This is a genomic window from Streptomyces sp. NPDC045470 (genome assembly GCF_040646595.1).
Classification (GTDB): Bacteria; Actinomycetota; Actinomycetes; order Streptomycetales; family Streptomycetaceae; genus Streptomyces.
In genome coordinates, this window is record NZ_JBEZAN010000014.1 from 1 (window position 1) to 57,671 (window position 57,671).

Genomic DNA, 57,671 nt, shown 5'->3' on the forward strand with positions numbered 1-57,671 from the left:
ACTGCAGGGGGGACCCTGTGGGAGAGTAGGACGCCGCCGAACAATTTTTCAGCTCCGGTCCCTGAACCTCTGGTTCAGGGACCGGAGCTTTTTTGTTCTCACGGTGCAGTGCGGCGCGTTACTTCATGTTCACTTCACGTGGTCAGGCTCCGTGACATGGCGACAGTGGAAACGCTCAGGTCGGCCGGTGTCCGCGAAGGCGACGAGGTGGTGGTGCCGGCGTACGGCAGCCCCGAGGTCGCCCGGGCGGTCGTGGAGCTGGGAGCGCTGCCGGTCTTCGCCGACGTGGACGCCGACAGCCTCTGCCTCGACCCCGCCGCGGTGGCCGACGCGGTCACCCCGCGTACGGCGGCCGTCGTCGCCGTACACCGCTTCGGACGGCCGGCGGACATGGGCTGGATACGCGAGACCGGGCGGCGGTACGGTCTGCTGGTCGTCGCCGCCGACGAGCCCGGTGCCGGGCGGCCGGGCCAGGACGACGTACGGCGCAGGCAGGACCGGGCCGCCTACCTGGACGGGCGGCTGACCGGCGTGCTGACGCCGTCCGCCGTCGCGGGCCACACCTACGAGCAGTACGTCGTGCGGGTTCCAGGCAACGGACGGCCGGACCGCGACGCCTTCGCGCGGGCCCTGCGCTCCCGGGGTGTCGCGTGCCGCGTGCCCGTACAGGCGCCTGTGTACCGCATGCCGGGGCTGCGGCGGGACGTGTTCCTGCCGCAGACCGAGCGGGCCGTGGACGAGACGCTCGCGCTGCCGGTGCGCTTCGAACTGTCTCGACGCGAACTGCAGAAGATGGCCGCCGCCTGCAACGCACTCGGCGGACTACTGCGACCGGCGCCGCAACCGGCGTTCTGAAAGTCCCTTTTGTGGGGGAGCGGTGTGCGTTTCGCAGGCACTCTTCCGGGTGAGCGCTTCTTGATTCGGTTTATCGGACGAGTTCGGGTAGAGTTTTCCTCGTTGCCGCGCCCCAATAGCTCAGTCGGCAGAGCGTCTCCATGGTAAGGAGAAGGTCTACGGTTCGATTCCGTATTGGGGCTCCAGAGGGAAAGGCCCCCGCCGAACGGCGGGGGCCTTTCCCGTATGCGGCGGAAAGGGAGGGGCCGACGGGCCCCCGGGTCACGCGTCGAGCGGGACCTCGGGGACGCGCATGGCGAGGATGGCCATGTCGTCGGACGCCGGTTCCGCGGCGAAGCGCTCCACCGCCCGCAGGATGCGCGCGGCCACGGCGCCGGCGGTCAGACCTGTACAGGTCGTCAGCACGTCCGTGAGACCGTCGTCACCCAGCATCCGGGTGCCTTCGCGGCGCTCGGTGACGCCGTCGGTGACGCACAGCAGGACGTCGCCCGGGTCGAGCGTGACGGTCTGCTCGTACAGCTCCAGGTCTTCCATGACGCCCAGCAGGGGCTGCGGCTCGGCGGCCGGCTCGACCGTGCCGTCCTGGCGCAGGCGCAGCGGCAGCGGATGGCCCGCGCAGACGACCTTCAGGACGGCGCTGCCGTCGCGCTGCGGCCACAGTTCGCCGTACAGCAGGGTCAGGAAGCGGCTGCGGGCGCCCTCGTCGAGGATCGCGGCGTTCAGGCGCTCCAGGACGGCGGGACCGCCGAAGCCCTCGCGCGCGAGCAGGCGCAGCGCGTGCCGGGCCAGGCCGGTGACCGCGGCGGCCTCCGGGCCCGTACCGCAGACATCACCGATGGCGAAGCCGTACGCGCCGTCGCGGATGGGGAAGAGGTCGTAGAAGTCACCGCCGACCTCGTTGCCCTCGCCGGCCGCGCGGTAGATGACCTCGACCTCGACGCCCGGGACCTCGGGCAGCTCCGGGGGCAGCAGGCTGCGCTGGAGGGACTGGCTGATGGCCGTGCGCTCCGAGTACAGGCGCGCGTTGTCCAGGGCGAGCGCGGCCCGGCGGGAGAGGTCCTCGGCGAGTTCCAGGATCTCCTGGCGGAAGTGTTCCTCGCTGGGCTTGCCGAGGGTGAGCATCCCGATGACGCGGTTGCGGGCGACCAGGGGCAGGACGACGGTCTCGCCGCCGACCGCCGAGGCGGTGGCGAGGGTGGCGCCGGGGCCCTTGGAGGGGCGGGCCGAGTTGCCGAGGCCCAGGCTGCGCAGGGAGGTGCGCAGGGCCGCGTCGTGGGCGGCGTCGGTCGGCGCGTTCCACAGGCGGGCGCCGGGCGTGGGCACCGGCTCGGGCGGCGCGACCTTCATCAGGAGCGACTTGAGGCCGTCGATGCGGTCCTCGTCCTCGTGCAGGACGTACGACAGCTCCGGCTCGGAGGCCTGGTCGGCGACGGTGTACACGGCGCACCAGGTCGCGAGGGTGGGGACGGTCATCTGGGCCATCAGGGCCAGCGTCTGGTCCCGGTCGAGGGTGCCGGCCAGCAGGTCGGACGCCTCGACGAGGAAGGAGAGGGAGCCGCGGCGCAGCCGCTCCAGCTCGGTCAGGCGGGCCCGTTCGACGGCCAGCGCGATGCGGTCGGCGGCGAACTGGAGGCGCAGCGCCTCCTCGTTCGTGTAGCGGCCGGGAGCTTCGGCGGCGACGCCCAGGGAGCCGGTCAGGCGGCCCTCGACCTTCAGGGGAACCGTGACGACCGAGCGCATGCCCGTACCGGAGAGCAGCGGCACGGCGCCCGGTACGGCGGTCAGGTCCTCGTGGACGGCCGGCATCCGGGCGGAGCCGTACCGTCCGGAGCCCGCCTCGACCGGGACGCGGGCGAAGCGCTGGCGGGCGGAGGGCAGGCCGGTGGAGGCCCGTACCTCCAGCTCGGTCTCGTCGTCGGTGGCCAGCAGGAGGTACGCGGCGTCGCCGTCGAGCATGTCGCGGGCGCGCTCGACCGTGCGCTGGAGCAGGCCGTCCAGGTCGTCGGGGGCCGGCGAGCCGATGAAGACCTCGAACGGGTCGGCGGGGCCGCGGCCCTCGGGCGGCTGGGCGGCCTGGTCGGGGGCCGGGGTGCGCAGCGGACTCTGCAGGACGGCGCGCTCGTGGTCGCGCACCAGGAGGCAGACCGTGTACGGCTCGCCGTCGGCGTCGCGGACGCGCAGGTGGGAGGCGTACACCGGGACGACCCGGCCGTCGGCGCCCCGTATGCCGTAGGACCCCTCCCAGCGGGAGAGCTGGAGGGCCTCGGCGATGCCGGTGCCGGTGCCGGGGGTGTGCGGCCAGGCCGCGAAGTCGGTGAGCGGCTTGCCGGCGACCTGCTCGGGGTCGTACGCGAAGAGGTCCCGGGCGTCCTCGTTCCAGAAGCTGATGCAGCCGCCGCGGTCGACCTGGACGACGGCGACGCGGACCCGGCTGTCGGCGACCGGCAGGGCGTCCACGGGCAGGGCGGGGCCCGCCGAGCGGGTGCCGGCCGGGCGCTCGGGCAGGTCGAGCTGGAACCAGACGTGCTTCTGGGAGGCGGTGTACTCCACGCCCCAGCGGGTGGCCAGCGCGCCGCACAGCAGCAGCCCTCGGCCGCCCTCGCGGTCCGGATGGGCGAACGCGCGGCCGGCGTTCTGCAGCGGGATCTCGCGCTCCGGATAGCGGTCCGCGACCTCGATGCGCACCCCGCCGTCCGAGCGCAGGCACAGTACGTCGGCGGCGGTGCCCGCGTGGACGACGGCGTTGGTGACCAGTTCGCTGGTCAGGACGACGGCGTCGTCGACGATGTCGCCGTAGCCCCAGCCCTGGAGGGTGTCGCGCACGAAGGCGCGGGCGGTGGCGACCGAGCGGCCGACCGGCTCGAACGTGGCAGCGGCCCGCGCGGTGATCACTGGTCTCCTCATGCGTGTGTCGGTGATCTGCTCTCCCACCATGGCGGCGCCCCTCCGAAAGCCTGGTGTGCTCGCCCACTGCCCGTGCTGGACGGCCAGGGCGGGTGGACAGCCGGATGCCAGGTTACTTACCTTCGCCGCGCGTGCGGATGCCGGTCACGTCTGTTTGCGCCCCGATCGTGCTCCGGGACGGTATGCGATGCTGCCGAACTGTTATGGCCTGGTTGGGCCATGGTGAAACACTGGGCAAGCTCAAAGAGAAGGCCCGGGTAGAACGGTCGACCCTGCGGGAGGGACACGGTGGAGTCTGGCGCAGCGGCGCGGGGCACGAGCACGCGCGCGAAAGGCGGACGTTCCCGGAGCAACGGGACGACTGAGGTGGATACGGCTGCGCTGAACCGGCTGCTGGCTGCACTCGTCTCGATGCGGGACGGGAATTTCCGTAAGCGGCTGACGGTCTCCGGCGACGGAGTGCTGTCGGAGATCGCCGCTGTCTACAACGAGGTGGCGGACCGCAATCTGCACCTGACGGGAGAGCTGGCGCGGGTGCGCCGGGTCGTCGGCCGTGAGGGAAAACTCACGGAACGGCTGGAGGCCGGGGCCTGTGAGGGCTCCTGGGCCGCGGCCGTGGACGCCTCGAACGCCCTGGTCGACGATCTCGTACGGCCGGTGTCCGAGGTGGGCCGGGTGCTCTCCGCGGTGTCCGAGGGCGACCTGGAACAGCGGATGGACCTGCGCTCGCGCGGCACGGACGGGACCTCGGCGCATCCGCTGCGCGGTGAGTTCCTGAAGGTGGGCCGTACGGTCAACGGCCTGGTGGACCAGCTCTCGGCCTTCACCGACGAGGTGACGCGGGTCGCCAGCGAGGTCGGTACGGAGGGCAAGCTCGGCGGGCAGGCGCGGGTGCGCGGCATGTCCGGGTCCTGGAAGGACCTGACCGAGTCCGTCAACACGATGGCGTCCCGGCTGACGGCGCAGGTGCGGGACATCGCGCTGGTCACCACCGCGGTCGCCAAGGGTGATCTGTCACGCAAGGTGACCGTGCATGTCGCCGGCGAGATGCTGGAGCTGAAGAACACCGTCAACACGATGGTGGACCAGCTCTCCTCCTTCGCCTCCGAGGTCACCCGGGTGGCCCGCGAGGTCGGTACGGAGGGTGAGCTGGGCGGCCAGGCGCAGGTGCCGGGCGTCGCGGGGGTCTGGAAGGACCTCACGGACTCCGTCAACCTGATGGCCGGCAACCTCACCGCCCAGGTGCGCGGGATCGCCCAGGTGACCACGGCGGTCGCCAACGGCGACCTGTCGCAGAAGGTCACGGTCAGCGCGCGCGGCGAGGTCGCGCAGCTCGCCGACACGATCAACACGATGACCGAGACGCTGCGCACGTTCGCGGACGAGGTCACGCGGGTCGCCAACGAGGTCGGTGCCGAGGGCCAGCTCGGCGGGCAGGCGCAGGTGCCGGGCGCCGCCGGTACGTGGAAGGACCTCACCGACTCGGTGAACAACGCCTTCCGCAACCTGACGGGTCAGGTCCGTGACATCGCGCAGGTGACGACGGCGGTGGCCAACGGTGATCTGTCGCAGAAGGTCACGGTCGACGTCGCGGGCGAGATGCTCGAACTGAAGAACACCGTGAACACCATGGTGGACCAGCTTTCCTCGTTCGGCGCCGAGGTGACGCGCGTCGCGCGCGAGATCGGCGTCGAGGGTGAGCTGGGCGGCCAGGCCGCCGTACCGGGCGCCGCGGGCACCTGGAAGGACCTCACGGACTCCGTGAACACCGCCTTCCGCAACCTGACGGGTCAGGTGCGCAACATCGCGCAGGTGACGACGGCGGTGGCCAACGGTGATCTGTCGCAGAAGGTCACCGTCGACGTGTCCGGCGAGATGCTCCAGCTGAAGAACACCGTGAACACCATGGTGGACCAGCTTTCCTCGTTCGCCGACCAGGTCACCCGGATGGCCCGGGACGTGGGTACGGAGGGCCGGCTGGGCGGTCAGGCCCGGGTGGACGGCGTCAGCGGTACGTGGAAGGAACTGACCGACTCCGTCAACTTCATGGCGGGCAACCTGACGTCCCAGGTGCGGCAGATCGCCCAGGTGACGACGGCGGTCGCGCGCGGCGACCTGTCGCAGAAGATCGACGTCGACGCGCGCGGCGAGATCCTGGAGCTGAAGAACACCATCAACACGATGGTCGACCAGCTCTCGGCCTTCGCGGAGCAGGTCACCCGGGTGGCCCGCGAGGTCGGTACGGACGGCAGGCTCGGCGGCCAGGCGCAGGTGCCGGGCGTCGCGGGGGTCTGGCGCGATCTGACCGACTCGGTGAACGGCATGGCCGGCAACCTCACCGCCCAGGTCCGCAACATCGCGCAGGTCGCGACGGCGGTGGCCCGCGGTGACCTGTCGCAGAAGATCGACGTGGACGCCCGGGGCGAGATCCTGGAGCTGAAGAACACCCTGAACACGATGGTCGACCAGCTCTCCTCGTTCGCCGACCAGGTGACGCGCGTCGCCCGCGAGGTGGGCACCGAGGGCATCCTGGGCGGCCAGGCCGAGGTGCAGGGCGTCAGCGGTACGTGGAAGGACCTCACCCAGTCCGTCAACTTCATGGCGAACAACCTGACGTCCCAGGTGCGCAGCATCGGCGAGGTGACCACCGCGGTCGCGCGCGGCGACCTGTCGAAGAAGATCACCGTCGACGCCAAGGGCGAGATCCTCGAACTGGTCACGACCGTGAACACGATGGTCGACCAGCTCTCCCTGTTCGCCGAGCAGGTGACGCGCGTCGCCCGTGAGGTGGGTACGGAGGGCCAGCTCGGTGGCCAGGCCCGGGTGCCGGGGGTCACCGGCATCTGGAAGGACCTGAGCGACAACGTCAACCTGATGGCCAACAACCTGACCATCCAGGTGCGCAACATCTCCCAGGTCTCGGCGGCGGTCGCCAACGGCGACCTGACCAAGAAGGTCACGGTCGAGGCGCGCGGCGAGGTCGCGCAGCTCGCCGACACGGTCAACACGATGGTCACGACGCTGTCGTCGTTCGCCGACGAGGTCACCAGGGTGGCCCGTGAGGTGGGCACCGACGGCATCCTGGGCGGCCAGGCCCGCGTACCCGGCGTCGCCGGTACGTGGAAGGACCTGACCGAGTCGGTGAACTCGATGGCCAACAACCTGACCGGCCAGGTGCGCAACATCGCGATGGTCACCACGGCCATCGCCAAGGGCGACCTGACCAAGAAGATCGACATCGACGCGCGGGGCGAGATCCTGGCCCTGAAGACGACCATCAACACGATGGTCGACCAGCTCTCCTCCTTCGCCGAGCAGGTCACCCGGGTGGCCCGCGAGGTGGGGACGGACGGCCAGCTGGGCGGTCAGGCGCAGGTGCGGGGCGTGGCCGGCACCTGGAAGGACCTGACGGAGTCGGTGAACGAGATGGCGGGCAACCTGACCCGCCAGGTGCGGGCGATCGCCGCCGTCGCCGCGGCGGTGACGCTGGGCGACCACAACGTCCGGATCGACGTGGACGCGGCGGGCGAGATCCTGGAGCTCCAGGACAACGTCAACACGATGATCGCCACGCTCCGCGAGACCACCCTGGCCAACGAGGAGCAGGACTGGCTCAAGGGAAACCTGGCCCGGATCTCCGGTCTGATGCAGGGCCGCCGCGACCTCAAGGACGTGGCGACGCTGATCATGAGCGAGCTGTCCCCGGCGGTCTCGGCGCAGCACGGCGCGTTCTTCCTCGCCGCGCAGCCCGGCGACAGCAACGAGATCGGTGCGGACGGCGGCGAGCCGGGCGCCTACGAGCTGCGGCTGATGGGCTCGTACGGCTACTCGATGGGCAGCATGCCGACGACGTTCCGGCCGGGGGAGACCCTGATCGGCACGGCGGCGGAGGAGAAGCGCACCATCCTGGTGGAGAACGTGCCCTCCGGCTATCTGAAGATCGCCTCCGGGCTCGGCGAGGCGCCGCCGGCCAATGTGATCGTGCTGCCGGTGCTCTTCGAGGACAAGGTGCTCGGTGTGATCGAGCTGGCCTCCTTCCAGCCGTTCACGCAGATCCAGAAGGACTTCCTCAGCCAGATCGCGGAGATGATCGCGACCAGCGTCAACACCATCTCCGTCAACACCAAGACCGAGGTGCTGCTCAAGCAGTCGCAGGAGCTGACCGAACAACTCAAGGAACGTTCCGGCGAGTTGGAGAGCCGCCAGAAGGCGCTGGAGCTGTCCAACTCCGAACTGGAGGAGAAGGCCGAGCAACTGCGCGCGCAGAACCGCGACATCGAGGTGAAGAACACCGAGATCGAGGAGGCGCGGCAGGTCCTGGAGGAGCGCGCCGAGCAGCTCGCCGTCTCGATGCGCTACAAGTCGGAATTCCTGGCGAACATGTCGCACGAGCTGCGGACGCCGCTGAACTCGCTGCTGATTCTCGCCAAACTGCTCGCCGACAACGCGGAGGGGAATCTCTCCCCGAAGCAGGTCGAATTCTCCGAGACCATCCACGGCGCCGGTTCCGACCTGCTCCAGCTCATCAACGACATCCTGGACCTGTCGAAGGTCGAGGCGGGCAAGATGGACGTCAGCCCGACCCGTATCGCGCTGGTCCAGCTCGTCGACTACGTCGAGGCCACGTTCCGGCCGCTGACCGCGGAGAAGGGACTCGACTTCTCCGTACGGGTCTCCCCGGAGCTGCCCGCCACGCTGCACACCGACGAACAGCGGCTGCTCCAGGTGCTCCGCAACCTGCTGGCCAACGCGGTGAAGTTCACCGACAGCGGCGCCGTCGAGCTGGTCATCCGGCCGGCCGGCGACGACGTGCCGACGGACATCCGCGAGCACCTGCTGGAGCACGGCGCGCTGCGCGAGCCGGACGCCGACATGATCGCGTTCTCGGTGACGGACACCGGCATCGGCATCGCGTCCAGCAAGATGCGGGTGATCTTCGAGGCGTTCAAGCAGGCGGACGGCACCACGAGCCGCAAGTACGGCGGTACGGGCCTGGGCCTGTCCATCAGCAGGGAGATCGCCCGGCTGCTCGGCGGCGAGATCCACGCCGCCAGTGAGCCGGGCCGCGGCTCGACCTTCACGCTCTACCTGCCGTACAACCCGGGCGGGCTGCCGCCGCAGGGTTACCCGCAGCTGGTCGCGGGCGGGCTCGCGATGGACGCCGAGGCGCGCGACGCGGAGCTGGGGCGGCAGGCCGCGGAGGACGCCGTGCAGACCGGCGTCGCGCCGTCCCGGGGCAGCGGTCCGGGGATCGCCCGGCGGCGCCGCCGGGCGGCCGCCGTCGAGACGCCGCGGCCGGAGCTGCCGGCGGCGCCCGCGCCGGCGGCGCCGCAGCCCGCGGAGGAGCCCGCGCGGACGCATGTCGAGGAGCCCTGGATCGGCAACGGCCAGGACCTGGTGTCGGCCGGGTTCGACGGCGGCTTCCACGGCGAGAAGGTGCTGATCGTCGACGACGACATCCGCAACGTGTTCGCGCTCACCAGCGTGCTGGAGCAGAACGGGCTGTCGGTGCTGTACGCGGAGAACGGCCGGGAGGGCATCGAGGTCCTGGAGCAGCACGACGACGTGGTGCTCGTCCTGATGGACATCATGATGCCGGAGATGGACGGCTACGCGACCACGGCCGCGATCCGGCGGATGCCGCAGTTCGCCGGGCTGCCGATCATCGCGCTGACCGCGAAGGCGATGAAGGGCGACCGGGAGAAGAGCATCGAGGCCGGGGCGTCCGACTACGTGACCAAGCCGGTGGACACCGACCACCTGCTGACGGTGATGGAGCAATGGATGCGCACGCGGTGACACGTTCGTCAAATGAGGCTCGTAAGGTTCCCCGCATGTTGACTCAGTGTGGCCGACCACGTGTGGGAGAGCGGTATTCGGGGAACCTTCTGGTCTCTCGCTGCGTTTGTGCTACGTGCACAGTGACATCGCGGTGACAGGGTGTGGCGACAGGCGGGGTGCGGCTACGATGACCGGCACAAGGACGGGCGGCATGACAGAGCCGTCCCCTGGGGCGGCGTCCGGTTCATTGCCGGGGCGAGGAGGACGGGCCATGGTGCAGAAGGCCAAGATCCTCCTGGTCGATGACCGGCCGGAGAATCTGCTGGCGCTGGAGGCGATCCTCTCCGCGCTCGATCAGACACTGGTGCGGGCATCGTCCGGGGAGGAAGCGCTCAAGGCACTGCTCACCGACGATTTCGCGGTGATCCTGCTCGATGTGCAGATGCCGGGGATGGACGGGTTCGAGACGGCCGCGCACATCAAGCGGCGCGAACGCACCCGCGACATCCCGATCATCTTCCTGACCGCCATCAACCATGGCCCGCACCACACCTTCCGTGGTTACGCGGCGGGAGCGGTCGACTACATCTCCAAGCCGTTCGACCCGTGGGTGCTGCGCGCCAAGGTCTCGGTCTTCGTCGAGCTGTACATGAAGAACTGTCAACTGCGGGAGCAGGCGACGCTGCTGCGGCTGCAACTGGAGAGCGGCCGTGCCGCGGCGGACGAGGCCAGGGAGCCCGCGGGGCTGCTCGCCGAGCTGTCCGCCCGGCTCGCGGCCGTGGAGGAGCAGGCCGAGGCGCTGTCCAAGCAGCTGGACGAGTCGGCGGACGCGGCGGCCATCGCGACCGCGGCCCATCTGGAGCGCAAGCTCACCGGACTGCGGCGGGCGCTGGACGCCCTGGAACCCGGCACGGGCAACGCCGCCTCCTGACGCGGCGCCCTGCGGCGCCGCCTGGCGCTCCAGTCGCCTGCCGGGCGGCCTGCGGGCCACGGCGGCGGGTTGCCGCCCCGGCGCGGCTCTGACGGCCCATCACCAGCCGTGTGCGGTGCCGGTGTCGTGGGCCGTCGGCGTGAAGTCTCCGGTGCGGAGCGCGACACGAATGGGTGAAGGGCCGAGCGCTCGTGTCACTGTGGCCGTCGCCTGTAATCTCGTCACCATGGCCTCACGTACGTCCGGCAAGGGTTCCCAGAGCACGGCGGGCCCCTCGAAGCAGCGCGCCGGACAGCCCGGGGGCGCCGCCAAGAAGGCCGCCGCGAAGAAAGCACCGGCGAAGAAGGCGCCGGCTCCGGCCAGGAGGGCGCCCGCCAAGAAGACCGCACCGGCCAAGCGCGCGCCGGCGAAGAAGGCGGCCGCCAAGAAGGCGCCGCCGAGACCCGCGCCGTCGCCCACCAGCGGCGTCTACCGCCTGGTGCGGGCCTGCTGGCTCGGGCTGGCACACGCTGTCGGCGCGATGTTCCGCGGCTTCGGGCGCGGTGCGAAGAACCTGGACCCGGCGCACCGCAAGGACGGGGTGTCGCTGCTGCTCCTCGGCCTCGCCCTGGTCATCGCGGCCGGCACCTGGTCCAACCTCAGCGGCCCGGTCGGCGACCTCGTCCAGTTGCTGGTCACCGGTGCCTTCGGCCGCTTGGACCTGGTCGTACCGATACTCCTCGGCGGCATCGCGCTGCGGCTGATCCGGCATCCGGAGCAGCCCGAGGCCAACGGGCGGATCGTGATCGGCCTGACCGCCCTGGTCTTCGGCGTCCTGGGCCAGGTCGCGATCGCCTGCGGGTCGCCCGGCCGGGGCGACGGCATAGCGGCCGTGCAGGACGCCGGAGGCTATGTCGGCTGGGCCGCGTCCAAGCCGCTGATCTTCACCGTCGGCCAGACCCTGGCGGTGGCGCTGCTGGTGCTGCTCACCGTCTTCGGCCTGCTCGTCGTCACCGCCACACCCGTCAACGCCATCCCGCAGCGGCTGCGGCTGCTCGGCGCCCGGCTGGGCCTGGTCGAGGTGTACGAGCCCGAGCCGGTCGCCGTGGAGCCGGAGGAGTACGCCGAGGACCGGCGCGACCGGTCCGGGCGGGGCGCGCGGCGCGCCGTCGGCCCGGCTCCCGTGGACGATCCGGACGCCATAGAGGAGGCGGCGCTGGCCAAGCGCCGCCGCGGGCGCCGTACGCCCCTGCAGCCCGCCGACCGTCCCATGGACGCGGTCGACGTGGCCGCCGCGGCCGCCGCCTCGCTGGACGGGGCCGTCCTGCACGGCGTCCAGCCGTCGCCCCTGGTCGCCGACCTCAGCAGCAGCATCTCCGGCGAGCGCCGTGACGGGGAGGACGGCGACGGTGAGCGTGGCGACGACGAGCGGCCCACGCCCGGCAGGAAGCAGGACAGCGGCGCGGTGCCGCCCGCCCGCGGCCCGGGCCGGGACGACACGGACAAGCCCTCGGGCCCGGTGCCGGACTTCACGAAGCCCGCGCCGGAACCGCCCGGCGAGCTGCCCTCGCGGGCCGAGCAGCTACTGCTGTCCAACGACATCACCTACGCGCTGCCGTCGCTGGACCTGCTCACCCGCGGCGGCCCCGGCAAGACCCGCAGCGCGGCCAACGACGCCGTCGTGGAGTCGCTGACCACCGTCTTCCAGGAGTTCAAGGTCGACGCGGCGGTCACCGGCTTCACCCGCGGCCCCACGGTCACCCGCTACGAGATCGAACTGGGCCCCGCGGTGAAGGTGGAGAAGATCACCGCGCTGGCCAAGAACATCGCGTACGCCGTCGCCAGCCCGGACGTACGGATCATCAGCCCGATCCCCGGCAAGTCCGCGGTCGGCATCGAGATCCCCAACAGCGACCGGGAGATGGTCAACCTCGGCGACGTGCTGCGCTCGGCGGAGTCGGTGGGCGAGGACCACCCGCTGCTGGTCGGCCTCGGCAAGGACGTCGAGGGCGGGTACGTCTCGGCCAACCTGGCGCGGATGCCGCACATCCTGGTGGCCGGCGCGACCGGCTCCGGCAAGTCGTCCTGCATCAACTGCCTGATCACCTCGGTGATGGCGCGCGCCACCCCCGACGAGGTGCGCATGGTGCTGGTCGACCCCAAGCGCGTCGAGCTGACCGCGTACGAGGGCATCCCGCACCTGATCACCCCGATCATCACCAACCCCAAGAAGGCCGCCGAGGCCCTGCAGTGGGTCGTGCGCGAGATGGACCTGCGGTACGACGACCTGGCGGCCTACGGCTACCGGCACATCGACGACTTCAACGCGGCCGTGCGCAGCGGCAAGGCGAAGCCGCCGGAGGGCAGCGAGCGCGACCTGTCGCCGTACCCGTATCTGCTGGTGATCGTGGACGAGCTGGCGGACCTGATGATGGTCGCGCCGCGCGACGTGGAGGACTCCATCGTCCGCATCACCCAGCTCGCGCGCGCCGCCGGCATCCACCTGGTGCTGGCCACCCAGCGTCCCTCGGTGGACGTGGTGACCGGTCTGATCAAGGCGAACGTGCCGTCCCGGCTGGCGTTCGCGACCTCCTCGCTCGCCGACAGCCGGGTCATCCTCGACCAGCCCGGCGCGGAGAAGCTGATCGGCAAGGGCGACAGCCTGTTCCTGCCGATGGGCGCGAACAAACCGGTGCGGATGCAGGGCGCATTCGTCCAGGAGGACGAGGTCCAGCAGGTCGTCCAGCACTGCAAGGACCAGATGGCGCCGGTCTTCCGGGACGACGTCACCGTCGGCACGGCCAGGAAGAAGGAGATCGACGAGGACATCGGCGACGACCTGGACCTGCTGTGCCAGGCCGCTGAGCTGGTGGTTTCCACCCAGTTCGGGTCCACGTCCATGCTCCAGCGGAAGCTGCGGGTGGGCTTCGCCAAGGCCGGGCGGCTGATGGACCTGATGGAGTCGCGCAACATCGTCGGGCCGAGCGAGGGGTCCAAGGCGCGCGACGTCATGGTCAAGCCGGACGAGTTGGAGGGCGTACTGGCGGTCATCCGGGGGGAGACGCCTTCATAGCGGCTGCTGTTCTCCGCAGCCGTCGTCCGGGGATGTCCATCGGACGCGCGGCGACGGCGGAGGAAGTCCAGGAGTCACGCTCCAAGTTCACTCGTACGGGCGGTCCGAAGCGGCTGTGGGAGATCGAAAGCAACCGTTTCCTCCGTCGCTACGTCAAGTTGAGGGAGGTGGTGGAAGGATGGTGCAGCATCGGCAACCGGACCGGGCGTCCGGCGGCCTCACCCGGCCTTCTGATGGCGTACAAAGTCCGCTCTTCCGCTTGCCCGACCCTTTCGGTACACCCCTAGACTGAACCTCCAGCAGGTGGCTCACGCTCGAAAGGCGCCCACGTGTCCATCGGCAACTCCTCCGAAGACGACCGGCCCTCCATCGGCCACGCCATCCAGCAGGCCCGTATCGCGGCGGGACTGACCGTCGACGAGGTCAGTACCACCACCCGGGTGCGCGTGCCCATCGTGCAGGGCATCGAGCAGGACGACTTCTCCCGGTGCGGCGGCGACGTCTACGCGCGGGGGCACCTGCGTACGCTCGCACGCGCCGTCGGGCTCGATCCGGAACCGCTGGTCGCGCAGTTCGACGGAGACCGCGGCGGCCGTCCCGAGCCGACCCCCGCGGCGCCGCTCTTCGAGGCCGAGCGCATCCGGCCCGAGCGGGGCCGCCCGAACTGGACGGCGGCGATGGTCGCGGCCATCGTCGTGGTCGTCGGCTTCGTGGGCTTCACCCTCTTCAGCGGCGGCGGCAAGGGGAGCGCGGTCGCCGAGGGGGAGAACACCGTCGCGCCGGTGCAGCCGACCAAGCCCGCCGCCGGCAAGTCCGGCAAGACCGCCAGGCCCAGCACCGTCCCCGGCCCCGGGCCCTCGGAGAGCGCCATCGCGGGCGTCCCGAAGGACAAGGTCACCATCAAGATCACCGCGAAGGACGGGCAGAGCTGGATCTCCGCCAAGGACGCCAACGGCCGGCTGCTGGAGGACGGCCTGCTCAAGAAGGGCGAGTCCAAGACCTTCACGGACAAGAAGCGGATCGACCTGGTCGTCGGCAACGCCGGCGTCGTGCAGCTGTTCGTCAACGGCAAGGAGGTCGAGAAGGTCGGCGACAAGGGAGCGGTCGAGCGGCTGAGCTACTCGGCGGGCCCGCAGGCGGGCTGACCAGGCCAGGACCGGGCCCGAGCCGAGCCGGGACCGGGGCGTCGGCCGGACGGGGCAACCCTGGCAGCGATGGAGGTTGCCGGGACAAAGTACGCTGGCTCCATGCCCGAACGCCGTACCGTCGCCCTTGTCACTCTTGGCTGCGCCCGTAACGAGGTGGACTCGGAGGAGCTCGCAGGCCGCCTGGCAGCGGACGGCTGGGACCTCGTCGAGGACGCCGCCGATGCCGATGTCGCCGTCGTCAACACCTGCGGTTTCGTCGAGGCCGCCAAGAAGGACTCCGTCGATGCCCTGCTGGAGGCCAACGACCTGAAGGACCACGGCCGCACCCAGGCGGTGGTGGCCGTCGGCTGCATGGCCGAGCGGTACGGCAAGGAGCTGGCCGACGCCCTCCCGGAGGCCGACGGCGTCCTCGGCTTCGACGATTACAGCGACATCTCCGGCCGGCTGCAGACGATCCTGAGCGGCGGCAACGTCGAGGCCCACGCCCCGCGCGACCGCCGCAAGCTGCTGCCGATCAGCCCCGCCGAGCGCCAGGACGCCGCAGGCGTCGCCCTGCCCGGCCACGGCGCGGCGGAACCGGCCCCGGCCCCCGCGGACCTGCCGGAGGGCGTGGCGCCCGCCTCAGGGCCCCGTGCGCCGCTCCGGCGCCGCCTGGGCACCAGCCCGGTCGCCTCCGTGAAGCTGGCCTCCGGCTGCGACCGCCGCTGCTCCTTCTGCGCCATCCCGTCCTTCCGCGGCTCCTTCATCTCCCGCCGCCCCTCCGACGTGCTCGGCGAGACGCGCTGGCTGGCGGAGCAGGGCGTGAAGGAGATCATGCTGGTCTCCGAGAACAACACGTCCTACGGCAAGGACCTGGGCGACATCCGCCTGCTGGAGACGCTGCTGCCGGAGCTGGCCGCCGTCGACGGCCTGGAACGCGTCCGGGTCAGCTACCTCCAGCCCGCCGAGATGCGCCCCGGCCTGATCGACGTGCTGACGGAGACCGACAAGGTCGCCCCGTACTTCGACCTGTCCTTCCAGCACTCGGCACCAGGCGTGCTGCGCGCCATGCGGCGCTTCGGCGACACCGACCGCTTCCTGGACCTGCTGGAGCAGATCCGGGCGAAGGCGCCGCAGGCCGGTGCCCGCTCGAACTTCATCGTCGGCTTCCCCGGCGAGACCGAGGACGACGTCGCCGAGCTGGAGCGCTTCCTGACCGGGGCCCGGCTGGACGCGATCGGCGTGTTCGGCTACTCCGACGAGGACGGCACCGAAGCCGCCACGTACGACAAGAAGGTCGACCCGGACGAGGTCGCCGAGCGCCTCGCGCACATCTCCCGGCTGGCCGAGGAGCTGACCGCGCAGCGCGCCGAGGAGCGACTGGGGGAGACCCTGACGGTCCTGGTGGACAGCGTCGACGAGGAGGACGGGGTCGTGGGGCGCGCCGCGCACCAGGCCCCCGAGACCGACGGCGTCACCTTGCTGCGCACCTCACTCGACCTTGCGCCGGGTCGTATGGTCGAAGCAAAGGTCGTGGCCAGTGAAGGCGTCGACCTGGTGGCCGAGGTGCTGTCGGTGGACGGCGCGCCGTGTACTGAGGAGGCGGGCAGATGACCGGAGTCCCGGCTTCCGCGGCCGGTGGGCACCACCGCCCGGCGCCGGCCGTCCGGACGGCCGGGCTGTGGAACATCGCCAACGTCCTGACGATGGTGCGGCTGCTGCTCGTACCGGCCTTCGTGATGCTGCTGATGCACGGGGACGGCTACGACCCGGCCTGGCGCTCGTTCGCCTGGGCGGCGTTCGCCATCGCCATGATCACCGACCTGTTCGACGGCCACCTGGCGCGCCAGTACAACCTGGTCACGGACTTCGGGAAGATCGCCGACCCGATCGCGGACAAAGCGATCATGGGTGCGGCGCTGATCTGCCTGTCCGTGCTGGACGACCTTCCGTGGTGGGTGACGGGTGTCATCCTCTTCCGTGAGCTGGGCATCACCCTGATGCGCTTCTGGGTGATCAAGCACGGGGTGATCCCCGCCAGCCGCGGCGGGAAGCTGAAGACCCTCGCCCAGGGCACCGCCGTCGGCATGTACGTGCTCATGCTGACCGGGCCGCTGGCGTCGTTCCGGTGGTGGGTGATGGCGGTGGCCGTGGCGCTGACCGTCGTGACCGGCCTGGACTACGTACGGCAGGCGATCGTCCTGCGGCGGGCCGGGCTGGCCGAGGCGCGGGCCGTACAGGCCGAGCAGCGGGCCAGGTCGGCCGCCGAGGCACACGGCGACGGCCCTGCCGGGGGCGCGCGAGCCGCGGGCCGGTCCGGGGCCGTGGCGGACGACGGGAACTCCGTACGGTGAAGACGGAGCCGACCGCCTGGGCGACCTTCCGAAGTGGCTGCGGAAATGCACGCTGATACGGGCCGGAAGGCGGGTGTGGCGGCGGGTGGCGAGGCTGCCGCCCCTGCTGGTGTCCCCGGGCCCCCTGAGGCCCCTGAGGCCGTGCGTGCCTGGACGGGCGAGGGCGACGGGGAGCCGGCCGCCGAGACGTCGTCCGCGGCGGCGCGGGCGCTCGACGCGCTCGCGGCGCGCGGGCAGACCCTGGCCGTGGCCGAATCGCTCACGGGCGGGCTGGTGGCCGGAGCGCTCACCGGGGTACCCGGAGCCTCCCGGGTCTTCCGGGGCTCGGTGACGGCGTACGCGACCGGGCTCAAACGGGACATTCTCGGGGTCGACGGGCCGCTGCTCGACGCGCGCGGAGCCGTGGACGCGGAGGTTGCCCGACAGATGGCCCGTGGTGTAAGGCGTGTGCTGAGCGCCCACTGGGGTATCGCCACTACAGGGGTTGCCGGCCCTGACCCCCAGGACGGACAACCCGTGGGCACCGTATTCGTCGCGGCCGAGGGCCCCGGCGGAGCGGGCGTTGTGCTGCGCCTCACGCTGGAAGGTGACCGCCGACGGATCCGCCGGGACACCGTGGCGGCGGTGCTCCGGCTGCTGGTGAGCCAACTGACAGAGAACGCGGCGGCACAGGATACGGAACAACGGGGGGAAATTTGATGTTTGCAGCCCTGAGTGAACACGAACTCGCGCCCCGCACGGCCGAGGCCCGAGGCGGTACGGTGGGGCGAGAAGGATCCGGATCCGAGGTCCGAGGAGGGAGCCAGCGATGATTCTGCTTCGTCGCCTGCTGGGTGACGTGCTGCGCCGACAGCGTCAGCGCCAGGGCCGCACCCTGCGCGAGGTCTCCTCCTCCGCCCGGGTGTCGCTCGGCTACTTGTCCGAGGTCGAACGGGGACAGAAGGAAGCCTCTTCCGAACTGCTCTCGGCGATCTGTGACGCGCTGGACGTGCGCATGTCCGAACTCATGCGGGAGGTCAGCGACGAGCTGGCACTCGCGGAGCTGGCGCGGTCCGCCGCCGCGAGCGACCCGGTGCCCGCACCGGTCCGCCCCAAGCTGAACTCGGTGTCCGTGACCTCGCTGGCCGGGGTGCCGGAGGACCGTGTGACGATCAAGGCCCCCGCGGAGGCCGTGGACGTCGTGGCGGCCTGAGGCTGCCGGGCCGTTGGGGCCCGAGGCCGCTGGGTCCCCCCCCGTGTCTTCCTGAATGCTCTGTCGACTTCCCTGAACCCCGTCCGGCGCCGCCGGGCGGGGTTCGAGGCGTTCACGGGCCTGTGAGAGGCGGGCCCGCCCCGGCAAGCCCTACGGGAGAGCCGAAGAGGAGGGCGAAGGGCCCGAGGCCCCGGAGAGAAAGACGGGGGCGGTGAGGACCTTCGTCCTCAAGGTGAAGCGTCCGCGCATTACCGCAACGCATCTGGGTACCCGATCCGTACAGACAGGACCAATCGTTTGTACGATGGGCGAACGTATTCATTCGCCCTGAAAAGGAGTAAATGGATGTCTGTCGTCAAGAGCACGCTGTCCGACGACGCGCGCAAGGTGGTCGGGGACGCACTGCAGGGAGCCCTCGTCGACCTGGTGGATCTCTCGCTCGTGGCGAAGCAGGTCCACTGGAACATCATCGGCCCGCGTTTCCGGTCCGTACATCTCCAGCTCGACGATGTCGTGGACACGGCCCGCGCCTACGCCGACACGGTGGCCGAGCGTGCCTCGGCGATCGGCGTCTCGCCGGACGGCCGGGCCGAGACGGTTTCGAAGACCAGCGGCATCGACACGGTGCAGGACAACTGGATCAAGGACGCCGAGGTCGTCCGCGTCGTGACCGACGCGCTCGGTGCCGTCATCGCCCGGATGCGCGAGCGCATCCGCGTCACGGACGAGCCCGACCCGGTCTCCCAGGACATCCTCATCGGCCTCACCGCCGACCTCGAAAAGCACCACTGGATGTTCCAGGCCGAGTCCGCCTGACCTTTGCCTGGTCTCCGGCCGACCCAAACGCGGTCCGTCTGCTCGGTTCTTCCCGGCCGGTCCGTGTCGCACATGACCGGACGTGGCCCGGCCTCTTCAGCGCCCCTCTGACGCCGTCAGGGGGGCGCTCGGCCGTCGCGGCGGGGCGGAACGGTGACGCGGTGGTGCGCCCTCTGTGACGGAGCGCCGTAGTGGCGTGTCTGTGAAGGGGGAAGGTATGGGCGGACGATCATGTTGGGGAGACGAACGCCGGATCAGCAACGTATGGAGGAGTGTCCGCTATGTCGAAACCCCCGCTGCCGCAAGAGGCGGTCGCCATGCTGGAGAAGGCCAACCCGGCCGTCATCACGACCCTGCGGTCGGACGGGCAGCCGGTCTCCACGGCCACCTGGTACCTCTGGGACGACGGCCGGGTGCTCGTCAACATGGACGAGGGACGCAAGCGCCTGCAGCACCTGCGGAACGACCCCCGGGTGACGATCACCGTTCTCGACGAGTCGAGCTGGTACACCCACATCAGCATCATGGGCCGCGTCACCGAGTTCCGTGAGGACAAGGACCTGGCCGACATCGACCGGCTGGCCCACCACTACCTCGGCGACCCCTACCCGCAGCGCGACCGTGCCCGGGTCAGCGCCTGGATCGAGATCGACCGCTGGCACGGCTGGGGCACGCTCAAGGACAGCAGCCAGGCGGGCTGACGTTCCGTGCGATGGACCTCCCCCGGAAATTCGGGGGAGGTCCTGCTGCTGTTCGGTGCGGTGTGCGGTGTGCGGTGTGCGGTTCGCGGCTAGGCGGCGAGTTCGTACGCCTCCAGACGTTTGATCATTCGGCGGACCACCAGCAGGGGAATCACGCCGAAGACGCCGAACGACATGTCAATCAGCTGCCAGTAGAACGGAATTCCGCGGATCGGCCCGCAGATGAGGGCCAGCGGAATGATTCCCGCGCATGCGATCATGCCGAAGTCGATGACCCAGATGTTACGGACCGGGTCGCGGAACGGACCGTAGAAGGCCACCGCGATGACCAGGTGCGCGAACGCCAACCAGTCCGTTCCGTACAGCAGGAACGGATACTTCGCGTCGGTCGCCTCCAGCCCCTCCCGGGCTTTGCCGATCCACTCCACCAGCCCCGGAAGTTGCCCGGCGAGTGGTGACGCGTCCGACCGCAACAGTTCATCGGCCCACCGGATTTCGGCGCTGAGCGGAAATGCCGTCAGTCCGCTCAGCACGAGACCGATGATGAAGACGACAAGCCAGATACGAATACGGCGCCGAAGCGCCTTACGCCCCTCCATGATCGGGAGCGTACGCCTGCCTGCACCGGCCTTTCGGGTCGGGGTCGGTGTGCGAAATGCGGCAGGTGCGGGAAAGCGGTTCAACGCGGCGGTTCAGAGCGGGGGTTCAAAGCGGGGGGCAAAGCGGGGGGTTCAAAGCGGGATTCCGGTGTCGATCAGGGAGCGGGCGCCCTGGCTGAGGAGTTCGGTGGCGGCGTGCGCGCCGAGTGCCGCCGGGTCATGCGGGGCGTCGCTGCACAGATGGACCTGCGCGAAGGCGGCGCCGTCCGGGGAGAAGACCATGCCGCGCAGGGAGAGCCGGCCGCCCGGGCCGGTGACGCAGTAGCCCGCGATGGGGCTGTTGCAGTGGCCGCGCAACCCCTGGAGCATGACGCGTTCGGCGGTCGCCTCGGTGAGCGTGGGCTCGTGGTTGAGCTGTTCCAGCAGGGCGGCGACGGCGCTGTCGTCGCGCCGGCACTCCAGGGACAGGACACCGGCACCGACGGCCGGCAGCAGTTCCTCGACCTCGAAGACCTGCCGCGCCCGATGGCTCAGGCCGAGCCGCGCCAGCCCGGCGCTTGCCAGGATCAGGGCGTCGAGGCCGGTGGGGTGGACGGGTTCGGTGGAGTCGGCCGGTTCGGTGGGGTCGACGGGGCCGGTGTGCTTGCCGTCCAGGAGGTCGAGGCGGGTGCCCACCGCGCCACGTACCGGAACGATCCGCAGGTCGGGGCGGGTACGCAGGAGCTGGGCCCGGCGGCGCACGGAAGCGGTGCCGATCCGGGCGCCGGGAGGGAGTTCGTCGAGGTGGCGCACCGCCGAGTGCTCGGGGACGACCAGGACGTCCCGGACGTCGGCGCGCTCCAGATGCGCGGCGACGACCAGGCCCGCGCGGAGCGGCACATCGCCGGGCACGTCCTTGAGGCAGTGCAGCGCGAGATCGACGTCGCCGCTCTGCAACCGCGCGTCGAGAGCCTTGACGAACAGGTCCTTCCCGCCGATGCCGGACAACTCGCCGTGCCAGAGGTCGGCCTCGGTCCGGACCGGGACGGCCACGGTCCGCAGCTCCGGGTCGAGCTGGTGCAGCAGGTGGGTGACGTGGGCGGTCTGGGCGAGGGCCATGGGGCTCGTACGGGTTCCGATGCGCAGCTCGCGGGCGGGGAAATCGGTGCTCACGGGCGGCCTCCGTTCGGTGGATCTCGGGCGGTGCCCGCCGTCGGCGGTGATCATTCAGTGCAGCGTAAGAGACTCCGGGCGACGGGCCGGGGAGGTACGGGTTCGGGCTGGTGTACGGGGTGGGAGGGGGCGGCGGCGCCGGTGCGCGCGTCCCGTCGCGCCGGGCGTCGGGCGCGGGGCGTCTGGATGCGGTCGGGGTGGTGGCGGGCGAAAATACCGGGAAGACAGAGATCCGTGAGAACGGGGCATGGACGAGCGGGCCCCGTCGAAACGTTCGCGCCGGTTGTGCCCCGGTGCGCCCTCCCGCTGGGCGGCTGCGTCCGTCTAGCGTCGGCCGGAGGAGGCAGCCATGGCTAGGCACGACTTCTTCGCCCGGTTCGGTATATCCCCGGCCCGGCTGGCGGCCAGGGCTGCTGCCGCGTGCCTGTGGTGGTGGGCCGTACTCCGGCTGACGCTGTGGCCGGGCACACAAGGGATCGTCGAGGGAGCGGTGGCGGCCGGCGGGTGGGGGCTGAGCCTGCTGCCGGTGCACTGCGTGCCGTGGGCGGAGCGGATGCGGGGCAGGGGTGGGGGCGGCAGCGGTGGCAGGAACGGGAACAGGAGGCGAAGTGGGTGGGGCCGGAGGCGGGGTGGAGGTTCCGGCGGCCGGTGGTAGGGGCGTCGGGCCGCTGGGAGGGGGAGGGTGGTCACCCGATCGGCCGAAGGGACGGGAGGGCGGATCAGCCGGGGTGGCGGCGTCGGTGGCGTGGCGGCCTGGCGGCGTCGGCTTCGGTGACGGAGTTGGGGCGCGGTGGTGCCGGGACGGGGCGGCGCTGGGTGGCGGTAGGGCGGGACCGTGAGGTGACGCACCGTCAGGTGCCCTGCGTCGGCGTTGCCTTGTGGCCCTCCGGTGCCGTTCCGTCCTCCTCCGGTTGGCAGGTGGGGCACCAGTAGGTGACGCGTTCCTGGGTGGGCGGACCCTGTTCTCCCGTACGGACCGGTGTGCCGCAGCGGAAGCAGGGCCGCCCGGCGCGGCCGTAGACCCACTGGCGACGGTCCGGGCGGGCGCTCGGCGTCGTGACGCGGGCGAGACGGTCCTTGTTGGCTTCCAGGAGCTTCTTGGCGAGGGCGGTGGCGCGCTCCGGTGTCGGCAGGCGGCCGATCGGGAGCCAGGGAGAGGCGCGCAGCAGGAAGCACAGTTCGCACTTGAAGACGTTGCCGATGCCGGCCAGGTTGCGCTGGTCGAGCAGGGCCTCGCCGAGGGGGCGGGCGGGGTCGGCGAGCAGACGGCGCAGGGCCTCGGCCGGGTCCCAGTCGGGGCCGAGCAGGTCGGGGCCCAGATGGCCCACGGCGTCGTCCTCGTCGGCGGTGCGCAGGAGTTCGAGGACGGGGAGGCGGTAGCCGACGGCGGTGCGGTCGGCGGTGGCGAGGACCGCGCGGATCTGGTGGGCGGGGCCGCCCCGCCAGCGCTCCGCGGGCGCGTAGATCTTCCAGGCGCCGTCCATGCGCAGATGGGAGTGGAGGGTCAGTCCGCCTTCGACGCGGGTGAGGAGATGCTTGCCGCGCGGGACCACCTCCAGGACCGTACGGCCGGACAGGTCGGCGGTGGCGAGCTTCGGCACGCGCAGGTCGAAGCGGGTCAGTGGCTTGCCGGCCAGCGCTTCGTGCAGACGGCGGGCGGTGCGCCAAACGGTGTCGCCTTCGGGCATGGGGACATTGTGCCGGGTGAGGGCGGGTGGTGGGTCGGGTGTGGGAGCTGGGGGTGGGGGCCGGATGTGGAGGACAGGTGCGGGGGCGCTGAATCGGCTGGTCCGGGGCCGGGCCGGGCGAGTCCTGGACCGTGTACGGATGCGGTGTGCGGGTGCCGTCCACGAATGTCGTGTGCGGGTGCCGTCCCCGAATTCGTGTGCGGATGGCGTCCACGTACGTCGTGTGCGGTCGCGATACGCGGACGGGGCGTACGGACGCGGTCTGCGGATGCGGACCGCGGACCCGGTGTGCGGGCGGCTGCGTCGTGGTGGTCAGGGGCGGAGGCGGAAGCCGCGTGGGGTGGGGTGGAAACCGGCGTCCTCCAGGGCAGGGGCGAGCGGGGCGGTGAGGGCGGCGGTGCCGTTGACGCGCTCCACGGTGATCGTGCCGAGGGCGCCCGCGCGGGCCGCGTCGGTGAGCGCTTCGAGGGCGAGCCGCAGCCGGGTGCCGGCGGGGGAGCCGCTGTCGGGCGCCGTGCCGTCGGAGGCGTGCGTCCAGGCCAGCAGTGTCTTGCCGCCGCGCTCCATGTAGAGCGTCAGTTCGCCGTCGACGAGGACGACCAGGGAGCCCGCCTTGCGGCCCGGTTTGTGCGTGGAACCGTCGGGCGGCTCGGGCCAGGACAGGGCGGCTCCGTAGGCGTTCGCCGGGTCGGCGGCGGCCAGTACCAGGGCCCGCTGCGGTCCGGCGGAGCGGCGGTCCCCCGGGCCGTCCTGGGCGTACGCGTCGGCGGCCCGCTCGCGGCCGGTGTTGACGGCGCGGAGCCGGTCGACCGCACCGTCCATCGCGAACTGCGCCGCTCCCAGCCCTTCGACCACATAGCCGCGCCGGGCCTGCCCGGTCTCCTCGAAGGCGGCCAGGACGCGGTACGCGGCGGAGAAGCCGCCCTCGACGCCTTCGGCGGCCACGGCGCCGCGGGTGACGACGCCGTGGCGGTCCAGGAGCGCGCGTGCCAGGGCGTGGGCGCGGTGGGTGGGTTCCGGTTCGGGGGCGGGGAGCAGCGACCAGCGGCCGGCGACGGTGGGCGGGCCGGAGCGGGAGGCGGTGGGGCGGCCCGTACGGCCGGTGGCGGCGGTCAGTGTGCCGTACCGGCCGCGGGGGACCGCGCGCTTGGCGCGGTGCGCGGTCGAGCCGGACGTGCGGCCCGAGCCGAGGAGGGACCGGAGCGGGGCGAGGGTGTCGTTGGTGAGGCGGCCGGACCAGGCCAGGTCCCACAGGGCATCGGCGAGTTGGGGATCCGTCGCTTCGGAGTGGGTGGTGGCGCGGACCTGGTCGGCGAGCTGGCGGAAGAAGAGGCCGTAGCCGGGGGCGAGGGCCTGGAGGACGGATTCGTGGAGGGGGATCAGCTCCAGCGGGTGCGGTGGCGGCAGGAGCAACGGGGCGGTGTCGGCGAGGTAGAGGGACACCCAGCCGTCCTTGCCGGGCAGCGCTCCCGCGCCGGCCCACAGCACTTCGCCGGTGGAGGTCAGCTCGTCCAGCAGCGCCGGGGCGTAGTCGCCGACCCGGGACGGCAGGACCAGTTTCTCCAGGGCGGAGGCGGGCACGGACGCCCCTTGCAACTGCTCGACGGCGCGGACCAGGCCGTCGATGCCGCGCAGGCCGTACGAGCCGCCGCGCCGCGCGCCCGACCCGCCCGTCCCCGGTCCGTAGGGAGCCTTGGGCGCCAGGGGCCCCACTTGCTGCCACTGCGGGAGGAAGGACGCGAGGGCGGCGGGCGGTACGGGCTCCAGCTCGTGCCGCAGCGCGGCCAGGGAGCGGCGGCGCAGGCGGCGCAGCACTTGGGCGTCGCACCATTCCTGGCCGATGCCGGAGGGGTGGAACTCGCCTTGTACCACGCGGCCGGCCGCGGCCAGGCGCTGCAGGGCGCCGTCGGTGACGGCCGTGCCGAGACCGAAGCGGGTGGCGGCCTGTTCGGAGGTGAACGGGCCGTGCGTACGCGCATAGCGGGACAGGAGATCGCCGAGCGGATCCTTCACGGGCTCGGTGAACGACTCGGGGACGCCCACGGGCAGCGCCGTGCCCAGGGCGTCGCGCAGCCGGCCGGCGTCCTCGATCGCGGCCCAGTGGTCCCGGCCGGCGATACGGACCGTGATGGCCCGGCGGGCCGACGCCAGCTCCCGTACCCACCCTGACTCGGCGCCGCGCTCGGCCAGTTCGCCGTCGGTGAGCGGGCCGAGCATCCGCAGCAGGTCGGCGACGCCTTCCGCGTCCTTGACCCGGCGGTCCTCGGTGCGCCACTGGAGCTCGCTCTCCAGCTCGGCCAGGACGTCGGCGTCGAGCAGTTCGCGCAGTTCGGCCTGGCCGAGCAGCTCGGCCAGCAGCCGGGAGTCCAGGGAGAGCGCGGCGGCCCGGCGCTCGGCGAGGGGGGAGTCGCCCTCGTACAGGAACTGGGCCACGTACCCGAACAGCAGGGAGCGGGCGAAGGGGGAGGGCTCGGGGGTGGTGACCTCGACGAGGCGGACCCGGCGGGCCTCGATGTCGCCCATCAGCTCGGTCAGGCCGGGTACGTCGAAGACGTCCTGGAGGCACTCGCGGACGGCTTCCAGCACGATCGGGAACGATCCGAACTCGCCCGCCACCTGGAGGAGCTGGGAGGCACGCTGCCGCTGCTGCCACAGGGGAGTGCGCTTGCCGGGGGTGCGGCGGGGCAGCAGCAGGGCGCGGGCCGCGCACTCGCGGAACCGGGAGGCGAACAGGGCCGAGCCGCCCACCTGGTCCGTGACCACCTGGTCGACCTCGCCCTTGTCGAAGACGACGTCGGCGGCGCCCACGGGGGACTGCTCGGGGTCGTACTCCATGCCGCGGGCCGCCGGGTCGAAGTCGCCGGTGTCGCTGTCGAGCAGGTCCAGGCCCATCAGGTCGGCGTCCGGCAGGCGCAGCACGATGCCGTCGTCGGCGTGCATGACCTGCGCGTCCATGCCGTAGCGCTCGGCGAGGCGGGCACCGAGGGCGAGCGCCCAGGGGGCGTGCACCTGCGCGCCGAACGGGGAGTGCACCACCACCCGCCAGTCGCCCAGCTCGTCGCGGAAGCGCTCGACGACGATCGTGCGGTCGTCCGGCACATGGCCGCAGGTCTGCTTCTGCTCGGCGAGGTACGCGAGGACGTTGCCCGTCGCCCAGTCGTCCAGGCCGGCGGCGGCCAGCCGCTCGCGGGCGGCCTCCGGGGCGAGCGCGCCGATCTCGCGGAGGAACGCGCCGAGCGCGCGGCCCAGTTCGAGGGGGCGGCCGAGCTGGTCGCCCTTCCAGAAGGGCAGCCTGCCGGGCACCCCGGGGGCCGGGGAGACCAGCACCCGGTCACGGGTGATGTCCTCGATGCGCCAGGACGTCGTACCGAGGGTGAAGACATCGCCGACGCGGGACTCGTAGACCATCTCCTCGTCCAGTTCGCCCACCCGTCGCCCGCCACCCCGGGTGGAGCCGCCGCCCTTCGTCGGTTCGGCGCCGGCCAGGAAGACGCCGAAGAGGCCCCGGTCGGGAATCGTGCCGCCGGACGTGACGGCCAGCCGCTGCGCCCCCGGGCGGCCGGTGACCGTCTGCGCCACCCGGTCCCAGACGACGCGCGGACGCAACTCGGCGAAGGCGTCGGACGGATAGCGGCCCGCGAGCATGTCCAGCACGCCGTTGAACGCCGACTCGGGCAGGGCCGCGAAGGAGGCGGACCGGCGGACCAGGGCCAGCAGCTCGGTCACGTCCCAGGTGTCCATCGACGCCATCGCGACCAGTTGCTGGGCCAGCACGTCGAGCGGATTGGCGGGCACGCGCAGCGATTCGATGGCCCCCGCGCGCATCCGCTCCGTGACCACCGCGGCCTGCACGAGGTCGCCGCGGTACTTGGGGAAGACCACGCCCCGGGACACCGCGCCGACCTGATGGCCGGCCCGGCCGACCCGCTGAAGGCCGGAGGCGACCGACGGCGGGGACTCCACCTGCACCACCAGGTCGACCGCGCCCATGTCGATACCCAGCTCCAGGCTGGACGTGGCGACCACGGCCGGCAGCCGCCCCGCCTTCAGATCCTCCTCCACCTGGGCCCGCTGCTCCTTGGACACCGAGCCGTGGTGGGCGCGGGCCAGCAGCGCGGGTGCCCCCTTGGCGGCGCCGGCCTCCGCCATCAGCTCGGCGGGGGAGTGGTCCTCGGGCAGCGCCTCGCCGGTGGCACGCTCGTACGCGATCTCGTTGAGCCGGTTGCACAGGCGCTCGGCGAGGCGCCGGGAGTTGGCGAAGACGATCGTCGAGCGGTGCGCCTGCACCAGGTCGGCGATCTTCTCCTCGACATGCGGCCAGATGGACGGCTTCTCGCCGGTGTCGCCCTCCTGGACGGGGGAGCCGCCCAGCTCGCCCAGGTCCTCGACGGGGACGACCACCGACAGGTCGAACTCCTTGCCGGACGGCGGCTGGACGATCTCCACCCGGCGCTGCGGCGACAGGTAGCGGGCCACCTCCTCCACCGGACGCACGGTCGCCGACAGGCCGATGCGCCGGGCCGGACGCTCCAGCAGACGGTCGAGCCGCTCCAGGGAGAGCGCGAGGTGGGCGCCGCGCTTCGTGCCCGCGACCGCGTGCACCTCGTCCACGATCACCGTCTCGACGCCTTCCAGGGCCTCCCGGGCCGAGGAGGTCAGCATCAGGAAGAGCGACTCGGGGGTGGTGATGAGGATGTCCGGCGGCCGGTTCGCGATCGCCCGGCGCTCGGTGGCCGGGGTGTCACCGGAGCGGATGCCCACCCGGATGTCGGGCTCCGGCAGCCCGAGACGTACGGACTCCTGGCGGATGCCGGTCAGCGGGCTGCGCAGATTGCGCTCGACGTCGACCGCCAGGGCTTTCAGCGGGGAGACGTACAGCACGCGGCAGCGCTTCTTCGGCTCGGCGGGCACCGGGACGCTCGCGAGCCGGTCGAGCGAGGCGAGGAAGGCGGCCAGCGTCTTGCCGGAGCCGGTCGGCGCGACCACCAGCACGTCCGAACCCTCGCCGATGGCCCGCCAGGCCCCCTCCTGCGCGGCGGTGGGCGCGCGGAACGCCCCCGTGAACCAGTCGCGGGTCGCGGGGGAGAACGAGTCGAGCGCTGCCTTGGCCATGTCCCCCATCGTGCAACGGACCACTGACAATCGCCGGTGACCCGCCGTTCACCTGCGGTGATGCGGGCGAGCGGCGGCGGTCGGCGCAGTCCACGTGCCGGACGGACCGGCCGCGGCGGGCCGGTCCGCCGCACAATTGAGCCATGACGGGGCACGGGGCGGAGGACACGCGAGGCGCGGAAGGCGGGCCGGGGCCGGCGGACCCGGTGGCGGCGGGCGCGGGAGCCCGTACGGGCGGGCCCCGGGCCTCGGCGCCCGCCGGCCGCAAAGGCGGCGAGTGGGCCCGGCACTGGCAGTACGGCGAACTCCCCGGCCTGGACCTGCTGCGCGCCCGCTACGTACGGCACTCCTTCCCCCGCCACTCCCACGACGGTTACGTCCTGGGCGCCGTCACCGGCGGCGTCGAGCGGGTCGGACTGCCGGACGGCGTCACGGACGCCGGGCACGGCGGCATCATCATGATCAATCCCGAGGTGCCGCACACCGCGCAGGCCGGTGCGCCGGAAGGCTGGTCGTACTCCACGCTCTACCCCTCCGAACAGCTCGTCGCCGGTATCGCGGCCGAGACGACCGGCCTGACCGGCACCGCCGCGTTCACCGAGACCCTCGTGGACGACACGCTCGCCGTCCGCCTCGTCAACGGCGTGCACCGCGCGGCCGAGGAAGGCAACGCGCTGGCCGCCGACAGCCTGCTGCGCATCGTGGTGGCCCGGCTGCTGCGGCGCCACGGCGGCCCGCTGCCGACCCGGATGCCCGCCACGGCGGGAGCCCGTACCGCCGAACGCGCCCGAGCGCTCCTGGAAGCACGACTGACCGCACCACCGACCCTGGAACAACTGGCCCGGGAACTGGGCACCGGCCCGTTCGCGCTGCTGCGCGCCTTCAAGAACGCGTACGGGATGCCGCCGCACGCCTGGCTCACGAACGCCCGCATACGCCGGGCGCGCCGGCTCCTGGAGGCCGGTACGGCACCGGCCGAAGCCGCCGTCGCCGTCGGGTTCGCCGACCAGCCCCACCTGAACCGGCACTTCACCCGGATCGTGGGCGTGCCGCCGGGCGCCTACCGGCGGGAGCGGGCGGGCGGCGCAAGAACGTACAAGACCGCGGGGGAGGGCGCTTCCTAGGGTCCGGAGCGTGGCACAGGAAACGCAGCGAGAACGAGATCAGCAGTCGCAACTGCCCCAAGAGATACACACGTCCGAAGAGTTCCAGGGAGGCCAGGAGGGCCAGGCGGGCCAGGAGTTCCGAGAGGTCCAGGGAAGCCAAGAGGCCCGAGGGGTCCAGGAGATCCTAGAGATCCGAGATATCCCAGAGGCCCAGGAGACAGAAGAAACCCAAGACATCCGAGGGGCCCGGGGGGCCCAAGACATCCATGAGCTTCGGCAGACGCCTCCGTCACGACAGGCCAAGCCCCGTTCCGCCGTCGTCAGGGACGCGCTCGGCGTCGGCGTCGCCGTCGGGCTGTCCGGCTTCGCCTTCGGGGTGACCGCGGTGGGCTCGGGACTGTCGGTGGCGCAGACCTGCGCGCTGAGCCTGCTGGTGTTCACCGGCGCCTCGCAGTTCGCGCTGGTCGGCGCGCTGGCCGCGGGCGGCAATCCGTTCACCGCCGCGGCCGGGGCGTTCTTCCTGGGCACCCGCAACGCGTTCTACGGGCTGCGACTGTCCGGCCTCCTCGGACTCCGGGCCGCGGCCAAGCCGTTCGCCGCCCACTGGGTCATCGACGAGACCTCGGCCGTCGCCCTGACCCAGCCCGACCGGCGCAGCGCGCGCCTCGGGTTCGCGGTCACCGGGCTGAGCCTGTACCTCCTGTGGAACCTCACCACGTTCGCCGGGGCCAGGGGCGCCGGTGCCCTGGGCGACCGGGCGGCCTGGGGCCTGGACGCTGCCGGTCCCGCGGTCTTCGTGGCGCTGCTGGCTCCTCTGCTCACCTCGGCGGTGGAACGCGCCGCCGCGGGGCTCGCGGTCGTGCTGCTCCTGGTGTCGCTGCCGCTGCTGCCGGCGGGCGTGCCGGTCCTGGTCGCGGCGCTCGCCGCACCGGCCGTCCTTTACCTGGAGGGGCGCCGGGCCCGTATGCGTACCTCCGACGGGCACGAAACCGTCGTGGATACGCCCGTACGGGGGAACGGCGCGGGAGAGGTGGACGCACGATGAGTGTCTGGATCGCGATCGGCGTCACCGCCGTGGGCTGCTACCTGGTGAAGTACCTCGGCCTCCTGGTACCGGCGGGTGCTCTGGAGCGGCCGCTCGTCAAGCGCCTCGCAGCCCTGTTGCCGGTGGCGCTGCTCGCCGCGCTCACCGCCCAGGAGACCTTCAGTGACGGGCAGCAGCTGCTGTTCGACGCCAAGGTGGCGGGCGTCGGTGCCGCGGTGGTGGCGCTGCTGTTCCGCGCGCCGTTCCTGCTGGTCGTGGCGGTCGCGGTGGTGGTGACGGCGGGGGTGCGGGCGCTGGGCGGGTGAGACCAGGTGGGTACGGGTGGTGCGAGGCGGGTGGCGCGCGGCGCTCACCCCCGTACGACCGTCGCCTCCGCCACCCCCAGCCGCCGTGCATCCCGTTCGGGGCGCAGGAAGAGCGTCACGGTCACTCCGGCCAGCACCGTCAGGCCCGCCATCGTGCCGAACGCGCCGAGGTACCCGTCCGCGACGGTCTCCCCGGCGTCCACCAGCCGGCCCGTCACCGCGGGCGCCAGGATGCCCGCCAGGGCGAAGACGCAGGTCAACGCGCCGAGCGTAACGCCGCGCCGGTCCGCGGGGGAGATCCGGGAGACCGAGGTCTGCGCCACCGTCATGATGATGTCCGAGACGGCCATCGGGCCGAGCAGCAGCACGGCCTTCAGCCACAGTGCGTCCGTCGCGGCGAAGGCCAGGGTCGCCGCGCCGGAGAGGAGCAGCACCAGCCCGTTCTTCACACCGGAGGGCAGGGGGATGCGGGGGCGCAGACCGGCTGCCGCGCGCCGGCCCGCGCGCTGTACGAGCAGGCCGTGGACCAGCATCGCGGTGCCCTTGGCCAGTGCGGCCAGCATGATCAGCAGGCTCGCCTGGCGCAGCTCCAGCCCGCCGACCTCCTGAAAGTAGTCCGCGGCCCAGGTGAGCGTGGCCGACACCGTCCAGAAGGCGGCGAACGCGCCGAAGGCCGCGGACAGCCAGGTCCTGGAGAGCAGCAGCTTCCGGTACGGGACGGAGGTGCCGGCTACGGAGGTGCCACCGGAGGACTGCTGACCTACCGGGTCGCTACCGACAACCTGCCGTTCCCTCGGGACGCTACCGGCGGGCCGCTGTCCTACCGGGACGCTGTCGGCGGGCCGCCGCCCCACCGGGGGCGCCAGTGGTCCTTCCTCGCCGTACCGGAGCCACACCGCCGCCCACACCAGGCCGACGAGGCCCACCACGCCGAACGCCCAGCGCCAGCCCCACGCGGCGGTGACCGCGCCGAGTACGGGCGCCGCGACGGCGACACCCACCGCCGCGCCGCCCAGGAAGATCGCGGTCGGCAGCGTACGGTCGCGCTCCTCGAACCAGCCGTGCAGGTGGTGCACCGCCACCGGGGTCGCCGGGCCCTCCGCCGCGCCCAGCAGCACCCGGGTGGCGACCAGGACGCCGAACCCGGCCACGCCGAACAGCATCGGCAACTGGGCCGCGGACCAGAGCAGCGCCATGCCGAGCAGCAGGACCGGGGTACCTGCCGTACGGGTGAGGAAGGAGCCGCCGAGCGCCGCCAGGCTGAAGAGCGCGAAGAACGCGGCGGACGCGGTGCCGAACTGTTCGCGGGTCAGGTGCAGTTCGGCCATCACCGGGTTGGCGACCAGGCCCATCACCGTCTTGTCGGCGAAGTTGACGAGCATGAAGGCGACCAGCAGCCAGGTGGTGCGCCAGGCCCGCCGACGCTCGGAAGCGGTCATTCCGGATTGCTTGCCGGGGTGTGCCCCGGGCCCGGCGTCCCGGGTCACCGAACGGCCCCCCTGCCCCGCTCTGCGCCACCGGCGTGGGCTTGAGACGAGCCGGCTTCCGGTCGTACCGGCCCAGCCCCGGCGTACGCGCCCGTGCAGTGGGGCGGCAGGGAGTCCCCGCCCGCCCTGATGCGGTTCGCGTACGCGAGGTGCCCGGGGGCCGACCCGGAGACGCCCTTGAGAGCGGGGCCGGGGGCTCCGGCCCCCGCCCCGGTGCTCTTCCTGTGCGGACCGTGCTGCGTTCTGCCATCCGTCATGCCGAGCGGCTCCTCATGCGCGTCGGGCACCTGTGCCGGCCAGGTGCCGCTGTTGGTCCTCCGGTCGGTCGGTCCTCCGGTCGGTCAGCCCCCGTCCGTACGAGTCCGGTGTCCGCGAGCGCCTTCGAAGGCTTGCCCGGTCACGCCGAGATCCTGGACACGGTGGACAACCGGCTCACCCGGATCAGTGAGCTGACCGGCATCGACCTGACGTCGCCGCACGGCACCGCCTCGCCCTGGCGGCCCTGCTGCTGAGCCAGGAGGACGCGGACGGGCCCGGCCCGCCGCCGACCGCTACCGGGCGGTCAGGCGCCCGTACGCGCGCAACGTCAGCAGCGCCTTGACCGTCACCATCGGGCGGCCCTCCAGCGCTGTCCCGGGGGCCCACACGCGCCAGTTCACGGGCCAGCCGCCGTCCTCCCGCTGGAGGGCGGCGAGGTGGTCCAGCGCCCGGTCCGTCTCCGTGTCGGTGAACCAGCGGCGGGCGAGCGAGCCGGGGTTCGCCGCGTAGTCGTACGCGAAATGATGCTCACCTGGCGCGTAGCCGTCGGGCACGGGGGCGTCCGCCGTCCGGTCCGGGTCCAGCAGGACCAGCCGCTGCTCGCGCACCATGATGCCCAGGCGCTGCGCGGCCGCCTCGGCGCGCGGCCGGTCGGGTGCGCCCTCCAGGAAGGCGAGCGCCGCCTGGACCTCGTACGGATGGGTGTTCTCCAAGGACTCCACCGCCTGCCAGCAGAAGTCCGTGGCCCGGAAGAGCCAGGCGTGCCACACCTCGTTGCGGTGCAGCAGGCCCACGACGGGCCCGGTGGTCAGGAGGGCGCTCGGCGGGTCGTCGGGCACCGGAAGCCACGGCGCGGCCGGATAGCCGCGCAACTCGGGACGCACGGCGGGCAGCGCGCCCTCCGGAGTGGACACCCTGGTCAGATAGCGGCAGATCCGCTCGGCCCGCTGCCCGCCGCAGCGCCCGATCAGGTCGAGGACGTACAGGGCGTGCGCGGTGTGCAGCGGCTGGCTGACCGGGCCGCGCAGGTCGGGCTCCAGGGCGTGTCCGTAACCGCCGTCGGGATTCGCGTACGCGGCGAGCGCGGCGTCGACACCGTCCGCGCTCCCTCCCAGGAAGTGGTACGCGAAACGGCGCTGTTCGAGCACCCGGGCAGTGAGCCAGATGAAGCGCTCGGCACGTGCCAGTGAGGTCGGCTGTGGTGCTCCGTTTTCCGCCATGGACCGACGGTAGGGCCGTGCGCTCCGCCCGGCATCGGCGTGGACGCGGCTGCACTCTCAGGGGCGGGGTACCGGACGTGCGCGGTTGACGGCCGGCCGGCGGCGGACGGCTGCCGTGTGGCGGACGGCTGCCTGACAGCGGATGGCCACTCGGTGGCGGAGGGCCCGGGCTTTACTCTGCGTACATGAACGTCCTTCGTGCCGGTTCGGGAGGCCGCGTCGCCAGGGTGGCGCGGCCCTGCCGCAGGGGAGGGCACTCCTTCGAGAGGCCCCTGGCGGTCGTGCGGGAGTGCGGGATATGAGATACGTGCAGGTCAAGGCGAGTGTGGAGTGGGTTTCATGCGGTTGACGGTCTTCTGGGAGCGGATGGCGGATCACTTCGGCGAGGCGTACGCGGACTCGTTCGCGCGCGATCATGTGATGTCCGGGCTCGGCGGGCGGACCGTGCATCAGGCGCTGGCGGACGGGTGGGAGGCCAAGGACGTGTGGCGGGTGGTCTGCGCGACGATGGACGTGCCGTACGACAAGCGCTGACGGGAGTCACGGCTCCGGGGTGACGGTTCCAGGGGCGTCGGCTTCGGGGGCGACGGTCCCGGGGGCGACGGTCCCGGGGGAGACGGTTCCTGGGGAGACGCTTCCTGGGCGGTGGGGCCGCACGGAGGTTTCGGGCGGCGGCGGGCGGCCGTGCCGAGCGGGGTAGGGCGGGAGTTGTCAGACGTGTGAGCGACACTGGGCCCGTGCCAGCGACCGAGAATCCCACCACCCACGACGACCCGCGCCCCAGGGGTGCCGCCCAGCGGATGCCACGGTGGCTGCCCCGCGCCATGGTGCTGGCGCTCGCCCTCGTGGCCTGCTTCCAGCTTGCCAGCTGGGCGTTCCACCAGCTCATCTCGCTGCTGCTCAACGTGCTGATCGCCTTCTTCCTCGCGCTGGCCGTCGAGCCGGCCGTGGACTGGATGGCGGCGCGCGGGATGCGCCGAGGGGGCGCCACCGGGCTGGTCTTCCTCGGCATACTCGTCGGGACCGCGGGCTTCTTCGCGCTGCTCGGTTCGATGCTCGCGGGCCAGATCGCCACCATGGTCCAGGAGTTCCCGCAGTACCTGGACTCGGTGATCAGCTGGATCAACACCACCTTCCACACCCACCTCTCGCGGGTCGAGGTGCAGAACAATCTGCTGAAGTCCGACTGGCTGCAGAAGTACGTCCAGGACAGCGCCAACAATGTGCTCGCCGTCTCCGCGACCGTCCTGGGCAGCCTGTTCAACCTCCTGACCGTGGCGCTGTTCTCCTTCTACTTCGCCGCCGACGGCCCCCGGCTGCGCCGCGCCCTGTGCTCGGTCCTGCCGCCGTCCCGGCAGGCCGAGGTGCTGCGCGCCTGGGAGATCGCGGTCGCCAAGACCGGCGGGTACCTCTACTCCCGCGGTCTGATGGCACTGATCTCCGGCATCGCGCACTACGTCCTGCTGGAGATCCTGGGCGTGCCGTACGCACCCGCGCTCGGCATGTGGGTCGGGCTCGTCTCCCAGTTCATCCCGACCATCGGTACGTACCTCGCCGGCGCGCTGCCGATCCTGATCGCCTTCACCGTCAATCCCTGGTACGCGCTGTGGGTCTTCGGGTTCGTCGTGGTCTACCAGCAGTTCGAGAACTACCTGCTCCAGCCGCGCATCACGGCCAAGACCGTGGACATCCACCCGGCCGTCGCCTTCGGGTCGGTGATCGCCGGTACGGCGCTGATGGGCGCGGTCGGGGCGCTGATCGCCATCCCGGCGACCGCGACACTGCAGGCGTTCCTGGGGGCGTACGTGAAGCGGTACGAGATCACGGACGACGCCCGGGTACGGGGCGGCGGCCGGCGCCGGCGCGCGACCTCGGCCCTGCGGCGGCTGCGCCGGTCCCTGCACGACGAGCCGCCGGCCGCACCGCTGGAGGACCGCGGAACCGGTGGGGACGGGAACGGGTCCGGGGCCGGGGACGAGGGTGATCGCGGCGGGCGCGGCGGGAACGGGCCCGGCGCGGGGGGCAAGGAGGGCTGAGAGGCCGGGTGGCCGGTCCGGGGCGACCGGACCGGACCCCGCGTGGTGCGCTTGACACTGAAATCGAACATCTATTCTTATGAGACGTCCGACCCGTGTTTCCGCCCGGAGTTCCCGGGAGTTATCCACAGGCCGGAGCCGGGTCCGGGCGCATTGTCAGTGGCAGGCGTTAGCGTCATGGACGTGAAGCGATCGACTCAAGCAAACCGGGTGGAAGCCATGGCAGGCACTGACCGCGAGAAGGCGCTGGACGCCGCGCTCGCACAGATTGAACGGCAATTCGGCAAGGGCGCCGTGATGCGGATGGGCGAACGCCCGAACGAGCCCATCGAGGTCATCCCCACCGGGTCGACCGCACTCGATGTCGCGCTCGGCGTCGGCGGCATCCCGCGCGGCCGTGTGGTGGAGGTCTACGGCCCGGAGTCCTCCGGCAAGACGACCCTGACCCTGCACGCGGTGGCGAACGCGCAGAAGGCCGGCGGCTCCGTCGCCTTCATCGACGCCGAGCACGCGCTCGACCCCGAGTACGCCAAGAAGCTGGGCGTGGACACGGACGCGCTGATCCTGTCCCAGCCGGACAACGGCGAGCAGGCCCTGGAGATCACGGACATGCTGGTCCGCTCCGGCGCGCTCGACCTCATCGTGATCGACTCGGTCGCCGCACTGGTGCCCCGGGCCGAGATCGAGGGTGAGATGGGCGACTCCCACGTGGGTCTCCAGGCCCGGCTGATGAGCCAGGCGCTGCGGAAGATCACCAGCGCGCTCAACCAGTCCAAGACCACCGCGATCTTCATCAACCAGCTCCGCGAGAAGATCGGCGTGATGTTCGGCTCGCCGGAGACCACGACCGGTGGCCGCGCCCTGAAGTTCTACGCCTCGGTGCGGATCGACATCCGCCGTATCGAGACCCTCAAGGACGGCACCGAGGCGGTCGGCAACCGCACCCGCTGCAAGGTCGTCAAGAACAAGGTCGCCCCGCCCTTCAAGCAGGCGGAGTTCGACATCCTGTACGGCCAGGGCATCAGCCGCGAGGGCGGCCTGATCGACATGGGTGTGGAGCACGGCTTCATCCGCAAGTCCGGCGCCTGGTACACCTACGAGGGCGACCAGCTCGGCCAGGGCAAGGAGAACGCCCGCAACTTCCTCAAGGACAACCCCGACCTCGCCAACGAGGTGGAGAAGAAGATCAAGGAGAAGCTGGGCATCGGCGTCAAGCCGGCGGACCTGGCGGAGCCCGGCGCGGACGCGGCCGGTGCGGCGGCCGACGCGGAGGCCCCGGCCAAGTCCGTACCGGCACCGGCCGCCAAGGGCGCCAAGGGCACCAAGGCCGCCGCGGCCAAGAGCTAGTCCGTCGTGACGCGGCGAACGGAATGGCCCGACGACCACGGCTACGGCCTCGGCGCGGGAGTCGGTCACGACGGGGGACGTGACGACGACGGCCGGGGCGGGAGCGGCAGCGCCGCGGGCGGCGCCGAGAACCGTAGGAAACGCAAGGACGGCGGTGGTTCCTCCTCGTCGAGGGCCGAGGCGGGACCGCCGCGTACGCCCGAGGAGCAGGCGCGGGCCATCTGTCTGCGCCTGCTCACCGGGTCCGCGCGGACGCGCAAGCAGCTCGGGGACGCCCTGCGCGAGCGGGGCATCCCCGAGGACGCCGCACAGGAGGTGCTGTCCCGCTTCGAGGAGGTGGGGCTGATCGACGACGCGAAGTTCGCCGACGCCTGGGTGGAGTCCCGGCACCACGGCCGGGGGCTGGCCCGCCGGGCGCTCGCCCGCGAGCTGCGCACCAAGGGCGTCGACCCCTCGACGGTCGACGAAGCCCTCGGACAGCTGGACTCCGAGCAGGAGGAACGCACGGCCCGCGAACTGGTCGACCGCAAGCTGCGGACGACCCGGGGCCTGGACCGGGAGAAGCGGATACGGCGCCTCGCGGGAATGCTGGCCCGCAAGGGCTACCCGGAGGGCCTGGCCCTGCGGGTGGTCCGGCAAGCACTGGAGGAGGAGGGGGAAGATCCGGAGCTGATGGAGTACCACTTGCCGGACGCGTGATCCGGTGGGCGTGAGCCGGTAGGGGCGTGGCCTGGTGGGGCGTGCCTGGCGGTGGTGTGAGCCGGTGGAGACGTGATCCGGCGGGGACCCGAGCCGGTGGTGGTGACCTGGCGGAGGCGCGGCCCGGTGGGGACGCGGCTCGGCGAGGAGGTGGCCCAGGGCCCGGTGGGGCATGAGATCGAGCAGGCGTGGCTCGGCGGAGCTGTGACTCCGGGGAGCGGTGGCCCGGCGGAGCAGTGCCCCGGCGAGGAGCGAGGCCGTAGCTGTGCGGCCGGGGGAGTGGGACGGCAGGCGTGGCGGGCGAGACGGCCGTCGGCTGCTGTTGGTCGGCCGTCAGCCGGGAGGCGCGGACGCTCGCGCGTCGGGTGGACGTGCCACGGGTGCACGCGCCGCTACGTTCTGCGGACCCGTGACCGTGCAGTGGTCTCGGCCGCGACTGGCTCAGTGCAGCGCCCCACGGCTGGTGCGCCCTGTGACGTGCGATCGAGCTCCGCGACGGCTGGTGCGGCCTGTGGCGTGCGGCCAGGCTCTGCGACGTGCGCGACGGCTGCATGGCCTGTGGCGTGCGGCCAGGCCCCGTGGCGTCCGATATGGCCTGTGGCGCGCGGCCAGGCCCCGTGGCGGTTCGGTACGGCCTGTGACGTGCGGTCGCGCCCCGCGAGGGCTGGTGCGGCCAGGCTCTGTGGCGTTCGGTATGGCCTGTGGCGTGCGGTCGAGCCGTGCGACGGCTGGTGCGGCCTGTGGCGTGCGGCCAGGTCCTGTGGCGTTCGGTGCGGCCTGTGGCGTGCGGTCGAACCTTGTGACGGCTGGAACAGGCCTGCGGTGTGCCGTCCGGCCCGTACGGACAGTTCGGCTGGTGACGGGGCCGGTGCCCACAGCCGTGTTCGCCTCTTCGGCGGTCGGAGCTGCGCCAGTCGGCTTTCCGGTTTCTGGGGAACCCCCCTCCGGGGAGGGGGCTGGCCGCAATGTGCTGGGCATGCCGTGGGCGGCAGAGTGCGGTGCATGATCTTCACTCGGAAACACCGTGGATGGTCCGCCGCGCCCGGCGTCCTCGTCCTGGGATGCGCCGCGGCCTTACTGGCCACGGGGGCAGTGGCGACGACCACTGCGTCAGCGTTGCCCAAGAGCCCTGGTACGGGGACGGACACGACGACCGCCACCGCCACCGCGACCGGAACCTCAGCCGCACCCACAGCCGCAACCAGAACCTCACCCACTGCCGGACCCGACGCCGTCGAGCGGCGCCCGGTGCCTGGTTCGGTTGTTTCCGTCACTCTCGTCGCCGACCTGAAGGCGAAGGAGGTCGCGGACCGCCTGGAGGCAGCCGGTATCGACGCGGCCCAGGTGCACTACGGCGTACGCGCCCACCGCCTCGTCTACCGCACCCGCGGCGTCCGGGGCGAGCCCACCACGGCCAGCCAGCTGGTCGCCGTGCCCAAGAACGGCAAGCGTGCCCTCCGGACCGTGTCCTGGCTGCACGGGACAACCGTGTACCGAGGGGACGCGGCCTCGGTGAACGAGCGGTCCACCGACCGCGCGGCGGCCCTGCTCTTCGCTTCGACCGGCCGGGCCGTCTCCGCGCCGGACTACCTGGGGCTGGGCGAGGGCCCCGGCATCCACCCGTACGGCCATCCGCAGGCGACCGTCACCGCCTCGGTCGACGCGCTGCGCGCGGCACGGGCGTTCGTCCGGCGGGAGCAGCGCACCCTCGACAGGAATGTGCTGGTCAGCGGCTTCTCCCAGGGGGGTCCCGCCACCATGATGGTCGGCCGGGCCCTCCAGCGGGGCGCCGACCCGTACTTCCGGCCGGGGGCGCTCGCCCCCATCGCCGGGCCCTTCGACCTGAGCGGGTTCGAGGCCGCCGCGGCCGACGACGAGATCATCCGGTCGTCGCTCTACCTGGCCTACTTCGTGACCGCGTGGGACCGGATGTACGGCTTGTACGACACACCGGGGCAGGCGTTCCGTGCGCCGTACGACAAGACGGTGGAGTCCCTGTTCGACGGCGACCACAAGTCGGCGGAGATCGCGGCGGCGCTGCCGGCGACCTCGAAGGAACTGTTCACGCCGGAATTCCTCGACACGATCCGCAGCCCGCGGGGGAAGCTGCGGCGGCAACTGGAGGCGCTGGACACCACCTGTGACTGGCGCCCGGAGGTTCCGGTGCACCTGTACCACGCCAAGGGCGACAAGGACGTGGCGTTCGAGAACGCACGCCACTGCGAACGGCAGCTGACCGCCAACGGGGCCGCCCACCGGCTCACGGACGTCGGGGACGTGGACCACAACGGGACGGTGCGCAAGGCCCTGCCGCTCGTGGTCAGGCAGTTCGACGCCGCTCCCTGAGACGCCGCACCCCGGGACGCCGCCCTCTGCGCCGACGGCGGGTCCGCTCCGGGCGGACCCGCCGTCACCTCATCCGGGGACGTGGGCGCGGACCGGCAGTCCCGCCGCCCGCCATGCCTGGAAGCCGCCCACCAGGTCGGTTGCCCGGTACAGGCCCAGCTGCCGCAGGGAGACGGCCGCGAGGCTCGACGCGTAGCCCTCGTTGCAGACGACGACCACCGCCAGGTCGTGGCCGGTGGCTTCCGGGGCGCGGTGGGCCCCGGTGGGGTCAAGGCGCCACTCCAGTTCGTTGCGTTCGACGATCAGCGCACCCGGGATGGTGCCGTCACGTTCACGCAGCGCCGCGTAGCGGATGTCGACCAGCAGCCCGCCGTCCCGCTGGAGCGCCGCGGCCTGCCCGGGGGACACCCGGTCCAGCCCGGCACGCGCCGCCTCCAGGAGCGCGTCGACCGCGCTCACCGCCAGTCCTCGGGCAACTCGACCTCTTCGAGGCGCAGGACGGGACCGGTGCGGCTGTAGCGGCGCATCAGCGGCAGCGGCGGGTAGTAGGCGTGCACCGAGACGGCGTGCGCGTCGTCGGAGAGGTTGAGCACCTGGTGGACGTGGTGCGGGCCGAAGGCGCGGCCGCGGCCGCCGGCCAGCTTCCGTTGCCGGTCCACGCCGTCCGCCAGTTCCAGTGTCTTCCAGCCCTCGGTGGGCAGTTGGGCGGCGAGCGACTGCTCGGTCAGCTCGCCCGCGGCGGCGGCGAACGCGCCGTGCGAACCGCCGTGGTCGTGCCAGCCGGTGCCCGTACCGGGCGGCCAGCCGATCAGCCACGCCTCGCTGCCGCCGGGACCGTCCAGACGGATCCAGGTCCGGCCTTCGGGGTCGAGGGGCAGCGAGGCGATGAGCGAGGCGTCGGCGGCGGTACGGCGGGCGAAGTCGAGGAGTTCGGCGGCGGTGGGGCCGCCGGTGGCGTCCGGACGCGGGCGCGCCGGGGTACGTACGTCGGGCACAGGAACCGTCCTGAGTGATCGCGAAGAGGCGCGCGACCGGCGGCGAACGCGGCGGCGCGCGGGAAAGGGATGCGGATCAGCAGGACGGACGACACACGCAGCCCGCGTAGCGGACCAGGTCCAGATGGACCCTCCGCCAGAAGCGCGAACCGTTCTCCGTCACGTTCCGGAGTCAAGCACGGGGCTTCCCGCAGGGTCAACCGCCGACCGGCGCCGAGAGGTGCGTAAAGGGGCGCACGCCGACCGGCGCATCGAGGCTCGCCGGAGCGCTCACCGGCCGGCCCCGCCCCCCGACCGGACCTCCGCTTCCGTAACGTCCCGGGCCGCGTCCCGATCCGTGCCCCGAGCCATGTCCCGCCCCGCGTCCCTGTCGGCCTGCGGGGACGGCGTTCCCCCGGCAGGCTCACGCCCGCCCTCCGGCCGTGCCGGATGCGCGAACGGCCCCTCCGAACCCGCCCCGGCCCCGGTTCCGATCCCGGCCCCGGCCTCGGTCCCGTTCCTGGCCCCGAGCCCACCCCCGGCCCCGGCCCCACTCCCGTTCTCAGCCCTGACCCGCGCCTCCCCTTCGAACACCGCAGCGCCCTCGGCGCGCCCCGCAAGCCCTGCGCCCTCCGCGCGCCCCGCAGCTCCCGAACCGTCCCCCGTCCCGTCCCGCGGGCCGTCCTCCGGGCCGCCCCCCGAGCCCCCGCCCCGTACCGCCTCCGCGCACGCGTACAGTTCCGCCGGCCGGACACCGCCCATGGCCGCGACCAGGTGCCCGTCCGGTCGTACGACCAGGACGGTGTGGGCGACCGCGCCCGGGTAGGACTCGGCGACCAGTACCTCGGCGGGCATCGGCAGGGCGTCCACCGTCTTCGAGAGGCGCGGCATCAGGCCGGCCGACTTCCAGTGCCGCCGGTCCCACACGCCCGTACCGGGCGCCACCAGCACCACCAGCAGTCCCCGTCCCAGCCGGGCCCGGAGCGGTACCTCGGAGCCGTCCGAGGCCGTCACGGGGACGTCCGCGACCGGCGCGCCGACCTGCGTGCCCACCGTCATCGCGCACGACGGGTCGGTGGCCGGGGCGAGCGGTGAGCGGGCGTACGCGGGGGGCGCGCCGAGCGGTCCGCGCCCCAAGTGCCCGTCGGTGAGCATCGCCGTGTGCCCGCGGGCCGCCCCCGGCAGGACGGCCCGCCACCGGCCGCCCCGCTCGCCGTCGCGCAGCAGCGGCAGGGCCCGGTCGGCGGCGCGCAGCCGAGCCGTGACGGCGCCCCTGCGCTCGGCCTGATAACTGTCCAGCAGGGCTTCCGAAGCGCCCTGGTGCCAGGCCAGGGCCAGCTTCCACGCGAGGTTCTCGGCGTCCCGCAGGCCCTCGTCCAGGCCCTGGGTGCCGAGCGCGCCGAGCAGGTGGGCGGCGTCGCCGGCGAGGAAGGCGCGGCCGCGCCGCCAGCGCCGGGCCAGCCGGTGGTGGACCGTGTGCACGCCGGTGTCGAGGAGTTCGTACGGCGGTACGGCGGGAACGTGCGGGCCACCCCGGCCCCCGCCCCTCCCGCCGGAACCAGGCACCGGCCCGGCGCCCGCGCCGGGCCCGCCCCAGGCCCCGGCGCCCGCCTCCGACCCGGCCCGGTTCCCGGAGCCGGGCCCGATTCCGGCGCCGGCCCCCGAGACGATTCCCGCCCCCGGGCCAATCCCCGCCCCCGACCCGGCCCCTGCCTCCGCCTCGGCGGTCCACACCGCCAGCGAGTCGCGGATCCGGGCCACCAGCGCGTCCGGGGTGACCAGATCGCGGCCGGGCGGCAGCAGCCAGTCCAGCCGCCACACCCCGCCGGGCAGCGGCCGGGCGGTGACCTCGCCCCCGGACCCGCCGCCGCCCTGCCGCGCGGGCGAGCGGTGCAGCAACGCCTCGCCCGGCCAGGGGAGTTCCGTACGCAGCGCCGCCACGGCGTGCCGCTCGACCGCCGTACGCCCCGGGAAGCGGATCTCCAGCAGTTTGCGGACCGTCGAGCGCGGGCCGTCGCAGCCGACCAGGTAACTGGCGCGCCACCACGCGCCGTTGGCGCCACGGGTGTGCGCGCTGACCCCGTACTCGTCCTGCCGCAGGTCGTCGAGCCGGCTGCCGGCGACGATCCGGGCGCCGGGCTGCGCCGCGAGCGCGGTGCGCAGGGCCCGGGCCAGCGCGTGCTGCGGCACGTGCACGGGAGACACAGGGGAAGCGGGAGAAGCGGGGAAAACGGGAGAAACAGGAGAAGCGGGTGAGCCGGAAAACGGCGACTCCGGGCCGAACTCCACCCGCTCCAGCAGCCGCCTCCGCCGCACCGAGCGCCAGGCCGTCCAGCGGGTGCCCGCGGACTCCAGGGCCGGACCGCAGCCCAGCCGCTCCAGGAACGCGGCGGTGTCCGGCCGCAGGACCACGGTGCGGGCGGGCCGCGGATCGATCGCACCGGGGGCTTCGTCCAGCACCACGCACGGGACGTCGAGGCGGGCGAGGGCGAGGGCAAGCGCGAGGCCGACGGGCCCGGCCCCGACGACGATCACCGGGTCCACGGCGTGGCTCCCCCGGTCCGCGGGTTCTTACGGGACGTACAGGAACTGGCAGTTGGAGCCCGGTGCGCGATCACACAGCGTATGCAACCCATTGCGGGCGCCCGCGTCAAGTGACGGGGGCAGCGGCGCACGCGGCACTGCCCCCGTTCACGGTGTCACACCGTCAGGGCGTGATGCCGCCCCCGCCGCCCATGTCCGGGGGCCGCCGGGTGCCGACCGGGCCGCCGACCGTGCCGTCGGCGCCTTCCAGCGCGTCCGACGCGGTGACCGGCTCGGCCGCCCCGGCCATCACGATGCCGGTCTTGGCCCGCCGGCCACGCCGCTCGATCCAGTTGGCCAGCGCGGACAGCGCCAGACACATCGCCACGTAGATCGCACCGGCCACGATGATCATCGGCACGTACGGGTTCTCGTCGTTGACGACGATGGTGCTGGCCATCTGCTGGATCGTGTAGAGCAGCTCCTCGAAGGTGATCACGTAACCGAGCGAGGTGTCCTTGAGGGTCACCACCAACTGGCTGATGATCGTCGGGAGCATCGCCCGGACGGCCTGCGGCATCAGCACCGTCGTCATGACCTGCGTCTTGCTCATGCCGAGCGCGTACGCCGCCTCGCGCTGGCCCCGGGGCACCGCGTTGATGCCGGCCCGCAGCACCTCCGCCTGCACCGAGCCGTTGTAGACGGTCAGACCCACCACCAGGGCCCAGAACTGCGGCGAGTCGCCGGTCAGGCCCAGCTCCTCCTTGTAGGAGAGCAGGATCACCCACAGGGCGTAGATCGTGATCAGCAGCGGGACGGCCCGGAAGAGCTCGATGAACCCGGTGGCCAGCCAGCGCACCGGCTTGTGGTCGGAGAGCCGGGCGACGGCGAGCAGCACGCCGAGCGCGAGGGAGAGCACCGCGGCGACCGCGAAGACCTGGAGGGTCGTCAGGACGCCGTTGCGGATGTTGGTCCGCACGCCGGCGTTGTTGAAGATGTTCCACATCTCCGGCTCGAACTGGCCCTTCGCGGCCAGTCGCAGCACGGCGAAGGCGAGCAGGCCGAGCACGGCGAGCGCGCCGGCGACGGTGTAGACGCGGTTGCGGACCTCGGCCTTGGGCCCCGGGGCGTCGTAGAGGACGCTGGTCATCGGGCCACCTCCAGGCGGCGTTCGAGCAGCCGGAAGATGCCGCTGATGGCGAACGTGATGATCAAGTAGGCGAGGGCGATCCAGAGGAAGATCCAGCCGATCGGCCGGCCCTGGTCGTTCAGGAGCTTGGAGACGTTGAACAGCTCCGCGTTGCTGAAGGCGCCCGCGATGGCCGAGTTCTTGGTGAGCGCGATCAGGATGCTGCTCAGCGGCGGGATCACGGTGCGGGTGGCCTGCGGCAGGACGATGATGCGCAGTGTCTGGACGAAGGTCATCCCGATGCTGCGGGCGGCCTCCGCCTGGCCCAGCGGCACGGTGTTGATGCCCGAGCGGACGGCCTCGCAGATGAACGAGGACGTGTAGAAGCCCAGGGCCAGCGTCGCGAGCACGAACGGGCTGATGCCCGGGAAGAAGATCTGCGGGACGACGAAGAAGGCGACCAGGAACAGCAGGGTGAGCGGGGTGTTGCGCAGCAGCGTCACCCAGGCCGTCCCGAAGGCGCGCAGCGGGGGCACCGGCGAGACCCGGAAACCGGCGACGAGGAGGCCCAGCAGGAGGGCGAGCGCCCCGCTGGCCGCGGTGAGCGACACGGTTCCGAGGAACCCGGTGCGGAACTCGGGAAGATAGTCGAGGAGTACGTTCATGGGTTCTCCGCGGTAGCGGTCAGGTCAGCGGCGGACGGGTGGACGGCCCGGTGCGGGGTGCGCGGGGCGTGCGCGGCGCGCGGGGTACGGGAGCGCGGCCCGGCGTGCGGGCGCTTGCGTGCGCGGCGTACCGGTGTACGGCCGGGAGCGCGGGCGCGGTCCGCGACGGTGTGCGCACGGGCGCCCCGGCGCGTGGATCCTCAGGCACCCGCGCCCCGTACACCCGCCGGAGCGGCGTACGGGGCGTGCGGCGGTGGACGGCGGGTGCGCGACCCGGGTCAGCCGCGCGGCAGCGGCGTCTCCGGCGCGACGAAGCTGGTCCCGGACTTGCCGAGGGTGCCTTCGTACGCCTTCTTGTAGTCGCCGTTCTTGATGTGCTTCTCCAGCGCGTCGGTGATCGCGTCCCGCAGCGCCTTGTCGCCCTTCGTCAGGCCGACGCCGTACGGCTCCTTGGTGAACGGCTTGCCGACGACCCGCAGCTTCTTGGGCCGCTCGGCCGCGTACCCCTTGAGGATCGCGTCGTCCGTGGTGACCGCGTCCACCTGGCCGTCGAGGAGCTGCTTGACGCACAGCGAGTACTTGGCCAGCTCGGTGGTGGTGGCCCCGTACTTCGGCTTCTTGATCTCCTGGAGCGGGGTGGAGCCGACGATCGAGCAGACCTTCTTGCCCTTGACGGTGTCCGGGCCGGTGATGGACTTGTCGTCCCTGCGCACCAGGAGGTCCGCGCCCGCGGTGTAGTACGGGCCCGCGAAGTCGATCTGCTTCTTGCGCTCCTCGTTGATCGTGTACGTGCCGACGTAGTAGTCGACCTGACCCTTGGAGATCGCGGTCTCGCGGACGTTGGAGTCGACCGTCTTGAACTCGATCTGCTTCTCGGAGAAGCCCAGTTCGGCGGCGATCATCTTGGCGATCTCGATGTCGAAGCCGCTCCGCTTGCCGGTGGTGTCCTGGAAGCCGAGGTAGGGCTGGTCGGCCTTGGCGCCGATGGTGATCTTCCCGGCCTGCTTGGCCTTCTTCCAGGCCGGCGAGTTCACGTTCGCCTTGGCGTTGACCGCGTACGTACCGCTGAAGACTTCTCCGCCGGACGCCTTGTCGCCGGCCGTGCCCGACTCGCCGCCGCACGCGGTCGCGGTCGCCGTCAGCGCGAGCACCACCGCACCCGCCGCGGCCGTCTTACGAATCCTCATGGTGAACATCCTTTGGTTCAGCGGAAGGTGGCAATCATGACGACCGGCCGCAGGGTCAGTGGTGGAGGATCTTCGAGAGGAAGTCCTTGGCCCGGTCGCTGCGCGGGTTGTTGAAGAACTGGTTCGGCTCGGCCTCTTCGACGATGCGGCCGTCCGCCATGAAGACGACGCGGTGGGCCGCCGAGCGGGCGAAGCCCATCTCGTGCGTGACCACGACCATCGTCATGCCGTCCCGGGCGAGCTGCTGCATGACCTCCAGCACCTCGTTGATCATCTCCGGGTCGAGTGCGGAGGTCGGCTCGTCGAAAAGCATGACCTTGGGGTCCATCGCCAGGGCCCGGGCGATGGCCACCCGCTGCTGCTGTCCGCCGGACAGCTGGGCGGGGTACTTCTCCGCCTGCGTGCCGACCCCCACCCGGTCCAGCAGGGCCCGGGCCTTCTCCTCGGCCGCCTTCTTGTCCGTGCGGCGGACCTTGGTCTGGCCCAGCATCACGTTCTCCAGCACCGTCTTGTGCGCGAAGAGGTTGAAGGACTGGAAGACCATGCCCACGTCGGCACGGAGCCGGGCCAGCTCGCGCCCCTCCTGCGGCAGCGGCTTGCCGTCGATCGTGATGGCGCCGGAGTCCACGGTCTCCAGCCGGTTGATCGTGCGGCACAACGTCGACTTGCCGGACCCGGAGGGCCCGATCACCACGACCACCTCACCGCGCCGGATGGTCAGGTCGATGTCCTGGAGTACGTGCAGCGCGCCGAAGTGCTTGTTCACGTTGTCCAGCACGACCAGCGGGTCGCCCGCCGGCGCGGGCCCCTTGTCGCTCTTGGTCACCGATACTTCGCTCATCGGCGTACAGCTCCGTCCTCCTCGGTTGGGGAGGACCCTAGTAACGCCCTGCGACCAGCGTCATTACATCTGAGCGGGATTTGAGCATAACGATACGGCCGCGAAGGGACACACGGCGTGAACGGGGCGCGCGGACCGGGCGCCCCGGTGTACCGGCTGCATAACGGAACCGCCCCTCCGGGAATACCCCCTTGACGTGCGTGCCGTCCATCGCCGTAGATGCCTTTTGGCCGCTCCGTGGACGGCCCGCGATCCGTACGCGCCCGCGTACGGGTGTACACCCATGCACCCGCGCGTCCAGGTATGCGCGGCCGGGCACACACTGTGAGGAGGGGGCCGGTGCGGCTGCTGCTCGTGGAGGACGACGACCATGTCGCGGCCGCCCTGTCCGCCGTGCTGTCCCGGCACGGCTTCGACGTCACCCACGCCCGCAACGGTGAGGAGGCGCTGCAAGCCCTGCTGCCCGGCGACCGGGAGCCCTTCGGTGTGGTCCTGCTCGACCTCGGCCTGCCCGACCAGGACGGCTTCGAGGTCTGCGGGCGGATCCGGCGGATGTGCGGCAGCCCGGTGATCATGGTGACCGCGCGGGCGGACGTACGGTCCCGGATCCACGGCCTGAACCTCGGCGCCGACGACTACGTGGTCAAGCCCTACGACACCGGCGAACTGCTCGCCCGCATCCACGCCGTCAGCCGCCGCCGCGCCGCCACGCCCGCCGCCGCGGGGGAGCCGCCCGCACAGGAGGGCGCCCCGCCCGGTGACCTGCGGCTCGGCGCCGTCACCATCGAACTGTCCACCCGGCAGGTGACCGTGGCCGGCACCGCCGTCCCCCTGACCCGCAAGGAGTTCGACCTGCTCGCCCTGCTCGCGCAGCGGCCGGGCGTCGTCTTCCGCCGCGAGCAGATCATCAGCGAGGTGTGGCGCACCAGCTGGGAGGGGACCGGCCGGACCCTGGAAGTGCACATCGCGTCGCTGCGCGCCAAGCTGCGGATGCCCGCGCTGATCGAGACGGTGCGTGGCGTCGGCTACCGCCTCGTGACACCGCCCGCCGCCGTGTCACCGGCCGGCCCGGCCTCCTGACGGCCGGCGGCCCGTACCGTGCGCACCCGACTCCTCCCGCTCCTGATCGTCCTGATGGCCGGGGTGCTGCTCGCGCTCGGCTTCCCGCTCGCCGGCATCACCGCCGGCGTCGAACAACAGCGGGTGGTCGTCGACCGGATCGACGACGCGGCGCGGTTCGCCTCCCTCGCCCAGTACGTCACCGCCCGCCCGGGCGCCGGCAAGACCCCCGACGAGGACGAACGGCAGGCCACGCTGAGTGCCGAACTCAAGCGCTACCACCAGCTCTACGGCATCCGCGCCGGCGTGTTCTTCCGCGACGGGACGCCCATGGCGGCGGCCCCCGCCGACTGGCGCGTACCGGAGGAGGGCGAAGGCGCACGGGCCTTCAGCGAGGCCCTGGCGGGCCGCCGCAGCCACGACCCGCACCAGATCTGGCCCTGGGACGACGGCGGCCGGATCCCCGTCGCCTCGCCCGTCGTCCGGGACGGTGACGTGGTGGCCGTCGTCGTCACCGACTCGCCCACCGGGCGGATGCGCTCCCGCACCCTGCACGGCTGGCTGCTGATCGGGGCGGGGGAGTGCGCGGCCATGCTCGTCGCGGTGGGCGCCGCCTTCCGGCTCACCGGCTGGGTGCTGCGCCCGGTGCGCGTCCTGGACGCCGCGAGTCACGACATCGCCACCGGCCGGATGAAGTCCCGGGTCGCGGCCGCTTCCGGCCCCCCGGAACTCCGCCGCCTGGCCCGTTCGTTCAACGAGATGGCCGACAACGTCGAGGAGGTGCTGGAACAGCAGCGAGCCTTCGTCGCCGACGCCTCCCACCAACTGCGCAACCCGCTCTCCGCACTGCTGCTGCGCATCGAACTCCTCGCCCTGGAACTCCCCGACGGCAACGAGGAGATCGCCTCCGTCCGTACGGAGGGCAAGCGCCTGGCCCGGGTCCTGGACGATCTCCTGGGCCTGGCGCTGGCCGAGCACGCCGCCGCCGACCTCCAGCTCACCGACATCGCCGCGCTCACCGCCGAGCGGGTCGGCTCCTGGCGCCCGCTGGCCGACGACAAAGGGGTGCTGCTGTCCTACGAGGGCCAGCGGGCCGTGACGGGCTGGGCGGATCCGGTCGCCCTGTCCAGCGCCCTGGACGCCCTCGTCGACAACGCCCTGAAGTTCACGCCCGCCGGGGAACGGGTCACTGTCGGGGTGGCGCCGGACGGCGAGTGCGTACGGATCACCGTCTGCGATCACGGCCCCGGCCTCACCGAGGACGAGCTGGCCCGGATCGGTGACCGTTTCTGGCGCAGCGGCCGCCACCAGAACGTCTCCGGCTCCGGGCTGGGCTTGTCGATCACCCGCGCGCTGCTCGCCGCCGGCGGCGCCACGCTCTCCTTCGCGCCGCACCGGCCGCACGGGCTGCGGGTGACCGTGGTGGTGCCGCGCAGCGCGCCGTGACCGCCGGTCCCGACCAGTCCCGGTCCCGACCGGTCCCGGTCCCGACCAGTCCCGGCCCGGTCCGGGCCCGTTCCAGGTCCGGCCCCGGACAGCCCGCTTCAGGACCGTGAAAGTGTTGTGTTACCGTTGACGGTGTTGCAGTTGTGGTACCCATGAACTTTGTGCGCGCCCGGTGGCTGGAAGCCCCGGGCGTTCCTTGTTTTTCCGGACCTTTCTCCGGTGTGGGGCGATCATCTCGGCGACAGGGAGGCCGCGCAGTGCGGTCTTCGGTTTGCCCCTAGAAGGAGAAAAACATGGCCACCGGCACCGTGAAGTGGTTCAACGCGGAAAAGGGCTTCGGCTTCATCGAGCAGGACGGCGGCGGCCCCGACGTCTTCGCCCACTACTCGAACATCCAGGCGCAGGGCTTCCGTGAGCTCCTGGAGGGCCAGAAGGTCAGCTTCGACGTGACCCAGGGCCCGAAGGGCCCGCAGGCGGAGAACATCATCCCCGCCTGACGGACCGCACGTCAGCGGACGGGGCCCGCACCGGCCGGTGCGGGCCCCGTCCGTATCCGTACGGCCCACCGCCGTACCCCCGTCCCCGCGCGGCTCGCCGTCCGCGCCGAACGTCGTCGCGCGAGCACACCGCAGCCGCACGACACCCGTATGCGTACACCCCGTACCCATGCGGCCCGAGACCGCACGGCACCGTGCCGTACGCGCTCGGCCTCCCGCCACAGAAGGGCTTTCAGTGACCCGAGCGACCGCACCGCGACAGAGCGCCGCATCCCAGCCGTCCCCGCGGACGGCCCCCCAGCCGCCCGCCGTCTCCTTCGACGAGCTGCCGCTGGCACCGGCCCTTCTCACCGCGCTGCGCGCGCAGGGCGTCACCGAGCCGTTCCCCATCCAGGCCGCGACGCTGCCCGCCACCCTCGCGGGCCGGGACGTCCTCGGCCGCGGCCGGACCGGCTCCGGCAAGACCCTGGCCTTCGGACTGGCGATGCTCAGCCGTACGGCGGGGCGCCGCGCCGAGAGCAAGAGCCCCCTCGCGATGGTGCTCGTGCCCACCCGTGAGCTGGCCACCCAGGTCTCCCAGGCGCTCGCCCCGTACGCCACCGCGGTCGGTCTGCGCACGACCACGGTCGTCGGCGGCACCTCGATCAACCGCCAGGTCGACGCGCTGCGCAAGGGCGCCGAGATCCTGGTCGCCACCCCGGGCCGGCTCGCCGACCTGCTGGACCGCCGCGCCTGCAAGCTCGACCAGGTCACCGTCACCGTCCTCGACGAGGCCGACCAGATGACCGACATGGGCTTCCTGCCGCAGGTCACCCGCCTGATGGAGAAGGTGGACCCGAACGGCCAGCGGATGCTGTTCTCCGCGACGCTGGACCGCAACGTCGACAAGCTCGTGCGCCGGTTCCTGACCGACCCGGTCACCCACTCCGTGGACCCGTCGGCCGCGACGGTCACCACCATGGAGCACCACGTCCTGTACGTGGACGACACCGACAAGCGGGCCACCACCACCGAGATCGCCGCCCGCGACGGCCGCGTGATCATGTTCGTGGACACCAAGCGCGGCGCCGACCGGCTGACCAAGCACCTGCTGTCGCAGGGTGTACGGGCCGCGGCGCTGCACGGCGGCAAGTCCCAGCCGCAGCGCACCCGCACCCTGGAGCAGTTCCGCACCGGCCAGGCCACCGCGCTGATCGCCACCAACGTCGCCGCCCGCGGCATCCACATCGACGGCCTCGACCTCGTGGTCAACGTCGACCCGCCGACCGAGGCCAAGGACTACCTGCACCGCGGCGGCCGTACCGCGCGAGCCGGCGAGTCGGGCACCGTCGTCACCCTGGTCACGCCCGGCCAGCGCCGGGACATGACCCGGCTGATGTCCCGGGCGAAGATCACCCCCGGTACGGCCCGGGTCCGGCCCGGCGACAGCGAGCTCATACGGATCACGGGCGCCCAGGCGCCGTCCGGCCAGCCGGTCGTGATCGCCGTCCCCGCGCAGCAGGACCGGCCCAAGTCCACGGGCGGCGGCGGGCGGCGGCGTCCGCGCCGCGGTGGCTCCGGCGGCGCGGCGGGCGGCGGCACCGGCGCGGCGGGCGGCGGCCGTCCGTCCCGGCGTCCCTCCCGCGCCCCCAAGGCGCCGCGCACCCCGCGGGCGCCCAAGGCATGACGCGCGCCGGGGCGTGCACGGAAGTCCGCGCACGCCCCGGCGCCTTCGGGCACCTCGGAAGCCGCCCCTTCCCGGGAACGGCCCGCTACGGCTGCTCCGGCACGTCGTAACGCCGCCTACGGCTTCTCCGACACGTAATAACGCCGCGCGCCCTCGTGCAGCGGCAGCGGATCGGTGAACACCGCGGTCCGCAGATCCACCTTCTGCGCGGCATGCACCTCGGTACCGATGCGGTCCCGGCTCCTTATGACGGTCCGGGTGATCGCCTCCGTCCGAACCGGGTCCTGCCGGTCGGTGGTGACCAGGAGATTCGCGACCGCGATCGTCCTGACCGCCTGCCCCTTCTGGACCAGCGGATAGGCGTCGGCCGGCATCACGGCCGCCCGGTAGTGACGGCTCCGCCCGCCCTGCCGGTGCAGCGCCGGAATCAGGTCCCCGAGCTGGACGAGCCGTATCGGCATCCGCCGGGCCACCTGCTGCACGGCCGAGGTCGGCAGCCCGCCCGACCAGAAGAAGGCGTCCAGCTTCCCCTCCTCCAGTAGCTTCGGCATCCGGTCGATGCCGACCCGCACCGCCTCGATGCCGTGGTCGAAGTCCAGCCCGGCCGCCGCGACCAGCCGCCGGGTGGTCAGCTGGACGCCGGAGCCGTCCGCCCCCACGCCGACGCGCAGCTTCCCGAGGTCCTTGGCCGAGCCGACCGGTGAGTCCGCGGGCACGATCAGTTGCAGGTAGTCGTCGTACAGCCGCGCGCAGGCCCGCAGCCTTGCCGCCTGCCGCGGATGGAGACGCTGCCGCTCGGCCACCGCGTCCGCGGTCGCGATCGCGAACTGCGCCTTCCCGGTCGCCAGGTGCTCCAGATTGTCCAGTGACCCCGCGCTGTTCATCAGCCGTACGTCCACCCGCGGCAGGTCCCGGCGCAGATCCTGCTTGAGGAGCTCCCCGTAGCGCGCGTACACCCCGGAGCGCACGCCGGTGGACAGCGTGAGCTGCCCGCCGGGCGCGGGCGGCCTGGCCACCACCGGCGGCAGCCACCACAGCAGCAGGCCGAGTACGGCCAGTACCGCGGCAACCGCGAGGAACGCCCGGCGGCCGCCGGAACGGGGGAATGCGGAAACCATGGGCGGGATCCTGCCAGCCCGGTACCGGGAAAGGGAGGGGCGAGGTGACGGTGGAAGCACGTACCCTGGTCGATTGAGATGAGTGCGAAGACATACGAGGTGCGCACCTACGGGTGCCAGATGAACGTCCACGACTCCGAGCGGCTGTCGGGCCTGCTGGAGGACGCCGGATACGTCCCCGCGCCGCAGGGCGCCGACGGGGCCGATGTCGTCGTCTTCAACACCTGCGCGGTGCGGGAGAACGCCGACAACCGGCTCTACGGCAACCTCGGCCAGCTCGCGCCCCGCAAGGCCGCGCGGCCCGGGATGCAGATCGCCGTCGGCGGCTGTCTGGCCCAGAAGGACCGCGACACCATCGTCAGGAAGGCCCCCTGGGTCGACGTGGTCTTCGGGACGCACAACATCGGCAAGCTGCCGGTGCTCCTGGAGCGGGCCCGCGTCCAGGAGGAGGCCCAGGTCGAGATCGCCGAGTCGCTGGAGGCGTTCCCCTCCACGCTGCCCACCCGCCGCGAGAGCGCGTACGCGGCCTGGGTCTCGATCTCCGTGGGCTGCAACAACACCTGCACCTTCTGCATCGTCCCGGCCCTGCGCGGCAAGGAGAAGGACCGCCGCCCCGGCGACATCCTCGCCGAGATCGAGGCACTGGTGGGCGAGGGCGTCTCCGAGATCACCCTGCTCGGCCAGAACGTCAACGCGTACGGCTCCGACATCGGCGACCGCGAGGCGTTCAGCAAGCTGCTGCGCGCCTGCGGCAAGATCGAAGAGCTGGAGCGGGTCCGGTTCACCTCGCCGCACCCCCGCGACTTCACCGACGACGTCATCGCCGCCATGGCCGAGACGCCGAACGTGATGCCGCAGCTGCACATGCCGCTGCAGTCCGGCTCGGACACGGTCCTCAAGGCGATGCGCCGCTCGTACCGCCAGGAGCGCTTCCTCGGCATCATCGAGAAGGTGCGCGCCGCGATGCCGGACGCCGCCATCTCCACGGACATCATCGTCGGCTTCCCGGGCGAGACCGAGGAGGACTTCGAGCAGACCCTGCACACGGTCCGCGAGTCCCGCTTCGCTCAGGCCTTCACCTTCCAGTACTCCAAGCGCCCCGGGACCCCGGCCGCCACGATGGACGGCCAGATCCCCAAGGAGGTCGTCCAGGCGCGTTACGAGCGGCTGGTGGCCCTCCAGGAGGAGATCTCCTGGGAGGAGAACAAGAAGCAGGTCGGCCGCGTGCTGGAGGTCATGGTCGCCGAGGGCGAGGGGCGCAAGGACGACGCCACGCGCCGCCTGTCCGGCCGCGCGCCCGACAACCGTCTGGTGCACTTCACCCGCCCCGAGGAGCCGGTCCGCCCCGGCGACATGGTGACCGTCGAGATCACCTACGCCGCGCCGCACCACCTGCTCGCCGAGGGCCCCGCCCAGGCCGTCCGCCGTACGCGCGCGGGCGACGCCTGGGAGAAGCGCAACGCCGCACCGGCCGAAAAGCCGGCCGGCGTCATGCTCGGCCTGCCGACGATCGGCGCCCCGGCCCCGGCCCCGGCCCCGGCCGCGGGCTGCGGGTGCGACTGACGGCGTGAGGGCGGGACAGCCGCCCCGTACGACCGGCGCCGGAAGCGTCGCGGACCCGCCGCCCGGGACCGCGGGCCCGGCGCCGCGGCCTTGCTAGGGTTCCAGCCATGCTTGTCGCCGCCGCCGTCTGCCCGTGTCCGCCGGTGCTCGTCCCGGAGGTCGCCTCCGGAGCCGCACCCGAGCTGGACGGCCTGCGGGCCGCCGCCCTCGACGCGATCGGCGTGCTCGCGGCGGCCCGGCCGGACCGTCTGGTCGTCGTCGGCCCCGCCGGAGAGGCCGGCTGCGGGCCGTACGAACAGGGCGCGGTGGGCTCGTTCCGCGGCTTCGGCGTGGACCTCGAAGTCCGCCTGGGCGCCGCCGGGACCACCCCGGAACGGCCGCTTCCACCGTCGCTGTCGGTCGGCGCCTGGCTGCTGGCCCGTACGGACTGGGCCGACGCGCCGATGGCAGGGCTGGGCGTCGGCGAACCGCTGGCCACCGACCGCTGCGTGCAGGCCGGACGGGACATCGCGGCATCGGCGGAGCGGGTCGCCCTGCTGGTCATGGGCGACGGCAGCGCGTGCCGCACGGTGAAGGCGCCGGGCTACTACGACGAGCGGGCCGAGGACTTCGACGCCGCCGTGGGACGCGCCCTGGGCGCCGCCGACACCGAGGCGCTGACCGGGCTGGACGCGGAGCTGGCGGAGGAGCTGAAGGTCTCGGGCCGGTCCTGCTGGCAGGTCCTGGCAGGCGCCGCACAGGGCGCCGGTCTGCACGGCGAGCTGCTGCGCGAGGAGGCGCCGTACGGAGTGGGGTACTTCGTGGCGGCCTGGTCCTGAGGCGTACGGGAGCGTGCCGAGGCGTACGGAAGTGTGCCGAGGCGTACGGGAACGGCGGGAGCTGGCTCTGAGCTGTACGGAAGCGGCGTTCGCCGCGCCCCCCCGGGACCGCGCGACGGCCGCGGAGCGGGTCGCTCCGCGGCCGTGGTGCCGTCCGTCCGGGCCGCCCCGCCGCGGGCCCGGCGAAAAGGTCAGGAAGCCGGTCCCTGCGGGCCGGAGCCGCCGGAGCCCTGGCCCCCGGTGCGGCGGGACTCCTCGGACAGCCGGCCGAGGGCGTCCTTCGCCTTGCCCGCACCGGTGCCGATCTGGCTGCTGTACTTGCCCTTGGTCCTCTCGTCGACCGCCCGCGCGGCCTTGTCGAGCCCCTGCTCGATCTTGTCCCCGTGCTGCTGCGCGAGGTCACCGGCCTTGCTCTTCAGAGGACCGAGCTTGGCCTTGAGGTTGTCCAGCAGACCCATGGGCACCTTCCTTCGTGCTGCTTCGTGCGGCGTGCGTCCTACTTGCGGGCGCCTTCCCCGGCTTCGCGGTCCGCAGCCTCCTCGGCCGACTGCTGCTTGGGGATCTCGACCCCCTCGGCGATCGCCGCCTCGCCGGCCTCCTCCGCGGACGGCTTCCCGTCCGCGGCTGCCGCCGCGCCCTGCTCCGCCTCCGTAGCGGCCTCGGCGGACTGCTCGGCGGCGGGCTCCCCGCCCTCCGGAGCCGACGGCTCCGCCGTCAGCGTGGCGGCGGCGGCTTCCTCCGTCGATGCCTCTGCTGCCTTGCGACGAAACCGTGAAAACACGCCCATAACTACTCCATAGCCTACTCGTGTGGGCGAAATCCCGGGGCGCCCGGAGCGTCCCATTGCGCCGCCCGCGGGCCCCGGTCCGTGAACCGGCGGCCGGAACCTCGCAACAGGCAACGAACACGGAGGCGAGCCGTCACGTCGCTCGTTCGAGATGTGGCCCGCAGGTTTGCGAGACTGGGCCGGTGAACACCGCAGTTCCCGCACCCCGGGTCATCGCCGTCGTCGGTCCCACCGCGGCCGGAAAGTCCGATCTGGGCGTCGCACTCGCCCGCCATCTCGGTGGCGAAGTCGTCAACGCCGACTCCATGCAGCTCTACCGGGGAATGGACATCGGCACCGCCAAGCTGACGGTGCCCGAGCGCCACGGCGTCCCGCACCACCTCCTGGACATCTGGGACGTGACCCGGGCCGCGAACGTCGCCGAGTACCAACGGCTGGCCCGCGCCGAGATCGACCGGCTGCTCGCCGAGGGCCGCACCCCCGTCCTCGTCGGCGGCTCCGGCCTGTACGTACGGGGCGCCATCGACGCCCTGGACTTCCCCGGCACGGACCCGGAGGTGCGGGCCCGGCTGGAGACCGAGCTCGCCGAGCAGGGCAGCGGCGCCCTGCACGCCCGGCTCGCCGCCGCCGACCCGGAGGCCGCCCGCGCCATCCTGGCGAGCAACGGGCGCCGCATCGTGCGCGCCCTGGAGGTCATCGAGATCACCGGCCGCCCCTTCACCGCCAACCTCCCCGGGCACGAGGCGGTCTACGACACCGTGCAGATCGGCGTCGACGTGGCACGCCCCGAACTCGACGACCGCATCGCCCGCAGGGTGGACCGGATGTGGGAGGAAGGGCTGGTCGACGAGGTGCAGCGGCTGGAGGGCGAAGGGCTGCGCGAGGGCCGTACCGCCTCCCGCGCCCTCGGCTACCAGCAGGTGCTCGCCCAGCTCGCGGGGGAGTGCACGGAGGAGCAGGCCCGGGCCGAGACGGTCCGTGCCACCAAGCGCTTCGCGCGCCGCCAGGACTCCTGGTTCCGCCGGGACCCCCGGGTCCACTGGCTCAGCGGCGCCGCCGCGGACCGCGCGGAACTCCCGGGGCGGGCGCTGGCGTTGGTCGAACGACCGGTCACAGCCTGATCACGTCATGGCATCGGGACGCTCCGCCCGTCATCCGTGCCCCCGGGAGCGTGTCATCATCGACCTTCGATCGAGGCGTGCAGTCGGAGTGGGGAGGGCGCGTGGCGATGGAGGCCGGCCCTCGCAACAGACCGCAGCAACCGGACGGGCCGAGAGACGGACAG

The 57,671-nt window shown here is 72.4% G+C and carries 47 protein-coding genes and 1 tRNA gene (1 of these 48 running past the window's edge); 30 read left to right on the forward strand and 18 right to left on the reverse strand.

The window, feature by feature from the left end:
* Positions 1–156: 156 nt before the first annotated feature.
* Together AB0A97_RS29940 and AB0A97_RS29945 are read left to right on the forward strand one after the other, a co-directional pair.
* Entirely contained in the window at positions 157–855 is a 699-nt protein-coding gene (locus AB0A97_RS29940) for a DegT/DnrJ/EryC1/StrS family aminotransferase (protein ID WP_361155649.1), read from the forward strand.
* Between the two features lie 109 nt (positions 856–964).
* Positions 965–1,040, forward strand: a tRNA-Thr gene (locus AB0A97_RS29945).
* A gap of 76 nt (positions 1,041–1,116) precedes the next feature.
* On the opposite strand, the gene AB0A97_RS29950 is transcribed toward AB0A97_RS29945, so the two are convergent.
* Positions 1,117–3,759 (reverse strand): SpoIIE family protein phosphatase, encoded by a 2,643-nt coding sequence (locus AB0A97_RS29950; protein WP_361155651.1) that lies wholly within the window; start codon positions 3,757–3,759, stop codon positions 1,117–1,119.
* A 288-nt stretch (positions 3,760–4,047) separates the two neighbouring features.
* Between AB0A97_RS29950 and AB0A97_RS29955 the strand changes: the two genes are divergently transcribed.
* The 10 genes from AB0A97_RS29955 (at position 4,048) to AB0A97_RS30000 (ending at position 19,713) form a co-directional block, all read left to right on the forward strand.
* The gene (locus AB0A97_RS29955) at positions 4,048–9,558 is read left to right on the forward strand and encodes a HAMP domain-containing protein (RefSeq protein WP_361155653.1); all 5,511 of its coding nucleotides are present in this window, start codon (positions 4,048–4,050) and stop codon (positions 9,556–9,558) included.
* 253 nt (positions 9,559–9,811) lie between these two features.
* Positions 9,812–10,471: a response regulator gene (locus AB0A97_RS29960; protein ID WP_031008240.1), complete on the forward strand. Its 660-nt coding sequence runs from the start codon at positions 9,812–9,814 to the stop codon at positions 10,469–10,471.
* 226 nt (positions 10,472–10,697) lie between these two features.
* Positions 10,698–13,523 (forward strand): DNA translocase FtsK, encoded by a 2,826-nt coding sequence (locus tag AB0A97_RS29965; RefSeq protein WP_361155655.1) that lies wholly within the window; start codon positions 10,698–10,700, stop codon positions 13,521–13,523.
* 329 nt (positions 13,524–13,852) lie between these two features.
* Complete coding sequence (locus tag AB0A97_RS29970) at positions 13,853–14,668, forward strand: RodZ domain-containing protein (protein ID WP_361155657.1); 816 nt, start codon at positions 13,853–13,855, stop codon at positions 14,666–14,668.
* A gap of 102 nt (positions 14,669–14,770) precedes the next feature.
* Positions 14,771–16,264 carry a 30S ribosomal protein S12 methylthiotransferase RimO gene (gene rimO, locus AB0A97_RS29975; RefSeq protein ID WP_361155658.1) on the forward strand — a complete coding sequence of 498 codons (1,494 nt, stop codon included), beginning with the start codon at positions 14,771–14,773 and terminating at the stop codon, positions 16,262–16,264.
* Positions 16,261–17,004: a CDP-diacylglycerol--glycerol-3-phosphate 3-phosphatidyltransferase gene (gene pgsA, locus AB0A97_RS29980; protein ID WP_361155660.1), complete on the forward strand. Its 744-nt coding sequence runs from the start codon at positions 16,261–16,263 to the stop codon at positions 17,002–17,004. Before rimO ends, pgsA begins: the two co-directional genes overlap by 4 nt.
* Before the next feature lie 141 nt (positions 17,005–17,145).
* Positions 17,146–17,703 carry a CinA family protein gene (locus AB0A97_RS29985; protein ID WP_361155661.1) on the forward strand — a complete coding sequence of 186 codons (558 nt, stop codon included), beginning with the start codon at positions 17,146–17,148 and terminating at the stop codon, positions 17,701–17,703.
* A gap of 109 nt (positions 17,704–17,812) precedes the next feature.
* Positions 17,813–18,196 (forward strand): helix-turn-helix transcriptional regulator, encoded by a 384-nt coding sequence (locus AB0A97_RS29990; protein WP_030024638.1) that lies wholly within the window; start codon positions 17,813–17,815, stop codon positions 18,194–18,196.
* Between the two features lie 345 nt (positions 18,197–18,541).
* Positions 18,542–19,012, forward strand: coding sequence for a DNA starvation/stationary phase protection protein (locus tag AB0A97_RS29995; protein WP_125044652.1), 471 nt, complete (start codon positions 18,542–18,544; stop codon positions 19,010–19,012).
* Between the two features lie 281 nt (positions 19,013–19,293).
* The gene (locus AB0A97_RS30000) at positions 19,294–19,713 is read left to right on the forward strand and encodes a PPOX class F420-dependent oxidoreductase (RefSeq protein WP_361155662.1); all 420 of its coding nucleotides are present in this window, start codon (positions 19,294–19,296) and stop codon (positions 19,711–19,713) included.
* An 89-nt stretch (positions 19,714–19,802) separates the two neighbouring features.
* Here AB0A97_RS30000 and AB0A97_RS30005 read toward each other — a convergent pair whose 3' ends face one another.
* Positions 19,803–20,312: a hypothetical protein gene (locus AB0A97_RS30005; protein WP_361155664.1), complete on the reverse strand. Its 510-nt coding sequence runs from the start codon at positions 20,310–20,312 to the stop codon at positions 19,803–19,805.
* A 132-nt stretch (positions 20,313–20,444) separates the two neighbouring features.
* On the reverse strand, positions 20,445–21,464 hold the full coding sequence (gene hemC / locus AB0A97_RS30010) for a hydroxymethylbilane synthase (RefSeq protein WP_361155665.1): 1,020 nt from the start codon (positions 21,462–21,464) through the stop codon (positions 20,445–20,447).
* 382 nt (positions 21,465–21,846) lie between these two features.
* Here hemC and AB0A97_RS30015 point away from each other — a divergent pair, with 382 nt between their 5' ends.
* Positions 21,847–22,119, forward strand: coding sequence for a hypothetical protein (locus AB0A97_RS30015; protein WP_361155879.1), 273 nt, complete (start codon positions 21,847–21,849; stop codon positions 22,117–22,119).
* Positions 22,120–22,315: 196 nt separating this feature from the next.
* Here AB0A97_RS30015 and AB0A97_RS30020 read toward each other — a convergent pair whose 3' ends face one another.
* The gene (locus tag AB0A97_RS30020; RefSeq protein WP_361155666.1) at positions 22,316–23,152 is read right to left on the reverse strand and encodes a DNA-formamidopyrimidine glycosylase family protein; all 837 of its coding nucleotides are present in this window, start codon (positions 23,150–23,152) and stop codon (positions 22,316–22,318) included.
* A gap of 312 nt (positions 23,153–23,464) precedes the next feature.
* The gene (locus AB0A97_RS30025) at positions 23,465–28,264 is read right to left on the reverse strand and encodes an ATP-dependent helicase (protein ID WP_361155667.1); all 4,800 of its coding nucleotides are present in this window, start codon (positions 28,262–28,264) and stop codon (positions 23,465–23,467) included.
* 143 nt (positions 28,265–28,407) lie between these two features.
* On the opposite strand from AB0A97_RS30025, the gene AB0A97_RS30030 reads away from it, so the two are divergent.
* From AB0A97_RS30030 to AB0A97_RS30040, 3 genes are all read left to right on the forward strand, one after another.
* A complete protein-coding gene (locus tag AB0A97_RS30030; RefSeq protein ID WP_361155669.1) occupies positions 28,408–29,388 on the forward strand; it encodes an AraC family transcriptional regulator in 981 nt (326 codons plus the stop codon).
* A 244-nt stretch (positions 29,389–29,632) separates the two neighbouring features.
* Positions 29,633–30,415: an AzlC family ABC transporter permease gene (locus tag AB0A97_RS30035; protein WP_361155881.1), complete on the forward strand. Its 783-nt coding sequence runs from the start codon at positions 29,633–29,635 to the stop codon at positions 30,413–30,415.
* Positions 30,412–30,720, forward strand: a complete 309-nt coding sequence (locus tag AB0A97_RS30040; RefSeq protein ID WP_361155671.1) for an AzlD domain-containing protein — start codon at positions 30,412–30,414, stop codon at positions 30,718–30,720. Before AB0A97_RS30035 ends, AB0A97_RS30040 begins: the two co-directional genes overlap by 4 nt.
* A gap of 44 nt (positions 30,721–30,764) precedes the next feature.
* Here AB0A97_RS30040 and AB0A97_RS30045 read toward each other — a convergent pair whose 3' ends face one another.
* On the reverse strand, positions 30,765–32,159 hold the full coding sequence (locus AB0A97_RS30045) for an MFS transporter (RefSeq protein ID WP_361155673.1): 1,395 nt from the start codon (positions 32,157–32,159) through the stop codon (positions 30,765–30,767).
* Between the two features lie 437 nt (positions 32,160–32,596).
* On the opposite strand from AB0A97_RS30045, the gene AB0A97_RS30050 reads away from it, so the two are divergent.
* On the forward strand, positions 32,597–32,719 hold the full coding sequence (locus tag AB0A97_RS30050) for a hypothetical protein (protein WP_361155675.1): 123 nt from the start codon (positions 32,597–32,599) through the stop codon (positions 32,717–32,719).
* Between the two features lie 39 nt (positions 32,720–32,758).
* Here the strand turns inward: AB0A97_RS30050 and AB0A97_RS30055 are convergent, their stop codons facing one another.
* Positions 32,759–33,685: a hypothetical protein gene (locus tag AB0A97_RS30055; protein ID WP_361155676.1), complete on the reverse strand. Its 927-nt coding sequence runs from the start codon at positions 33,683–33,685 to the stop codon at positions 32,759–32,761.
* Between the two features lie 339 nt (positions 33,686–34,024).
* On the opposite strand from AB0A97_RS30055, the gene AB0A97_RS30060 reads away from it, so the two are divergent.
* The 5 genes from AB0A97_RS30060 (at position 34,025) to AB0A97_RS30080 (ending at position 40,113) form a co-directional block, all read left to right on the forward strand.
* Positions 34,025–34,219 (forward strand): DUF3046 domain-containing protein, encoded by a 195-nt coding sequence (locus AB0A97_RS30060; RefSeq protein WP_361155678.1) that lies wholly within the window; start codon positions 34,025–34,027, stop codon positions 34,217–34,219.
* A gap of 203 nt (positions 34,220–34,422) precedes the next feature.
* Positions 34,423–35,721, forward strand: coding sequence for an AI-2E family transporter (locus AB0A97_RS30065; RefSeq protein ID WP_361155679.1), 1,299 nt, complete (start codon positions 34,423–34,425; stop codon positions 35,719–35,721).
* A gap of 219 nt (positions 35,722–35,940) precedes the next feature.
* The gene (recA, locus tag AB0A97_RS30070) at positions 35,941–37,068 is read left to right on the forward strand and encodes a recombinase RecA (RefSeq protein ID WP_125053912.1); all 1,128 of its coding nucleotides are present in this window, start codon (positions 35,941–35,943) and stop codon (positions 37,066–37,068) included.
* A gap of 6 nt (positions 37,069–37,074) precedes the next feature.
* Complete coding sequence (gene recX, locus AB0A97_RS30075) at positions 37,075–37,767, forward strand: recombination regulator RecX (RefSeq protein WP_361155681.1); 693 nt, start codon at positions 37,075–37,077, stop codon at positions 37,765–37,767.
* Positions 37,768–39,015: 1,248 nt separating this feature from the next.
* Positions 39,016–40,113, forward strand: coding sequence for a hypothetical protein (locus AB0A97_RS30080; protein WP_361155682.1), 1,098 nt, complete (start codon positions 39,016–39,018; stop codon positions 40,111–40,113).
* A 69-nt stretch (positions 40,114–40,182) separates the two neighbouring features.
* Here AB0A97_RS30080 and AB0A97_RS30085 read toward each other — a convergent pair whose 3' ends face one another.
* From AB0A97_RS30085 to AB0A97_RS30120, 8 genes are all read right to left on the reverse strand, one after another.
* Positions 40,183–40,572, reverse strand: coding sequence for a rhodanese-like domain-containing protein (locus AB0A97_RS30085; RefSeq protein WP_361155683.1), 390 nt, complete (start codon positions 40,570–40,572; stop codon positions 40,183–40,185).
* Positions 40,569–41,108: a cysteine dioxygenase gene (locus AB0A97_RS30090; protein WP_361155684.1), complete on the reverse strand. Its 540-nt coding sequence runs from the start codon at positions 41,106–41,108 to the stop codon at positions 40,569–40,571. Before AB0A97_RS30090 ends, AB0A97_RS30085 begins: the two co-directional genes overlap by 4 nt.
* 76 nt (positions 41,109–41,184) lie before the next feature.
* Positions 41,185–41,271 carry a putative leader peptide gene (locus AB0A97_RS30095; RefSeq protein WP_324607239.1) on the reverse strand — a complete coding sequence of 29 codons (87 nt, stop codon included), beginning with the start codon at positions 41,269–41,271 and terminating at the stop codon, positions 41,185–41,187.
* Between the two features lie 107 nt (positions 41,272–41,378).
* Positions 41,379–43,631: an FAD-dependent monooxygenase gene (locus AB0A97_RS30100; RefSeq protein WP_361155686.1), complete on the reverse strand. Its 2,253-nt coding sequence runs from the start codon at positions 43,629–43,631 to the stop codon at positions 41,379–41,381.
* Between the two features lie 163 nt (positions 43,632–43,794).
* Complete coding sequence (locus tag AB0A97_RS30105; RefSeq protein WP_361155688.1) at positions 43,795–44,760, reverse strand: amino acid ABC transporter permease; 966 nt, start codon at positions 44,758–44,760, stop codon at positions 43,795–43,797.
* Positions 44,757–45,404, reverse strand: coding sequence for an amino acid ABC transporter permease (locus tag AB0A97_RS30110; RefSeq protein WP_361155690.1), 648 nt, complete (start codon positions 45,402–45,404; stop codon positions 44,757–44,759). Before AB0A97_RS30110 ends, AB0A97_RS30105 begins: the two co-directional genes overlap by 4 nt.
* A gap of 278 nt (positions 45,405–45,682) precedes the next feature.
* Positions 45,683–46,591, reverse strand: a complete 909-nt coding sequence (locus AB0A97_RS30115; protein WP_361155691.1) for a glutamate ABC transporter substrate-binding protein — start codon at positions 46,589–46,591, stop codon at positions 45,683–45,685.
* Between the two features lie 55 nt (positions 46,592–46,646).
* Positions 46,647–47,432, reverse strand: coding sequence for an amino acid ABC transporter ATP-binding protein (locus AB0A97_RS30120; RefSeq protein ID WP_361155692.1), 786 nt, complete (start codon positions 47,430–47,432; stop codon positions 46,647–46,649).
* 339 nt (positions 47,433–47,771) lie between these two features.
* On the opposite strand from AB0A97_RS30120, the gene AB0A97_RS30125 reads away from it, so the two are divergent.
* The 4 genes from AB0A97_RS30125 to AB0A97_RS30140 all read left to right on the forward strand — a co-directional run bounded on the left by AB0A97_RS30125 (position 47,772) and on the right by AB0A97_RS30140 (position 52,100).
* A complete protein-coding gene (locus AB0A97_RS30125) occupies positions 47,772–48,512 on the forward strand; it encodes a response regulator transcription factor (protein ID WP_361155694.1) in 741 nt (246 codons plus the stop codon).
* Between the two features lie 18 nt (positions 48,513–48,530).
* A complete protein-coding gene (locus AB0A97_RS30130) occupies positions 48,531–49,937 on the forward strand; it encodes a HAMP domain-containing sensor histidine kinase (RefSeq protein WP_361155696.1) in 1,407 nt (468 codons plus the stop codon).
* 293 nt (positions 49,938–50,230) lie between these two features.
* Positions 50,231–50,434 (forward strand): cold-shock protein, encoded by a 204-nt coding sequence (locus AB0A97_RS30135; protein ID WP_031008163.1) that lies wholly within the window; start codon positions 50,231–50,233, stop codon positions 50,432–50,434.
* Between the two features lie 325 nt (positions 50,435–50,759).
* Complete coding sequence (locus AB0A97_RS30140) at positions 50,760–52,100, forward strand: DEAD/DEAH box helicase (protein WP_361155884.1); 1,341 nt, start codon at positions 50,760–50,762, stop codon at positions 52,098–52,100.
* 116 nt (positions 52,101–52,216) lie between these two features.
* On the opposite strand, the gene AB0A97_RS30145 is transcribed toward AB0A97_RS30140, so the two are convergent.
* A complete protein-coding gene (locus AB0A97_RS30145) occupies positions 52,217–53,218 on the reverse strand; it encodes a TAXI family TRAP transporter solute-binding subunit (protein ID WP_361155698.1) in 1,002 nt (333 codons plus the stop codon).
* A 78-nt stretch (positions 53,219–53,296) separates the two neighbouring features.
* Between AB0A97_RS30145 and miaB the strand changes: the two genes are divergently transcribed.
* Together miaB and AB0A97_RS30155 are read left to right on the forward strand one after the other, a co-directional pair.
* Positions 53,297–54,781: a tRNA (N6-isopentenyl adenosine(37)-C2)-methylthiotransferase MiaB gene (miaB, locus tag AB0A97_RS30150; RefSeq protein WP_361155700.1), complete on the forward strand. Its 1,485-nt coding sequence runs from the start codon at positions 53,297–53,299 to the stop codon at positions 54,779–54,781.
* 107 nt (positions 54,782–54,888) lie between these two features.
* Positions 54,889–55,599 (forward strand): class III extradiol dioxygenase subunit B-like domain-containing protein, encoded by a 711-nt coding sequence (locus AB0A97_RS30155; RefSeq protein ID WP_361155702.1) that lies wholly within the window; start codon positions 54,889–54,891, stop codon positions 55,597–55,599.
* A gap of 191 nt (positions 55,600–55,790) precedes the next feature.
* Here the strand turns inward: AB0A97_RS30155 and AB0A97_RS30160 are convergent, their stop codons facing one another.
* Together AB0A97_RS30160 and AB0A97_RS30165 are read right to left on the reverse strand one after the other, a co-directional pair.
* The gene (locus tag AB0A97_RS30160; protein WP_361155703.1) at positions 55,791–56,057 is read right to left on the reverse strand and encodes an antitoxin; all 267 of its coding nucleotides are present in this window, start codon (positions 56,055–56,057) and stop codon (positions 55,791–55,793) included.
* Between the two features lie 38 nt (positions 56,058–56,095).
* Positions 56,096–56,386: a gliding motility protein gene (locus tag AB0A97_RS30165; protein ID WP_361155705.1), complete on the reverse strand. Its 291-nt coding sequence runs from the start codon at positions 56,384–56,386 to the stop codon at positions 56,096–56,098.
* Positions 56,387–56,568: 182 nt separating this feature from the next.
* Between AB0A97_RS30165 and miaA the strand changes: the two genes are divergently transcribed.
* Both miaA and AB0A97_RS30175 read left to right on the forward strand, forming a co-directional pair.
* Positions 56,569–57,507 carry a tRNA (adenosine(37)-N6)-dimethylallyltransferase MiaA gene (miaA, locus tag AB0A97_RS30170; protein ID WP_361155707.1) on the forward strand — a complete coding sequence of 313 codons (939 nt, stop codon included), beginning with the start codon at positions 56,569–56,571 and terminating at the stop codon, positions 57,505–57,507.
* Positions 57,508–57,614: 107 nt separating this feature from the next.
* On the forward strand, positions 57,615–57,671 hold the 5' end (the start) of the coding sequence (locus AB0A97_RS30175) for a hypothetical protein (protein ID WP_031008147.1). It continues 513 nt past the right edge of the window; 57 of the gene's 570 nt are visible here — the first part of the coding sequence; it begins with the start codon at positions 57,615–57,617; the stop codon falls past the right edge of the window.

What these genes read in the sequence shown, in the direction of transcription:
- AB0A97_RS29940 (WP_361155649.1), top strand. Translation starts at nt 157, where the DNA reads ATGGCGACAGTGGAAACGCTCAGGTCGGCCGGTGTCCGCGAAGGCGAC.
- AB0A97_RS29950 (WP_361155651.1), bottom strand. Translation starts at nt 3,759, where the DNA reads ATGAGGAGACCAGTGATCACCGCGCGGGCCGCTGCCACGTTCGAGCCG.
- AB0A97_RS29960 (WP_031008240.1), top strand. Translation starts at nt 9,812, where the DNA reads ATGGTGCAGAAGGCCAAGATCCTCCTGGTCGATGACCGGCCGGAGAAT.
- AB0A97_RS29965 (WP_361155655.1), top strand. Translation starts at nt 10,698, where the DNA reads ATGGCCTCACGTACGTCCGGCAAGGGTTCCCAGAGCACGGCGGGCCCC.
- rimO (WP_361155658.1), top strand. Translation starts at nt 14,771, where the DNA reads ATGCCCGAACGCCGTACCGTCGCCCTTGTCACTCTTGGCTGCGCCCGT.
- pgsA (WP_361155660.1), top strand. Translation starts at nt 16,261, where the DNA reads ATGACCGGAGTCCCGGCTTCCGCGGCCGGTGGGCACCACCGCCCGGCG.
- AB0A97_RS29990 (WP_030024638.1), top strand. Translation starts at nt 17,813, where the DNA reads ATGATTCTGCTTCGTCGCCTGCTGGGTGACGTGCTGCGCCGACAGCGT.
- AB0A97_RS29995 (WP_125044652.1), top strand. Translation starts at nt 18,542, where the DNA reads ATGTCTGTCGTCAAGAGCACGCTGTCCGACGACGCGCGCAAGGTGGTC.
- AB0A97_RS30000 (WP_361155662.1), top strand. Translation starts at nt 19,294, where the DNA reads ATGTCGAAACCCCCGCTGCCGCAAGAGGCGGTCGCCATGCTGGAGAAG.
- AB0A97_RS30005 (WP_361155664.1), bottom strand. Translation starts at nt 20,312, where the DNA reads ATGGAGGGGCGTAAGGCGCTTCGGCGCCGTATTCGTATCTGGCTTGTC.
- AB0A97_RS30020 (WP_361155666.1), bottom strand. Translation starts at nt 23,152, where the DNA reads ATGCCCGAAGGCGACACCGTTTGGCGCACCGCCCGCCGTCTGCACGAA.
- AB0A97_RS30025 (WP_361155667.1), bottom strand. Translation starts at nt 28,264, where the DNA reads ATGGCCAAGGCAGCGCTCGACTCGTTCTCCCCCGCGACCCGCGACTGG.
- AB0A97_RS30030 (WP_361155669.1), top strand. Translation starts at nt 28,408, where the DNA reads ATGACGGGGCACGGGGCGGAGGACACGCGAGGCGCGGAAGGCGGGCCG.
- AB0A97_RS30040 (WP_361155671.1), top strand. Translation starts at nt 30,412, where the DNA reads ATGAGTGTCTGGATCGCGATCGGCGTCACCGCCGTGGGCTGCTACCTG.
- AB0A97_RS30045 (WP_361155673.1), bottom strand. Translation starts at nt 32,159, where the DNA reads ATGACCGCTTCCGAGCGTCGGCGGGCCTGGCGCACCACCTGGCTGCTG.
- AB0A97_RS30055 (WP_361155676.1), bottom strand. Translation starts at nt 33,685, where the DNA reads ATGGCGGAAAACGGAGCACCACAGCCGACCTCACTGGCACGTGCCGAG.
- AB0A97_RS30060 (WP_361155678.1), top strand. Translation starts at nt 34,025, where the DNA reads ATGCGGTTGACGGTCTTCTGGGAGCGGATGGCGGATCACTTCGGCGAG.
- recA (WP_125053912.1), top strand. Translation starts at nt 35,941, where the DNA reads ATGGCAGGCACTGACCGCGAGAAGGCGCTGGACGCCGCGCTCGCACAG.
- AB0A97_RS30105 (WP_361155688.1), bottom strand. Translation starts at nt 44,760, where the DNA reads ATGACCAGCGTCCTCTACGACGCCCCGGGGCCCAAGGCCGAGGTCCGC.
- AB0A97_RS30110 (WP_361155690.1), bottom strand. Translation starts at nt 45,404, where the DNA reads ATGAACGTACTCCTCGACTATCTTCCCGAGTTCCGCACCGGGTTCCTC.
- AB0A97_RS30115 (WP_361155691.1), bottom strand. Translation starts at nt 46,591, where the DNA reads ATGAGGATTCGTAAGACGGCCGCGGCGGGTGCGGTGGTGCTCGCGCTG.
- AB0A97_RS30120 (WP_361155692.1), bottom strand. Translation starts at nt 47,432, where the DNA reads ATGAGCGAAGTATCGGTGACCAAGAGCGACAAGGGGCCCGCGCCGGCG.
- AB0A97_RS30135 (WP_031008163.1), top strand. Translation starts at nt 50,231, where the DNA reads ATGGCCACCGGCACCGTGAAGTGGTTCAACGCGGAAAAGGGCTTCGGC.
- AB0A97_RS30145 (WP_361155698.1), bottom strand. Translation starts at nt 53,218, where the DNA reads ATGGTTTCCGCATTCCCCCGTTCCGGCGGCCGCCGGGCGTTCCTCGCG.
- miaB (WP_361155700.1), top strand. Translation starts at nt 53,297, where the DNA reads ATGAGTGCGAAGACATACGAGGTGCGCACCTACGGGTGCCAGATGAAC.
- AB0A97_RS30155 (WP_361155702.1), top strand. Translation starts at nt 54,889, where the DNA reads ATGCTTGTCGCCGCCGCCGTCTGCCCGTGTCCGCCGGTGCTCGTCCCG.
- AB0A97_RS30160 (WP_361155703.1), bottom strand. Translation starts at nt 56,057, where the DNA reads ATGGGTCTGCTGGACAACCTCAAGGCCAAGCTCGGTCCTCTGAAGAGC.
- AB0A97_RS30165 (WP_361155705.1), bottom strand. Translation starts at nt 56,386, where the DNA reads ATGGGCGTGTTTTCACGGTTTCGTCGCAAGGCAGCAGAGGCATCGACG.